Consider the following 57197-nt stretch of genomic DNA (forward strand, 5'->3'; position numbering starts at 1 on the left):
GCATGTAGGCGCGCATTTCATCAGGGCTCGGGAGTTGCAACACCACTCCATGAAGCCGGATATACGGATGCAGTCGTACACAGGTTTGAAATCAAGACAAACACTGGCAAACCGGGAGGGGTCCATATACGAATAACCGCGTGCGGTTATCCGCCGTGGCGGAGGCCGGGTGCAGCGCCGGAGTAGGTCGCTGCCCTCAGGAGGGCAGGGCGTCGCCCTGGCGGCGGCGATCGCGTTCGCCGACCCAGTAGGCGATCAGCTCGCGCAATTGCGACAGCTCCACCGGCTTGGCCATGTGCCCGTCCATGCCGACCAGCCGCGCGCGTTCCTTGTGCTCGCTGAGGATGTGCGCGGTGAGCGCCACCACCGGGGTATGCGGGCGCTGTTCGTGGGCTTCCCAGGCGCGTAGCTGTTCGGTGGCGGAGAAGCCGTCGAGAACCGGCATCTCGCAGTCCATCAGCACCAGGTCGTACTGGGTCGCCTTCATCGCGCTGAGCGCCTCCTGGCCGTTGCTGGCGGTGTCCGGCTGCAGGTTGAGCTTGTTCAACATGCCGCGGATGACCTTGGTGGAGATGCTGTTGTCCTCGGCGACGAGGATCCGGAAATCGCTCGGCAGGCTCGGCGCCTGCGCTTCCTTGGCCGGTTGCAGGTAGTTGGTGACGCCGCTGACGCCGCGCTGGGCGAGTTCGTCGGCGAGGGTCGCCTTCAGCGTGTAGCCGGCCACCGGCTTGGCCAGGATGCGCTTGATCCCGGCGTTGCGGGCGATGATCTTGCTCGGCGCGTTGCTGATCCCGGTGAGCATGATCAGCAGGATGTCGTGGTTGAGGTTGGGGTCTTCCTTGATCTTCGCCGCCAGTTGCATGCCGGTCATGCCGGGCATGTCCTGGTCGAGCAGGACCACGTCGAAGTACTCGCGCAGGTGCGCCTTGGTGCGCAACTGGGCCAGCGCCTCCTTGCCGGACGACACCGCGCTGACGTTCAGGCCCCAGCCGCTGCACTGCTGCACCAGCACCTTGCGGCAGGTTTCGTTGTCGTCCACCACCAGCAGCCGGGCGCCCTGTAGCGGGCCGTCGAGGTCGGCGGTGGGGTTCTCCAGCTGCTGCGGGTCGAGCGGCAGGGTCAGCGACAGGGTGGTGCCCTGGCTGCTGCCGGACTGGATGCCGAACTCCCCGCCCATCAGCCGCACCAGTTGGCGGGCGATGATCAGGCCGAGGTGGCTGCCGAGCTTGCTGGCGGAAAGGAAGTCGCCGCTGTGCAGCTCGGCGGTGAGCAGCGCCTCGCGCTCCTTGGCGTCGAACGGGTGGCCGCTGTCCTGCACGGCGATGCGCAGGCGCGGTGTCTCGCCCTGGTCGTCGAGGGCCACCACCAGCAGGATTTCGCCTTCCTCGGTCTGCTTGAACGCGTTGTCCAGCAGGCTCAGGACCACCTGGCGCAGGCGCGTCGGATCGCCGCCGATGACCCGCGGCACCTGCGGCTGGGTGAAGCTGATCAGCTCGATGCGCTGCTGCTCGGCCTTGACCCGGAAGATATCCAGGCAGTCCTCGATCAGCGCGTTGAGGTCGAACTGCACTTCGTCCAGCTCGATCTGCCCGGACTCCAGCTTGGAGATGTCGAGGATCTCGTTGATCAGCGTGAGCAGCTCGTTGCCGGCGCTGTGGATGGTCTGCACGTAGTCGCGCTGCTTCGCCGACAACGGGGTGCCGAGGAGCAGTTCGGTCATCCCCAGCACGCCGTTCATGGGCGTGCGGATCTCGTGGCTGATCTTGGCCAGGAACTCGGCCTTGGTCTGCAGTTCCGCGGTGTGCGCCGCCTCGCTGGTGCGCTGTTGCAGGTTGAGCTGCTGGATCAGCCGCTGGCGTTCGGTGAGCGAGACGCTCAGGACCAGCCCGGCGAGGGTGGCGAAGCTGAACACGCCGAGCACCAGCCAGCCCGGATCGAGTTGCTTGGTGCCGAACAGTACCGGCAGGAACACCATGAAGCCGGCGTTGAACACGATCATCCCGGCAACGATCAGGCGCGCCGGCTGGTAGCCGCGATACCAGTGCCAGGCCGCGATCAGCGGGACGCTGAGCGAACTGAGGATCACCAGCAGGTAGATCAGCCAGCTGAACCAGAGTTGCTGGGTGAAGGCGATGATCGCGCCGACCGCCAGGATCAACAGCGCCTCGCCTTGCAGGAGGCGGTTCAGGCGGCTTTCCGCGGTGCCGCGGAAGAAGCTGCAGGCGAACCACAGCAGGCTCACCGCGGCGCCGAGGGCGCCGAGGTCGGCGGTCAGCGACTGGTTGAACTTGAGTCCCGGCAGCCAGAACGCCACCAGCCCCAGGTTCGCCGCGGCGCAGACCGCCAGCGCCGCGTGCACCGCCGCCAGCCACAGGCTGCTGGCGCTGCGCGAGTAGGCGAAGCGGATCAGGTTGTACATCAGCAGCAGGAGCATGCCGCCGAGCAGCATGCCGAAGGCGTAGGCGGGCTTCTCCAGGCCGACCAGGCCGGCTTCGTCGATCTGGTCGAACCAGGCCATCAGTGGATGGTTGGAGGTCATCCGCACGTACAGGGTCATCGGCTTGCCGTCGACCGGCAGCGAGAACAGGTAGGAGCGCGAGGGCAGCGGGCGCTCCTGGAACGGTCGCGACTCGCCGGTGTGCTGGTCCCGCACCAGTTGGCCGTCCTGCACCAGGTAGTAGTCCAGATACTGCACCCGCGGGGCGAAGATCCACAGCCAGCTCGGCACCTTCTGCGCGGGAAGCTGGACCTGCAGCCAGACCGCCTGGGGGCTGGCGGGGAAGATGAAGGAGCGCTTGGCCAGCGGGCGGAACTGCTCCTTGCGCTGGAGGACGTCGGCGATCCGCAGTTGCGCGCTCTCGTCGCGCAGCAGGCGCCAGTTCTGGTTGGCGCTGGGAGTAGTGGCGGTGGTTTGCAGGGGAACGCTGGAAACGCCGGCGTCGTCCGCGACCGCCGGCGACATCGGACCGAGCAGAAGCAGCAGGAAGCTGACGAGTAGTCCTATGGCGATCCGAAGCCGTACCACGGCGAAGTCCCTTCGAAGGTGAATGGCCGGATTATAGCCAAGTGGCCGTGGCAACGGCATAGGCCGCGGAAGCGCCGTGCGGCGCCCGCGGCCTCGGGCCCGGTCAGGACTCGCCGCGCTCGCGGGCGATGGCACGGTAGCCGATGTCCTTGCGGTAGAAGCAGCCGTTCCAGCGGATCTTCTCGGCCAGGCGATAGGCCTGTTGCTGGGCGGCGGACACGCTCTCGCCGATGGCGGTGGCGCAGAGAACGCGGCCTCCGGAGGTGACCACCTGGCCATCCTTCAGCGCGGTGCCGGCGTGGAACACCTTGCCGTCCAGCGCGGCGGCCTCGGCCAGGCCTTCGATGACCTCGCCCTTGGCGTAGTCGCCCGGATAGCCGCCGGCGGCCAGTACCACGCCCACGGTCGGACGCGGGTCCCAGGTCGCCTCGACCTTGTCCAGCGCCTTGGCCAGGGCGGCCTCGACCAGCAGGACCAGGGAGGACTCCAGGCGGACCATGATCGGCTGGGTTTCCGGATCGCCGAAGCGGCAGTTGAATTCGATGACCTTGGGCGCGCCGCTCTTGTCGATCATCAGGCCGGCATAGAGGAAGCCGGTATAGACGTTGCCTTCCTCGGCCATGCCGCGCACGGTCGGGTAGATCACTTCGTCCAGCACCCGCTGGTGGACCTCGGCGGTGACCACCGGGGCCGGCGAGTAGGCGCCCATGCCGCCGGTGTTCGGCCCGCTGTCGCCATCGCCGACGCGCTTGTGGTCCTGGCTGGTGGCCATCGGCAGCACGTTCTGGCCGTCGACCATGACGATGAAGCTGGCCTCCTCGCCATCGAGGAACTCCTCGATCACCACGCGCGAGCCGGCGTCGCCGAAGGCATTGCCGGCGAGCATGTCGCGCACGGCGGCTTCGGCTTCGTCCAGGTTCATGGCGACGATCACGCCCTTGCCCGCGGCCAGGCCATCGGCCTTGATGACGATGGGCGCGCCCTGCTCGCGCAGGTAGGCCAGGGCCGGCTCGACCTCGGTGAAGTTGCGATAGGCGGCGGTGGGGATCCGGTGGCGGGCGAGGAAGTCCTTGGTGAAGGCCTTCGAGCCTTCCAGCTGGGCGGCGCCGGCGGTCGGGCCGAAGATATCCAGGCCGCGCTCACGGAACAGGTCGACCACGCCTGCCACCAGCGGCGCCTCGGGGCCGACGATGGTCAGCTGGACGTTCTTCGCGGCGAAGTCGGCCAGTTGTTCCAGGGCCAGTACGTCGATGGCGACGTTCTCGCATTTGGCCTCGGTGGCGGTGCCGGCGTTGCCCGGGGCGACGAAGACCTTCGCCACGCGCGGGTCCTGGGCGACCTTCCAGGCCAGGGCATGTTCGCGACCGCCGCTGCCGATGATGAGTACGTTCATGGGGTTCTCCTGACGCAACGGCGGATAACGCGCCGCGTTATCCGCCCTGCGTGAAATTCGTGGGTAGGGCGGACGACCGCGATGCGGTCAGCCGCCGTGATACTCAATGGCGGAAATGGCGCATGCCAGTGAACACCATCGCGATATCCGCCTCGTCGGCCGCCGCGATCACTTCGTTGTCGCGCATCGAGCCGCCCGGCTGGATCACCGCGGTGATGCCGGCCTTGGCCGCGTTGTCGATGCCGTCGCGGAACGGGAAGAAGGCGTCCGAGGCCATCACCGCGCCTTTCACTTCCAGGCCGGCGTGCTCGGCCTTGATCGCGGCGATCCGTGCGGAGTTGACCCGGCTCATCTGGCCGGCGCCGACGCCGACGGTCTGGCGGTTCCTGGCGTAGACGATGGCGTTGGACTTGACGAACTTGGCCACCTTCCAGGCGAAGATCAGGTCGTGGATCTCCTGCTCGGTGGGCGCGCGGCGAGTGACGATCTTCAGGTCCTCGGCCTTGATCATGCCGATGTCGCGGCTCTGTACCAGCAGGCCGCCGTTGACCCGCTTGAAGTCCCAGCCCGGGGCGCGCTCGGCTGGCCATTCGCCGCATTCGAGCAGGCGTACGTTGGCCTTGGCGGCGACCACCTCGCGGGCGGCGGCGGAAATCTTCGGCGCGATGATCACCTCGACGAACTGGCGCTCGACGATGGCCTTGGCGGTTTCGCCGTCCAGCTCGCGGTTGAAGGCGATGATGCCGCCGAACGCCGATTCGCTATCGGTGGCGTAGGCCAGGTCGTAGGCCTTGCGGATGCCGCCTTCGTCTTCCGGCACCACGGCGACGCCGCAGGGGTTGGCATGCTTGACGATCACGCAGGCCGGCTTGAGGAAGCTCTTCACGCATTCCAGGGCGGCGTCGGTGTCGGCGACGTTGTTGAACGACAACTCCTTGCCTTGCAACTGGATGGCGGTGGAGACGCTGGCCTCGCCCTTCTTCGCCTCGACGTAGAACGCCGCGCTCTGGTGCGGGTTCTCGCCGTAGCGCATTTCCTGGGCCTTGACGAACTGGCTGTTGAAGGTGCGCGGGAAGGCGCCGCGGTCGGCGGTGCCGAGGGTGTCGCGGGTCTGGTCGATGGTACCCAGGTAGTTGGCGATCATGCCGTCGTAGGCGGAGGTGTGCTCGAACGCCTTGAGGGCCAGGTCGAAACGCTGGGCGTAGGTCAGGCCGCCGGCCTTGAGGGATTCGATCACGGCGGCGTAGTCGCCGGCATTGACCACGATGGCGACATCCTTGTGGTTCTTCGCCGCCGAACGGACCATGGTCGGCCCGCCGATATCGATGTTCTCGATGGCGGTAGGCAGGTCGCAGTCGGGCCTGGCCACCGTGGCCTCGAAGGGATACAGGTTGACCGCCACCAGGTCGATCGGCTTGATGCCGTGCTGCTCCATGACCGCGCCGTCGAGGTCGCGGCGACCGAGGATACCGCCATGCACCTTCGGGTGCAGGGTCTTCACCCGACCGTCCATCATTTCCGGGAAGCCGGTGTAGTCGGCCACTTCCACGGCAGAGATGCCGTTGTCCCGGAGCAGCTTGTAGGTGCCGCCGGTGGAAAGGATTTCCACGCCGAGGGCGACCAGCTCACGGGCGAAGTCGACGACGCCGGTCTTGTCGGAAACGCTGATCAGCGCGCGGCGGATGGGCAGGCGGGTGGTTTGGTCGGTCATTGCAAGGGTCCTGAGGGCTGGCTTCCGGCCGCGGGTGCCGGCCGGGACGCGCGCCCTTGGCCGGAGCCCGCCGCCGCTCTTAAAGAAGGTCGTATTGCTTGAGTTTCTTGCGCAGGGTCCCGCGGTTCAGGCCGAGCAGCTCGGAGGCCTTGGTCTGGTTCCCCTTGACGTGGTTCATGACGGTTTCCAGCAGCGGCGCTTCGACTTCGCAGAGCACCATGTTGTAAACGTCCGTGACCGGCTGCCCTTCGAGGTGGGCGAAGTAGTTGTGCAATGCCTTCTCCACGCTGTCGCGCAGGGTCTGCCCTTCTTGCGTCGGCGTGGTGAGGTGCTGTTTCAGGTTGGCGTTGTCGCTCACGGGCGTTGTTCCACTCACTAAAGTCTCGGTCGTCATCGTTGTCATGCGGCCACCCCTGTTCCGTTGTTCTGGCGCTCGGCGAAGAACTGCCTGACGCTGGCGCACTGCGCATCCGTGTCCTGCAAACGATTGAACTGGGCGCGGAATTCCCTTGCGCCCGGCAGAGTCGCGAGATACCACCCCACATGCTTGCGGGCGATCCGCACACCCATTTCTTCCCCATAAAAAAGGTGCAGCTCCGCGAGGTGTTCGAGCAGGATGCTCTGCACTTCGGGAAGCGGCGCCGCCGGCAGGTGCTCGCCGGTCCGCAGGTAATGGTCGATCTCGCGGAAAATCCACGGTCTTCCCTGGGCGGCCCGACCGATCAGCAGGGCATCCACCCCGGTCTGCTCGATGACTTTCCTGGCCTTCTCCGGCGAATCGATGTCGCCATTGGCGAACACCGGTATCGACACGGCCTGCTTGATCGCCGCGATGGTCTCGTACTCCGCCTCCCCGGTGTACAGGTCGGCGCGGGTCCGGCCATGTACCGCAAGAGCCTGGATCCCCGCCTGTTCGGCGAGCCTCGCGACGCTGACGCCGTTACGGTTGTCCCGGTCCCAGCCGGTCCGGATCTTCAGGGTGACCGGTACGTCGACCGCCCTGACCACGGCATCGAGGATCTCGGCGACCAGCGCCTCGTCCCGCAGCAGGGCGGACCCCGCTGCCTTGTTGCATACCTTCTTCGCCGGGCAGCCCATGTTGATGTCGATGATCTGCGCACCGAGTTCCACATTGCGCTGCGCGGCCTCGGCCAGCATGGCCGGATCGCCGCCGGCGATCTGCACCGAGCGCGGCTCGTCCTCGCCATCGTGGATCAGGCGCAGGCGCGACTTGCGGCTGTTCCACAGGCGGACGTCGCTGGTCACCATCTCCGATACCACCATCCCGGCGCCAAGGCGACGGCAAAGCTGACGGAACGGACGATCGGTCACCCCGGCCATCGGCGCGAGGATCAGTCTGTTGGGCAGTGTATATGGGCCGATGCGTACCACCGACATGGGGCTTCCCTGTCTTGCGGTGCTGCGAAAAAAGGGAGGGCATGATACCCGCTCTGGATGACCGGATAAAGGCTGTTTTGGATAAATTCTGAACAGCCGATTCCTTAGTTCTTACAGTTGGAAGACGAGCGGCACTTGCGCCTGGCGCTCCGCGCGAGCGGGTGGGCGTAGCGGCCCGGCGGCGACCGGCGAGGTCTTTCCGGTCACTCCGGGGAATGGAAGCTCAGGCTGTAGTTCACCGCCTTCGGACCCGGGTCGAGGATGTCCAGCGACACGTGGATCGGTACCTGCGGTGGCATTTCCGTTCGTCCGGCCAGCTCGCCGCCGAGGTACTCGCCGGGCTTGAAGCGGCGATTGGCGATGAGGTGGCCGTTGAGGTCGGCGAAGCGCAGTTCCAGCAGCGGGAAAGGCTGCGAGAAGCTGGCGCGGTTGTAGATGATCGCGTCGACCACCAGCGCGCCGCTGAATTCGGGATGGCTGCGGACCACCAGGTTGCTGCTCCTGATCTGCTCCACGTCGACCTTGGAGGGAAGGGTGCAGCCGATTTCCGGGCAGAGCTGGGCGAACCAGGGGCGATAGGCGTCCTGGCGCGCCAGCTCGTCGAAATGGTAGGCGACGTACTGAGCGGCGAGACCACCCAGCGCCAGCAGGATCAGCAGCAGCCAACCGAGACGCCGCGGCCATTGGCGCCGGGGCTTCTCCCAGGCCAGTTGCAGCGGCTCGTCGCGCAACTGGTCGAGACTCTCGACCGGCGCCTCGTCCGGCTTGCGGGCGCTGCCCAGGGGCGCGACGGACTGTTCCTCGGCGCTTTCCTCGTCGTCTTCATCCAGGGCGCTCAGGCCGTGGCGGCGCTTGCCGAGGCTGGGCTCGTCGTCATCGTCCTCATCGAGGCTGAGGCGAAGTTCCGGCGGATCCTCGGCGCGGCGCAGCGGCACGAAGGATACCCGCTCTTCCGCCAGCGGTTCGCCGAGGCTCGGTTCCTGGCGCGGGTTGCTGCGCGCCGGCTGGGCCGGTTCGGCATCGGCGATCAGCGCCTCGGCCCAGCGTTCGTCGTGTGGATCGCGTTCGTCGTCGCGGCGCGCCAGCAGGCTCTCCGCCGGTCGCGGGGCCTTCTCGATGCTGGAGAACTCCTGGTTCAGCTCGAATTCGTCGAGCTTGGCCAGTTCCTCGTCGAGGTTGAGGCTGTCCAGGTCGAGGTCGTCATGGATCCACAGGGTTTCGTCGCGCGGGCGCGCTGCCGGGGGCGCGGCCGAGGTGGCGGCCGCGACGCTGGGCGCGGGTGGCGGAGCGGCGGCCGGCTTCGCTTCGGCTGCCGAAGGAGCGTTCGCGCGCGGCGCGCCACCGACCTGGTGTTGCAGGGCGTTGAAGACTTTCAGGCAGGTGCCGCAGCGGACCGCGCCATTGGCGGCGCCCAGTTGCGCGTCGTTGACGCGGAAACTGGTGCTGCAATGGGGACATTGGGTGATGACGCTTTCGCTCATGCGGCGATCCGTAGGAAAAATCCGGCGGCTAGTCTACCCCAAGCTTCTTGCACGAAGGCAGTGGGGCGGGATCAGTGGTGGCTGGCGGTGCGCCATCAATCGGCGCGGCGGCGGCCGCTGATGCGGATCCAGCCTTCGCGCTCGGCGGTCGGGTCGAGATCGAAGTGTGCGGAGTAGGCCGCGCGGACCTCCTCGGCCTGCTCGGCGAGGATGCCGGACAGCGCCAGCAGGCCACCGGGACGTACCAGGCCGGTCAGTTGCGGGGCGAGGGAAACCAGCGGGCCGGCGAGGATATTGGCGACCAGCACGTCGGCCTGTCGCTGCGGCAGGTCCGCCGGCAGGTAGACCGGGAACCGCGCGGGCTCGATACCGTTGCGCGAGGCATTGTCGCGCGAGGCTTCCAGGGCCTGTGGATCGATGTCGGTGCCGACCGCCCGTTCGGCGCCGAGCAGCAGCGCGGCGATGGCGAGGATTCCCGAGCCGCAACCGAAGTCGAGCACCTGCCGGCCGGCCAGTTCCTGGCCGTCGAGCCATTCCAGGCACAGCGCGGTGGTCGGGTGGGTGCCGGTGCCGAAGGCCAGGCCCGGATCGAGCAGCAGGTTGACCGCGTCCGGCTCGGGGGCGGCGTGCCAGCTCGGCACGATCCACAGGCGGCGGCCGAAACGCATCGGCTGGAAGTTGTCCATCCAGCTGCGTTCCCAATCCTGGTCGGCGATTTCCTCGACATGGTGCTCGGGCAGGTCGCCGCCGGTAAGCAAGGCGAGGTGGGCGAGCAGGGCGGTCTCGTCGGTGTCCGCTTCGAACAGCGCCAGCAGGTGGGTGCGCGACCACAGCGGGGTGGTGCCGAGGTCCGGCTCGAAGATCGGCTGGTCTTCGGCGTCCATGAAGGTCACGGAGACGGCGCCGACTTCGAGCAGGGCGTCTTCGTAGGTTTCGGCCTGTTCCGGGGTGATGGCCAGGCGAACTTGTAACCAGGGCATGGGGCGACCTCTGTTGCGGCTGTAAACGAAACGGGCCGCCCAGGGGGCGGCCCGTTTTCCACCGCGCAAGCTTACTCGACGGCGGACGCCGCCGCCACTCTCGGCCCGTGCCGGGCGCGGAAACGACAAGGGCCGCCCGGAGGCAGCCCTTGTGCGCAGCGACTGACGGATCAGTGCTTGTCCATACCCAGTTTCTTCTCCAGGTAATGGATGTTCACCCCGCCCTTGCAGAAGGCGGCGTCGCGCACCAGGTCCTTGTGCAGTTCGGTATTGGTCTTGATACCGTCGACGATCAACTCGTCCAGGGCATTGCGCATCCGCGCCAGCGCCTCGTCGCGGTCGGCACCGTAGGTGATGACCTTGCCGACCAGCGAGTCGTAGTTCGGCGGTACGCTGTAGCCGCTGTAGAGGTGCGAGTCGACGCGCACGCCGTTGCCGCCGGGGGCGTGGAAGTGCTTGACCTTGCCCGGGCTGGGCATGAAGGTCTTCGGGTCTTCGGCGTTGATCCGGCATTCCAGCGCATGGCCGCGGATGACCACGTCCTCCTGGCGGATCGAGAGCTTCTCGCCGGAGGCGATGCGCAGCATCTCCTTGACGATGTCGACACCGGTGACCATCTCCGATACCGGGTGCTCCACCTGCACGCGAGTGTTCATCTCGATGAAGTAGAAGCGGCCGTTCTCGTAGAGGAACTCGAAGGTACCGGCGCCGCGGTAGCCGATCTCGATGCAGGCCTGGACGCAGCGGGCGAAGACTTCCTGGCGGGCCTTCTCGTCGATGCCGGGGGCCGGCGCCTCTTCGATCACCTTCTGGTGGCGGCGCTGCAGGGAGCAGTCGCGGTCGCCGAGGTGGATGGCGTTGCCCTGGCCGTCGGAAAGCACCTGGACTTCCACGTGGCGCGGGTTGGTCAGGAACTTCTCCAGGTAGACCATCGGGTTGCCGAACGCCGCGCCGGCCTCGGTGCGGGTCAGCTTGGCCGACTTGATCAGCTCGGATTCGTCGTAGACCACGCGCATGCCGCGACCACCGCCGCCGCCGGCGGCCTTGATGATCACCGGGTAGCCGACCTCGCGGGCGATCGCCAGGGCGGTCTCTTCATCTTCCGGCAGCGGGCCGTCGGAGCCCGGCACGGTGGGGACGCCGGCGCGCTTCATGGCGTCCTTGGCCGAGACCTTGTCGCCCATCAGGCGGATCACCTCGGCGGTCGGGCCGACGAAGGTGAAGCCGGAGCGTTCGATCTGCTCGGCGAAGTCGGCGTTCTCGGCGAGGAAGCCGTAGCCGGGGTGGATCGCGGTGGCGCCGGTGACCTCGGCCGCGGCGATGATCGCCGGGATCTGCAGGTACGACTGGGTGGCCGGGGCCGGACCGATGCACACCGATTCGTCGGCGAGCGACAGGTGCATCAACTCGCGGTCGGCGGTGGAGTGTACCGCCACCGTCTTGATCCCCAGCTCCTTGCATGCGCGAAGGATGCGCAAGGCGATTTCGCCGCGGTTGGCGATCAGCACTTTTTCCAACATCGCAGGTTCCCCGCGGCTTAGACGATGGTGAACAGCGGCTGGTCGAACTCAACCGGCTGGCCGTTCTCCACCAGGATCGACTCGATGGTGCCGCTAACTTCGGCTTCGATGTGGTTCATCATCTTCATGGCTTCGACGATGCACAGGATGTCGCCTTTCTTCACGCTCTGGCCGACTTCGACGAAGTTGGCCGAGGTCGGCGAGGCGGCGCGGTAGAAGGTGCCGACCATCGGCGAGCGAACCACGTTGCCGTTCAGCTTCGGCGCGGCCGGGGCGCTTTCCGCGGCAGCGGCGGCCGGAGCGGCGGCTGCCGGCGCTGGCGCGGCGACCGGAGCGGCGAAGGCCGGAGCCTGTGCGTACACCGGCTGGGCGGCGGTCTTGCTGTGGCGGCTGATGCGTACCGACTCTTCGCCTTCGCGGATTTCCAGCTCGTCGATACCGGACTCTTCCAGCAGCTCGATCAGTTTCTTGACTTTACGAATGTCCATTAGCGCTAGCACTCCCAGTGAGGTCAGGGGCGTTGAAGTTGTTCAAGGGCGGATTCCAGGGCCAGGCGGTAGCCTGTGGCGCCGAGACCGCAGATCACCCCTACCGCCACGTCGGAGAAGTAGGAGTGATGCCGGAAAGGTTCACGTTTGTGCACGTTCGACAGGTGCACTTCGATGAATGGGATGCTCACCGCAAGCAGCGCGTCACGTAACGCGACGCTGGTATGGGTGAATGCCGCCGGATTGATGATGATGAAGTCCACGCCTTCGTCGCGCGCGGCATGGATCCGGTCGATCAGTTCGTATTCGGCGTTGCTTTGCAGATGCAGCAGGTGGTGGCCGGCTTCGCGGGCGCGGCGCTCGAGGTCCTGGTTGATCTGCCCGAGGGTGGTCGAACCGTAGGTGCCGGGCTCGCGGGTGCCCAGCAGGTTCAGATTCGGCCCGTGCAATACAAGGAGGGTCGCCATTGTCTTGTTGATTGTCCTGTACAGGCTGCAAACGGCAAGCGGGCACTATGCCGGAATTTCCGTATGACTGTCCAGTCACTGTTAGATTGCAGTAGATCGCCGCATGTTGACCGGCAATTGCGGCAGAAGTATGTCAGCGCATGTCACTGCCGGGCAGCGGCCCGGCGCAGTCGTTCGGCGAGCCCGGCGGCGTCGATCTCTCCGATGACGCGCAAGTCGCTCCATTCGTCACCGCCCGGGGCGAAGAACAGGATCGCCGGCGGACCGAACAGGTTGTAGCGGTCTAGCAGGCCGCGCTGGGCCGGGTTGCTTTCGGTGATGTCGAAGCGCAGCAGGCGGTAGGCCGGCAGTCGTGCCTGCACCGTGGGATCGGTGAGAACCTGGCGCTCGATGACCTTGCAACTGATGCACCAGTCCGCATACCAGTCCAGCAGCACCGGCTTGCCGGCCTGACGTGCCTCGGCCAGGGCGGCGTCCAGCTGCGCCGGGGTGGTCAGGTTCTGCCATTCGCCGGGCGTGCTCGGTGGCCCGGCGTGGATCGACGGCACCGAGCGGCCCAGCGGATGGATCGGGTCCGACTCGCCCTGCAGGGCGCCGATCCAGGCGGCCACCGCGTAGGTCAGGAACATCAGGCCAAGCAGTTGCAGCAGGCGGCGTGCGGCGCTCTTCGGGGTGAATTCGAGGGCGCCCAGGGCCAGGCCGGCGCCGCCGGCGAGCATGCCCCAGAGCATCAGCGCCACCGGGCCGGACACCACCCGCTCCAGGAGCCACACGGCGACCGCCAGCAACAGCACGCCGAAGGCGTTGCGCACGCCGTTCATCCAGGCTCCGCTCTTGGGCAGCAGGGCGCCGCCGCCGGCGCCGAAGACCACCAGTGGCGTACCCATGCCCAGGCCGAGGGCGAACAGTTGCAGGCCGCCCCCCCAGGCATCGCCGCTGGCGCTGATATAGAGCAGCGAGGCGGCCAGCGGGGCGGAGACGCAGGGCGAGACCAGCAGGCTGGAAAGCACGCCGAGGGTGGCCGCGCCGAGGATCGAGCCGCCGCGCGCATCGCCGGCCAGGCGGTCGAGCGGTTCGCGGATGAAGCCGGGCAGGCGCAGCTCGAAGAAGCCGAACATGGCCACGGCGAACAGCGCGAAGAACGCCGCGAATGGCACCAGTACCCAGGGCGACTGCAATTGCGCCTGGAGATTGAGGCTGGCGCCGAACATGCCCATCAGCGCGCCGAGCAGGGCGAAGCAGAGCGCCATCGGCAGCACGTAGGCGAGCGACAGGACGAAGCCGCGACCACCGCCTGGCCGGCCGCGCAGGACCACTCCGGAGAGGATCGGCAGCATCGGCAGCACGCAGGGGGTGAAGGTCAGGGTCAGGCCGGCGAGGAAGAAGAACAGCAGGCTGCGCTTGCCCTTGTGTTCGAGCGGGTCCTTGCTGGCCGCGTCGTTCGCGGCTGGCGTCGCGGCACCGCCGTCGATGTCGAAGCGCCTGGTTTCCGGGGGGTAGCAGAGGCCCTTGTCGGCGCAGCCCTGGTAGGTCACCACCAGGGTATAGGGCTGCCGGGCCGGGTTGTTCAGGGGAATCTCCAGGTCGACGATGTTGTAGTAGACCTCGGTATCGCCGAAGTACTCGTCGTGGTGCTGCTTGCCCGCCGGCAGTTGCACCTGGCCGAGGCTGACCTGGGCTGGCTCGACCTTGAACTGGAAGCGGTGGCGGTAGAGGTAGTAGCCCTCGGCGTTGACGAAGCGCAGCAGCACGTGCTGCGCGTCGCTGCGCTCGACGCTGGGCTTGAACGCCTGGTCGACCTTGAGGAAGTCGCCGCCATCGAGGCCGCCGCCGAGGGAGGCGCCGGGACGGCTGTCGAACAGGCCCGCGCCGGCGGGCAGGGCGACCAGCAGGAGGATCAGGGTCAGCAGGCGGCGCATGGATATCTCGTCGGATCAAAAGCCGGAATGATAGCGGAAAGCCGGGCCCGATCGAGCCCCGTGCGGCTGATCAGGTCCTGCCCCGGTTCCGCTGAGCGGTATCCGACCGGTCCGAAGCCAGACGGTTCCCCTGGCGCCTTGCGGCACGTCGCCGCAGGGTCACAGGCGGAAGGCCTGCACCGTGGTGCGCAGGTCGCCGCCCAGTTGCCGCAGTTGCTCGCCCTGTTCGCGGCTATGGCCGATCAGCCGCAGGTTTTCCCCGCCCAGGGCGTGGATGCGTTCGCTGTGCGAGCGAATCTCGCCGACCGCCTGGCTCTGCTGGGTCGAGCCTTCGGCGATGCGTTCGGCCATCACGCCGATGGTATGGATCGCGGCGACCACTTCGTCCAGTGCGCCCTCCGCCGCGCCGGCCTGTTCGGCGGTGCGTTCGGCATGCTCGACCTGGCTGCGCATGGCCTCCACCGATTGCCGCGCGGCCTGTTGCAGGCGGCCGATGAGCTGCTGGATCTCCTCGGTGGCGCCGGCGGTGCGCTGGGCCAGCGAGCGGACTTCCTCGGCGACCACGGCGAAGCCGCGGCCCTGGTCGCCGGCGCGGGCGGCCTCGATGGCGGCATTGAGGGCGAGCAGGTTGGTCTGTTCGGCGATCGAGCGGATCACCGTCAGCACGCTGCCGATGGTCGCCGACTCCTCGGCCAGGCGCTCGATCGACTGGGCGTTGCCCTGCACCTCGTCGACCAGCTCGCGCAGGCCGCCCAGGCTCTCGCCGATCACCCGCTGGCCGTGCTCCACTGCCTGGCCTGCGCTGCGACTGGCGTCGGCGGTCTGGCTGGCGTCTCCGGCGACCTGCTGGATCGCCGCTTCCATGTCGCCGAGGGCGTCGCGGATCTGCCCGGTATCGCCGGCCTGGCGCTCGACCCCGGCGTGCAGGCCGCTGCTGACCTCGGCCAGGGTCTGGCTGCTGCCGGCGACCTGTTCGGCGCGGCGGTGGATCGCGCCGACCAGCTCGGCGAGGAAGCTGCGCAGGCGGTTCAGCGAGTCTTCCAGGTTGCGCAGGTCCTCGGTGCGGGTACGCAGGGATATGGGGCGCGAGAAGTCGCCGTCGGCCCAGGCCGAGAGCGCCGGCACCAGTTGCCCGAGGACCCGCGCCAGGCGCCTTTGCAGGCTGTCGATGGCGAGGGCGATGAGCAGGATCAGGGCGATCATCCCACCCTGGATCAGGCGTACCTGGCCTTGCAGGCGCTGGCGCTCGCCGCGCACCTGCGGCTCCAGGGTGGCCAGGGCCTGGCGCACCGCGTCCAGTCTGGTGCCGGTGTCGGCGGACAGTTGCTGGCGTCGCTCGATCAGGTCGCGGGTGCGGCGCAACTCGTCCGGATAGCGTTGCAGCAGGCTGGCGAGTTCGCGCCGCAGCGCCACGCCGCGGTCTTCGGCATTGCCGGCGCCAGCCTCGGCGTCGCCGGCCAGCCCCATCATGGCTGCGAAGTCGTCGCTGGCCGAGCGTTGCTCGTCGAGCACGCCGAGCAGCGGCAAGGCCTCGATCCGCCCGGCCTGCTCGCGCAGGTTGGCCAGTTCGCGCTCGACGTCGCCGGCCAGGGCCGGGTTGGCGCTTTCCACCAGCTTGGCGCGGGCCAGGCTGAGGCGGGTCAGGTGCAGGCTGGCGAGCAGCAGCGGGGTGCGGTAGGCGCCGGCCTGGGGCTGCTCCGTCGCGGCGTCCAGGTAGGCGGACCATTGTTCCAGGTTGCCGGCGAGGTCGCGCTCGGCCTGTAGCAGCAGGCCCTGCGGGTCGCCGGCGAGCTTGCCGGCGGCGAGCAGATCGCCGGCGCTGAATTCGCGCAACTCCGCGAGGCTTGGTGCGAGGGTCCGGGCGAGGTCCGGCGGTAGCTCCGGCAAGGCCTCGGCGAGGCTTTCCAGGGCCTGCAGCGCGGCCTGCTGGCGCACGGCGTCGCCGCTGCCGAGGTACTGGCGGACGTTGCGCGCGACCTGTTCGTCGAAGCGCTGCGACAGCTCCAGGTACTGGTCGAGCAACTGGAACGGGCGCTCCATGGCGCGTTGCGACCACCACAGGGTGATTCCCAGGGCGAGGCAGACGGTGAGCAGGAGCAGGGTGTTGAGATTGGTGAGTTGCTTGAGGCGCATGGCGGGTCTCGTCCGACTACGGAGCGGCGAGACCGCAGGTTATTTCCGTTTGGTTACCGGGTGATGACAAAGAGCCATTACCGGGCGTCGGGACGATATACCTCGATCCGGTTGCGTCCGCCGTGCTTGGCCCGGTACAGCGCTTCGTCGGCCTGCTTGGCCATGCTCTTGATATCGAGGTCCGGGGTCAGCTCGGCGATGCCGCAACTGAAGGTGCAGCGCAGGTCGGTCGGTTGCGCCGGGTAGTGGATCTCGGCGAAGCGCTGGCGAATCTCGTCGAGCACCAGGCGCGCGGCGTCCAGATCGGTGTCCGGGAGGACCACGGCGAACTCCTCGCCGCCATAGCGGCCGATGTGGTCGGTCTTGCGCAGGCGTTGCTTGAGAAACAGCGCCAGGCCCTTGATCACCCGGTCGCCCATGGGGTGGCCGAAACGGTCGTTGACCTGCTTGAAGTGGTCGATGTCGAGCATCGCGAAGCTCAGCGGACGGCCATCGCGACGCGCGCGCAGGCGAGCGTCCTCGAGCAGTTGCAGGGTATGGGTGTGGTTGTACAGGCCGGTCAGGCTGTCGCGCACCATCCGCGCCTTCAGGCTGCGCGCGCGGCTGGCGCGGGTGCGCACGGTGGCGATCAGGTGGCGCGGGCGGATCGGCTTGGTGAGGAAGTCGTCGCCGCCTTCGCTCATGGCGTCCAGCTGCTTGTCCAGGTCGTCCTCGGCGGACAGGTAGATGATCGGCACGCTGACGTGGCGTTCGTGCTGGCGGATCACCTTGGCCAACTCGGTGCCCAGGCACTCGGGCATGTACATGTCGAGGATGATCAGGTCGGGCTGGAAGTCGCTCAGCTCAGCCATCACCGACAGCGGCTCGGTGAGCGCGCGGGTGATGATCCCGGCGCTGTTGAGGACCATCTCGGTGTGCAGCGCCTGGGCCCGGGAGTCGTCGACGATCAGTACCCGGTAGGGTTCGTAGAAGCTCAGGCGGCTGAGGGTCTCGATCTTTTCCAGCACGCTGGAGGCGTCCAGGGTGCCGGTGAAGAATTCCTGGCCGCCGGCGCGGGCTGCGGCCAGGCGGGTCGGGGTGTCGGTCTCGCTGTCGCTGAAGAACAGCACCGGCAGCTTGTGTTCGAGGCCGGCCTGGGCCTCGCTGGCCAGTCGCAGGCCCATGTCGGGGCCGGCGAAGTCGACTTCCATGACGATCGCCGCCGGGTAGCGTTCGCGCATGCTGGCGCGGAAGGCGTCGGCGGTCTCGCAGCTCAGCGCCTGCAGACCGAAGAACTCCAGTTGCTGGGCCAGGCGCTCGGCGCGTTCGCGGTCCTTCAGTGCCAGGTAGACCGGTTTGCGCAATGGCGGCAGGACGGTGTGCTCGAGCTGGTCGCCATGCCGCAGGCCGGTGCGCGACAGGCGCTGCATCAACTGGTTGAGTTCGCTGATCGACTCGCTGGAAAGCCGGCCGCGGTTGGCCTCGACGACGTCCAGGGTACGGTCGATGGCACCGGCTAGTTGGGCATGCTCGGCTTGCTCGAAGCGTTCGGCGTAGCGCTGCAGGCGCAGGGTGGCGTCGGCCAGTTCTTCCATGCCGTCGCTGTTCCACTCCGCGCGGGTCAGGCGTTGCCAGACCTCCAGAACCTGGCGCGCCTGGTTGATCACTCGCTGGGCGAAGTGGTGCTTCAGGCGGTCCAGGGTCGGGTCATCGTGCTCGGTCATCATGACGCGCTTCTTTCGTGGTCTTCGCGGCAGAGCGTCGCCGCGAATGATGGCTCTATGCTATCACCTATCGCCATGAAAGCCAGCGGCCGTTGGGCGGCTGACGAGAGGAGCCTTTTCTTTTCCAAATGTCATCCCCACCTGTTGGTGGGTGCCTTTGTGCGACGGACTACGGCATGCTTATGCCTGTTTCGGAAAATTCTCACTGAGCATTCCGGCACAAAACCGGCTTCCACTACGCTGAAAGCCGACGATGCCGAGGTTTTCGGCGTCCTGGAAGGGTTGGCGCTTGGCACGGAACGCGTTCGCCATGGTCCAATCCCCCATCTATCGAGCTGTTTTAAGGACCCTTGCCATGCTGGACTGGAAGAAGCGTCGTGGGACCATGCGCGATCGCGTGGACAATTCCGTGGATGATGTGCGTACCTACTTCGGCGGCCCCTGGCTGGTGCGCGTGGTGGGAGGCCTGCTGGGCGTCTACCTGCTGGTGGCGATGCTGGTCGGCTGGTACTGGAGCCAGGAACCCGACCTGTTCCCCGTGCAGCAGGACGCCCAGGCCGCCGCCGAGCGCGCCGGGCGGCAGATGGTCACCGGCTACACCACGGTGGAGACCCTCAAGGAAGTGGTCGACACCCTGCTGACCAAGCCGGGCGGCTACATCTCCAACGACATCTTCCCGCCGGGCATCTGGATGGACAACATGCCCAGCTGGGAGTATGGCGTGCTGGTCCAGGTGCGCGACATCAGCCGGGCGCTGCGCAAGGATTTCGCCCGTTCGCAGTCGCAGTCCACCGAGGACGCCGACCTGGCTCGCGCCGAGCCGCGCTTCAACTTCGACAACAAGAGCTGGGCGCTGCCGGCGTCCGAGTCGGAGTACCAGGAAGGCATCAAGTCGCTGGACCGCTACCTGGCCCGCCTGTCCGACCCGAACCAGCCCAACGCGCAGTTCTATGCCCGCGCCGACAACCTGAACAACTGGCTGGGCGACGTCGCCACCCGCCTGGGCTCGCTGTCCCAGCGCCTGTCGGCGAGTGTCGGCCGGGTCAAGCTGAACACCAACATCAAGAACCCCGAAGAGGTACAGCCGGGCGAGGCGCCCAAGGTCGAGGAAGTGGTCCAGGAAACCCCCTGGCTGCAGATCGACAACGTCTTCTACGAGGCCCGTGGCCAGGCCTGGGCGCTGTCGCACCTGCTGCGCGCCATCGAGGTCGACTTCGCCGACGTGCTGGCGAAGAAGAACGCCACGGTCAGCGTGCGGCAGATCATCCGCGAGCTGGAGGCCGCGCAGGAGCCGCTGTGGAGCCCGATGGTGCTGAACGGCAGCGGCTACGGCATCCTGGCCAACCACTCGCTGGTGATGGCCAACTACATTTCCCGCGCCAACGCCGCGGTGATCGACCTGCGCCAGCTGCTTTCCCAGGGCTGACCCATGGCCGCGCCGATCAGCGCCGAAGAGGTGGCCCACCGGGCCGCCTCCGACGCCGAACTCATCGCCTGGGTCGACGAGCAGGACCGCCCGCTCGGTAGCCTGCCGCGCGCGGAGCTGCGCGAGCGCGGGCTGATCGGTCGCGGCACCTTCATCCTGCTGTTCAACTCCGCCGGCGAGCTGTGCGTGCAGCGCCGGACCCTGAGCAAGGCGGTCTATCCGGGGTACTGGGACCTCGCCGCCGGCGGCATGGTCCAGGCCGGCGAGCCCTACGCCGACTCCGCCGCCCGTGAACTGGAGGAAGAGCTGGGCATTCGCGACGCGGTCCTGCGCGAACATGGCCGCTTCTTCTTCGACGAACCGGGCAACCGGCTCTGGTGCGCGGTGTTTTCCGCCGTCTCCGATGCGCCCTTGCGTCTGCAGGCGGAGGAAATCTCCGAAGCCCGCTTCATCCGTCCCGAACTGGCGCTGGAAGAGGCTCGCAGCCTGCCGTACTGCCCCGATTCCCTGCAGGCGTTGCGCCTGTACCTGGATGCCTGAGCCGCGGATGTCGCCATTTCACCGATCAATGGCGCATTTTCGCTCTTAGCATTTGCTCGCAATGCTGCTAAATTGCGCGACCTTTTCGGGCGGTCCCCATGCCGCCCCTGCGCAGCCCCTGCCTGAGTGGGGCGTCGCGGTCGGCTCCCGCCGGCCATCGTTGTTGACCTGGCCCGTCGAGGCCATTCTGGGGGAAACGCCCGGTGGTCAAAAAAGCTTCGTCCCTGTCCGCCCTCGGCGGGCTGGTGTATTCCACGGATGGCGGCCGGCATTGCCCGGACTGCCAGCAACCCAAAGACGCCTGCATCTGCGGGCAGGTCGTAGCGCCTGTCGGCGACGGGATCGCGCGCGTGCGCCGCGAGACCAAGGGCCGCGGCGGCAAGACGGTGACCACCATCAGTGGCCTGCCGCTCGCCGGCGATGCGCTCAAGGAGCTGGCCAGCGCGCTGAAGCGGCGCTGCGGCACCGGCGGCAGTCTCAAGGACGGCGTGGTGGAGATCCAGGGCGAGCATGTCGAACTGTTGATCGACGAACTCCTCAAGCGCGGTTTCAAGGCGAAGAAGTCCGGCGGCTGACCGCGTTCTCCCCTGCAGAGAGCGGGCAGGTCCGGCACCGCGAGGCCGCGCCAGCCCTTTCCCTAGATGGGAGACTGCGGATACCCGCATGAGCGGATTTCCTCGGCTTTCCTAAACTACCGCCCAGTGTGGCGGTCAACACGGCAACGTCACATCCTCCGGCTAGCCTCCACCACAGGCGTGCCGGCCCAGGGCCATCCGGAGATCCCGGCGCCCGCCCGACCCCGAACATTGAGGAGATCACCGCGCATGGCCGCTCGACGGACTCGCAAAGACGATGGCAGCAACTGGACCGTGGCCGACAGCCGCGGCGTATACGGCATCCGCCACTGGGGTGCGGGTTATTTCGCCATCAACGATGGCGGCAATGTCGAAGTGCGTCCGCAGGGCGCCGACTCGACGCCCATCGATCTCTACGAGCTGGTCGGCCAGTTGCGCGAGGCGGGCCTGAGCCTGCCGCTGCTGGTGCGCTTCCCGGATATCCTGCAGGACCGCGTGCGCAAGCTCACCGGCGCCTTCGACGCGAACATCGAGCGCCTCGAATACCAGAGCCGCTATACCGCGCTGTATCCGATCAAGGTCAACCAGCAGGAAGCGGTGGTGGAGAACATCATCGCCACCGAGAACGTCTCCATCGGCCTGGAGGCAGGCTCCAAGCCGGAACTCATGGCGGTGCTGGCGCTGGCCCCGAAGGGCGGCACCATCGTCTGCAACGGCTACAAGGACCGCGAGTTCATCAAGCTGGCGCTGATGGGGCAGAAGCTCGGGCACAACGTGTTCATCGTGATCGAGAAGGAATCCGAGGTGCAGCTGGTGATCGAGGAGGCCGCCAACGTCGGCGTGCAGCCCCAGGTCGGCCTGCGCGTGCGGCTGTCCTCGCTGGCTTCGTCGAAGTGGGCAGACACCGGTGGCGAGAAGGCCAAGTTCGGCCTTTCCGCCGCCCAGCTGCTGTCGGTGGTCGAGCGCTTCCGCCAGGCCGGTCTCGACCAGGGCGTGCGCCTGCTGCATTTCCACATGGGCTCGCAGATCGCCAACCTGGCCGACTACCAGCACGGCTTCAAGGAAGCCATCCGCTACTACGGCGAGCTGCGCGCGCTCGGCCTGCCGGTGGATCACATCGACGTCGGCGGTGGCCTCGGCGTCGACTACGACGGCACCCATTCGCGCAACGCCAGCTCGATCAACTACGACATCGATGACTATGCCGGCGTGGTGGTCGGCATGCTCAAGGAGTTCTGCGACGCCCAGGGCCTGCCGCATCCGCACATCTTCTCGGAGAGCGGCCGGGCGCTGACCGCGCACCATGCGGTGCTGATCACCCAGGTCACCGACGTCGAGCGGCACAACGACGACGTGCCGAAGATCGTCGATCTCGACGAGCAGCCGGAGATCGTCCGCTGGCTGGCCGAACTGCTCGGCCCGACCGATGCCGAGATGGTCACCGAGACCTACTGGCGCGCCACCCACTACATCGGCGACGCCGCCGCGCAGTATGCCGACGGCAAGATCAGCCTGGCGCAGAAAGCCCTCGCCGAGCAGTGCTACTTCGCTATCTGCCGGCGCCTGCACAACCAGCTCAAGGCCCGCCAGCGCTCCCACCGGCAGGTCCTCGACGAACTCAACGACAAGCTCGCCGACAAGTACATCTGCAACTTCTCGGTGTTCCAGAGCCTGCCGGATACCTGGGCCATCGGCCAGGTGCTGCCGATCCTGCCGCTGCACCGCCTGGGCGAGGAGCCGGATCGGCGCGCGGTACTGCAGGACCTGACCTGCGACTCCGACGGCAAGATCACCCAGTACGTCGACGAGCAGAGCATCGAGACCAGCCTGCCGGTGCATGAGGTGAAGGAGGGCGAGGACTACCTGATCGGGGTGTTCCTGGTCGGCGCCTACCAGGAGATCCTCGGCGACATGCACAACCTGTTCGGCGACACCGACTCGGTGAACGTCTACCAGCGCGCAGACGGCGGCATCTATCACGCCGGCATCGAGACCCACGACACCATCGAGGACATGCTGCGCTACGTGCACCTGTCGCCGGAGGAACTGATGACCCTCTACCGCGACAAGGTCGCCGGGGCCAAGCTCACCGCCCGCGAGCGCAACCAGTACCTGGATGCGCTGCGCCTGGGGCTGACCCGCTCGGCGTACCTGTCCTGACTGGCTAGCCCGTCGGCGACGGGAAGCGAACCAGGCAATGGCCGGCTGGCGCGAGGCGCCCGCCGGCCATTTCGTTTCAGATCCTGCTCGTTATGTGGGAATTCCGCGCAACCCCTTCATTTCCGCTTCCCTGCCGGCGGTGGACGTCGGCGTGGTTGCCTGCTGTGTCCGGCGGATAACGCTTCGCGTCATTCGTCCTACCCGTGGGGGGAAGGGCCGGACGTTTCCAGTGGCTCCTGGATGCTCCGCGCCTCAGAAGTACTTCAACCAGGCGATATCCCGCCGCCGCGCCTTGAAACCGGCGAACCAGTTCACCGCCGGGTACAGCACCACGGCCAGCAGGATGCTGCACAGCCATAGCGCCGGCACCGAGGAGAAACCGAAGTAGTCGCCCCGGTTGGCGCCCCAGATCGCCAGCGCCAGCAGGTACAGCAGCTTCAGTAGGTAGAGATGCAGCAGGTAGAAGAACATCGGCGCTCCGCCGAACGCCACCAGGGCCTTGCCGCGACCGTTCCAGTCCAGGCGTTCGAACCAGGCCAGGAGCAGCAGGCCGATTCCCAGGGTGAGGGCGAGGAACAGCAGCGACGGCGGATACTTGGTGACGTTGAAGAAGCCCATCAGGGTGATCGCCGGCGTCTCGCCGAAGGCCCAGGGTTTCTCGCCATAGCCGTTGAGCAGGCGCAGCAGGATGAAGCCGAGCAGCAGCCCGCCACCGCCCGCCAGCAGGTAGCGTCGGCGCGTGGTTGCCGGCGTGGCGCCGCTGAACCAGTTGCCTGCGGCATAGCCCAGGGCGATCACACCGATCCACGGCAGCAGGGGGTAGGAGGTGCGCAGGCGCAGGGCGTCGCCCGCTTCGATCCAGCCGCGGTCGTGGAGCACCGCCCACGGCAGGTGCCAGGCCGAGCCGGGAGCGAAATGCAGCGGATCGAGCAGGTTGTGGCCGGCCACCAGCAGCACGCCGAGCGCCGCGAGCAGAGGGCGCGGCAACCAGAGCAGGGCGGCCAGGGCGAGCATGCTCAGGCCGATCGCCCAGATCACCTGGAGATAGATCACCGTCGGCGGCAACTGGAAGGTCCAGGCGAAGTTCACCAGGGTCAGTTCCAGCGCCACCAGGAACAACCCGCGCTTGAACAGGAACGCCGAGACCGCCCGGCGTCCCTGGTGCTTCTCGCCGTAGAGGAATGCCGACAGGCCGGTGAGGAAGACGAACACCGGCGCGCACAGGTGCGCCAGGGTGCGGCTGAGGAACAGCGCCGGCTCGGTGCTGGCGACGTCCATCGGGTCGCCGACCTGGCGGTGCAGGAAAAAGGTCTCGCGGACATGGTCGAGCAGCATGAACAGCATCACCAGGCCGCGCAGGGCGTCGATGCTGTGCAGGCGGGAGGAATTGGAGACGGAGTTGGGCATGGCTGGGCTGGTCGTCGGAAAATAGGGATGAGTATCACAGCCTGGCGGCGAGAAGCGAGATAGAGCCGGGCATTGTATTGCGAGGTCGGAATCGAACTGGTAGCGTTATAGTATATCATTTCTTTTCTGGTGCGATTTCCCATGAGAGTCAGTGTGTCGCTTGTCCTCGGTGTCGGCCTCGGTTGCAGCAGTCCGGCGCTCTGGGCGGAAACGGAAAGTCCCGCGGAGCTGGAGGTCCTCACTGTCACCGCCGAAGCGGAGCGCGCGGAGGGCCCGGTGCAGGGCTACCGGGCCAATCGGTCGGCCAGCGCGACGCGCACCGACACCCGTATCGAGGACATCCCGCAAGCCATCAGCGTGGTGCCGCGCCAGGTGCTCGACGACCTTGACAGCGCTCGTATCGAACGGGCGCTGGACTTCGCCGGCGGGGTCTCGCGGCAGAACAACTTCGGCGGCCTGACGATGTTCGAGTACAACGTCCGTGGCTTCACCACTTCGGAGTTCTACCGCGACGGCTTCAGCGCCAACCGCGGCTATATGAACGCCCCGGACAGCGCCACCATCGAGCGCGTGGAAATCCTCAAGGGACCGGCCTCCAGCCTGTACGGGCGCGGCGATCCCGGCGGCACGGTGAACCTGGTGACCAAGAAGCCCCAGGCCGAGCGCTTCGCCCGCTTGCATGCCAGCGCCGGCAGCTGGGACCGCTACCGCTCGACCCTGGACCTGAACACGCCGCTGGACGAAGACGGCGACCTGCTCTACCGGATGAACCTGGCGGTGGAGGACAGCAAGGGCTTCCGCGACTACGCCGACGGCCAGCGCCTGCTGGTGGCGCCATCGTTCAGCTGGCAACTGGACCCGGACACCTCGTTGCTGGTGGAAGCCGAGGTGGTGCGCAACCGCCAGGTCTTCGACCGCGGCACCGTGGCGCCGCACAACCACCTGGGCAGCCTGCCGCGTTCGCGGTTCTTCGGCGAACCGGACGACGGCAAGATCGACAACAACAACGAAACCCTCCAGGCCACCCTGCGCCATCACCTCAACGAGCAGTGGAGCCTGCGCCTGGCCAGCCACTACAAGCATGGCCACCTGGACGGTTACGCCTCGGAGAACTCCAGCCTCGCCGCCGACGGCTACACCCTGCGCCGGGAGTACCGCTACCGCGACTTCGAGTGGCACGACAGCATCACCCAGCTCGACCTGCTCGGCGATCTCCATACCGGCTCGATCCGCCACCAGTTGCTGATGGGCCTGGAGTACGAGCGCTACCACAACGACGAACTGATCCTGCGTAGCATCCCGTCGCGCAACCCCTATGCCATCGACATCCGCCGGCCGGTCTACGGCCAGCCGAAACCACCCTTCGGACGCGACGACCGCAACCACGAGGAAGTCGACGCGATGGCCCTCAACCTGCAGGACCAGATCGAGTTCAACGAGAAATGGCGCGGCCTGCTCGGCGTGCGCTTCGACCGCTACCGCCAGGACATGAACGCCACGCGCCTGAACAATGGCCGCTTCCGCGACACCAGCTCGCAGCAGACCCAGCGTGCCGCCACCCCGCGCATCGGCGTGCTGTACCAGGCGACCCCGGAGGTCGGCCTGTTCGCCAACGCCTCGAAATCCTTCAAGCCCAATGGCGGTACCGACATGGCCGGCAAGGCCTTCGACCCGGAGGAGGGGCGCGGCTACGAGGCGGGGGTGAAGCTCGACCTGCTCGATGGCCGGCTGGGCTTGACCCTCGCCGCGTTCCACCTGAAAAAGAAGAACGTGCTCACCGCCGACCCGAGCAATCCCGGTTACCAGCAGACCGCCGGCGAGGCGCGCAGCCAGGGCTTCGACCTGCAGTTCAGCGGCCAGCTCACCGAGCAGTTGCGGCTGATCGGCGCCTACGCCTATATCGACGCCGAAGTGACCAAGGACGAGAACATCGCCCGTGGCAGCCGCCTGCTCAACGTGCCGAAGCACAGCGGCAGCCTGATGGGCGTCTACGAGTTTCGCGAAGGCTGGCTGCACGGCGCCGACGCCGGCGCGGCGCTCAACTATGTCGGCGAGCGCGCCGGCGACAGCAGCGACAGCGGCTTCGAACTGCCGGCCTACACCACCGTCGACCTGCTCGCGCACTATCCGCTGGCGAGCAATGCGACCCTCGGGGTGAACGTCAACAACCTCTTCGATCGTCGCTACTACGAGCGTTCCTATAACAACGTCTGGGTCGCCCCCGGCGAGCCGCGCAACCTGACCATGAGCCTGACCCTGAACTACTGAGCCCTCTACCGCCGCCAGGAAGCCATGCCATGCAAGGACGCACACCGCTGCTGGAAACCCTCCGCGAACTGGAATGCGAGATTCGCCTGCTCACCGTCTATGCCCGCGAGTGTTGCGGCTGCTACGAGATCCTCAGGCGCAAGCTCGACCGTCTGAGCGGACTGATCGGGGAGGATTGCAGCCGGGCGCAGTGGCAGGCCGATTCGGACGACCCTGCGTTGCAGGCGCTCGGCCTGCGCCTGCGCGGCGCGGCGGTGCAGGCCCTCTGCGAACTGGAGAAGCACCTTTGCCAGGGCGTGCTGCATGAACCCGGCGAGATGGGCCGCTACCTGGGTAGCCTGCTGGAATCCATCCGCGGCGAACTCGACAGCGCCGGGATAGATGCCGATGCACGGGTCCTGTTCGTCGGCTCCGGTGCCCTGCCGACCTCGGCCCTGGTGCTGGCGCGGGAGGTCGGCGCACATTTGTGCTGCCTGGACATCGACGAGGAGGCCCTGGGCTATGCCCGCGAGATCGCCCGCTGCCAGGGGCTGGAGGCGCGCATGCAGTTTTCCTCGCTGCCGCCGGCGGAACTGGCGTTTTCCCGCGATGCCACGCATTTCCTGATCGCTTCGCTGGTGCAGCAGAAAAGCGCGGTACTGGCGCAGATCCGCCAGGTCATGCGCGCCGACGCCAAGGTCCTGCTGCGTCACGGCAGCGGCATCAAGGGACTGTTCAACTACCCGGTTGAGCCGGCCGAACTGGAGGGCTGGCGGGTTTGCGCGGAGCGGGTCAGCCAGCCGCTGTACGACACCCTGATCCTGGAGAAGGCCGGTCGATGAACGCCGCTGATGAGAGCCTGGGCAACGTCCTGCTGGTCGGTCTGGGCGCGGTGGCGATCCAGGTCGCGCTGGACCTGCGCCGCCACGGTGCCGGTCGCCTCGGCGCGCTGAACCATCCCGGCCGGCGCAGCCAGCGGATCGCCGAGGCCCTGGCGCGCGGCGCCTGCCTGCAATTGGAAGGGCAGGGGCAGCATCGCTGGCTGTCCGGCAACGCCGCGCTGGACGTCTTCCACCAGGACCCCGCTGAACTTCGCGACGATTGGCAGACCCTGGTGCTCTGCGTGCCGGCCGACAGTTACCTGGACGTGGTCCGCGGGTTGCCCTGGGAGCGACTCGGCGGGGTGCGCACGCTGCTGCTGGTGTCCGCCTTCATCGGCGCCAACCTGCTGGTGCGCAGCGCCCTGCCGGCGGGGTGCCAGGCGACCGTGCTGAGCCTGTCCAGCTACTACGCGGCGACCAAGGTGATCGACGAGACACAACCGCTGCGGGCCCTGACCAAGGCGGTCAAGCGCAGGGTCTACCTGGGTTCCAGCCGGCCGGACTGCCCGGCGCGGGAGACCTGGCGGCGAGTCCTGGCCGGCAGCGGGGTGGAGGTGGTACCCCTGGCGACGCCGGAAGCGGCGGAGGGCCGCAACGTCACCACCTACGTGCACAGTCCGTTCTTTCTCGGCGAGTTCGCCCTCGCCCGGATACTTTCCGAGCAGGGGCCGCCCGGTTTCATGTACAAGCTCTACCCGGAGGGACCTATCACCCCCGGGGCAATCGGCGCCATGCGGCGGCTGTGGTGCGAGCTGAGCGAACTGTTGCGGCGGATGGGCGCCGAGCCGCTGAACCTGCTGCGGTTCCTCAACGACGACAACTACCCGGTGCACGAGACGATGCTGCCGCGCGCGGCCATCGACGGCTTCGCCGAGGCTGGCGCCGAGCGCCAGGAATACCTGCTGTTCGTGCGCTACGCGGCGTTGCTGGTCGATCCGTTCTCTCCGGCCGACGAGCAGGGTCGCCACTTCGACTTTTCCGCCGTGCCGTTCCGCCGCGTCAGTCGCGACGAGGATGGACTCTGGCGGCTCCCGCGGGTGCCGCTGGAGGACTACCGCAAGCTGGCGCTGATCGTCGCGCTGGCCGCCCACTTCGACCTGGCCATGCCGCAGGCGCGCAGCCTGCTGGCGAGCTACGAGAACGCCGTGTCCCGATTCATCGATTGCCAAGGAGCGAGCCAGTGCCATCCAAGCCTGTATCCGATCGACAGCCGTCCGGCGGCGGACGCCATCTATCGCCAGTGGTGCTCGACCTGCTGAAGAGCGGGGTGCTGCTGGCGGTGCTGGCGTCCTTCACCTTCAGCGTGATGAACGCCCTGGTCAAGGAAGCCAGCGCCACCCTGCCGGCTGCCGAGATCGTGTTCTTCCGCAGCGCCATCGGTACCCTGCTGATCTACCTGCTGATGCGCCAGGCCGGTGTCGCCCTGTCGCGCCAGGGCTTGCCGATGCTGCTGGTGCGCGGGGTGATGGGGGCGCTGTACCTGGTCTGCTATTTCTACGCCATCGCCCACATCCCGCTGGCGGACGCGAGCATCCTGGCGCACATGTCACCGTTCTTCGTCATCCTCTTCTCCGCGCTATTCCTCGGCGAGCGGATTCCCCGTGCGGTCTATTGGCTGTTGCTGGTGGTGGTGCTCGGCGCGCTGATGATCGTCAAGCCGTTCAGCTATTCCAGCTACTCGGTATACGCCGTGGTCGGCCTGCTCAGCGCGGTGTTCGCCGCCGGTGCCTCGGTGGCGATCCGCCAACTGAGCGCGCGGCACCATACCTACGAGATCGTCTTCTACTTCCTGGCGGTGGCCACCCTGGTGGCCATCCCGCTGATGTGGAACGACTTCGTGGTGCCGGCGACGCTGCGCGAGTGGGGGCTGCTGCTGGCCATCGGGGTGGTGTCGCTGCTCGGCCAGGTGTTCCTAACCCGCGCCTTCAGTCACGAGAGCGCGACCATCGTTGCGGTGACCCGCTATATCGGCATCGTCTTCAACGCCGGCTGGGGCTGGCTGTTCTGGAGCGAGGTGCCGGACGCGCTGACCATCGCCGGCGGCGTGCTGATCGTGGTGGCGTGCATCGCGCTGTCGCGGACGAAGAAGGGCTGAGCCTCCGGCGCGACCGGCTCCCCGCTGCTTCGCGCCGGACCGCGCCTAGAGTACGTAGCGCCAGATCGCCACGAAGTGGAGGAGGCTGCCGGCGATCACGAACAGGTGCCAGATGCCATGCCAGTGGCGGAAGCGGTGGTCATAGGCATAGAAGACGATCCCTACGGTATAGAGCACGCCGCCGGCCGCCAGCCAGGTGAAGCCGGCGCTGCCGAGGGCGGCGAGCAGCGGTTTCACCGCGATCAGCACGATCCAGCCCATCACCGCGTAGATCACCACCGACAGCACCCGCGCCTCGGAGCGTGGCTTGATCTCCTGGAGCATGCCGAGCACGGCCAGGCCCCAGACGATGCCGAACAGCGTCCAGCCCCAGGGACCGCGCAGCGTGACCAGGCAGAAAGGCGTGTAGCTGCCGGCGATCAGCAGGTAGATGGACAGGTGGTCGAGCTTGCGCATCACCACCTTCGCTCGCCCGCGCACGCTGTGGTAGGCGGTCGAGATGCTGTAGAGCAGCGTCAGGGTGACGCCGTAGACGCCGACCCCGACGATCTTCCACGGACTGCCGTTGAGGCTCGCCTGGACCGTCAGCCAGACGGCGCCGGTGCAGGCGGCGACCGCACCGATCAGGTGGGTCCAGGCATTGAGTCTTTCACCGTGATACATGACGCATGATCCTCCCGCGATGGACAACGCCATGGTAGGGCATGTCGGGGTGGTGTGGGTCCTGACCTTTTATTGGCGTTTTCCGTGACGGTTGCATGAAGGTTCTCCTCATCCCTCCCTGCTCGTTGGAACGGATAAAGGCTTGACGGTTTTAATTATGATCATAATATTAAATGTGTAATATAAATAACCGCTGTCAGCGGTCAGGCTTTTTTCCAGCGAGAACCCACATGAACGAACAGATTGGCAATGGCGTCGCCCTGATCACCGGCGCCTCTTCCGGAATCGGCGCGACCTACGCCGAGCACTTGGCCCGCCGTGGCCACGACCTGTTGCTGGTGGCGCGCGACCGGCAACGCCTGGAAGCCCTGGCGGATCGACTTCGCCAAGCCCACGGGGTCAGGGTGGAGATCCTGCGCGCCGACCTGTCCGAGCGCGACGATAGGTTGCGGGTCGAGCGACGGTTGCGCGATGACGCCTCGATCGCGTTGCTGGTGAACAACGCCGGCGTGGCGATGAACGGTCCGCTGGCCGATGCCGACATGGACCGGGCGGAGCGGATGATCGCCCTCAACGTAGTGGCCCTGACCCGCCTGGCTGCCGGTGCGGCGGAGGGGTTCCGCCGGCGTGGCGGCGGCGCCATCGTCAATCTCGGTTCGGTGGTGGCGCTGGCGCCGGAGTTGTTCAATGCCGTCTATAGCGCGACCAAGGCCTACGTGCTGAGCCTGAGCCAGTCGCTGCAGCACGAGCTGGCCGGCAGCGGCGTTTACGTCCAGGCGGTGCTGCCCGGCGTCACCCGCACCGAGATCTGGGAGCGCAGCGGCACCGGAATCGCCGGGATTCCCGCGGAGATGGTGATGGAGGTCGAGGACCTGGTGGAGGCGGCGCTGGTCGGTTTCGATCGGCGTGAAGCGGTGACCATCCCGTCGTTGCCGGATGCGGCCGATTGGCAGGCGCTGATGACGGCGCGGGCCAGGCTCGCGCCCAATCTGTCGCGGCAGCGGCCGGCCGAGCGCTACCTCGGCTGAGGCCCTAGCGCTCCATCTGCTCCAGCAGCTTCTTGCGCGTCGCTTCCAGTATCCGTTGCGACAGCGCCTCATCCTGCACGCTGCGCGACAGTTGCAGCGCGCCGACCAGCGAAGCGAGCAGCAGCACGGCGCGCTCGCCTGCGTCCTCGCCCTCCAGGGCCGCTTCGATCATCGCCAGGCGCTTGCGCACGATGCTGTCGGTGGTCGGGCTCGGCGTGCCGCGCTGGCCGAGTTCCGCCGACAGGGTCGGCAACGGGCAGCCGGCGCCGGGGTTATCGCGGTGACGCGGCGACAGGTACTGCTCTATCAGCAGCGCCAGCGGTCGTTCCGCCTCCGCCAGGGGCGCGGTGACTTCGTCGAGTTGCGCCGCGGCATGCCGCAACGCGGTTTCCACCAGGTCGTCCTTGGACTTGAAGTGCGCGTAGAAGCCGCCGTGGGTCAGGCCCAGGGCTTTCATCAGCGGTTGCAGCCCGGTGGCGCCGACGCCGTCCTGGCGGAACAGCCGGGCAGCCTCCTCGACGATACGCCGGCGGGTCTTCTGCTTGTGGTCTTCGGGATAACGCATGGCTTCGATACCTTGGAATGCAGGTCGTCATCTTAACGCCTGGCGGCCTTCCCTGGCGAAGCCGCGTTCATCCGGCCATGTGCAGGACCAGGCAGGTGGTCGAGCCGACGGCGTAGAGACGGTCGTCGACATCGTACAACCGGCCCTCGGCGACCGCCGTCGAGCGGCCGAGGTGCACCACCCGGCCTTCGGCGCGTACCGGGCCGACCTTGTCGGTCAGCGCGCGCAGGTAGCTGATCCGCAGGTCGGTGGTGGTATAGCCCTGGCCGGCCTGGAGCCGGGTATGGATCGCGCAGCCCATGCAGGAATCCAGCAGCGACGCGGCGTAGCCGCCGTGCACGCTACCCAGCGGATTGTAGTGGCGGCGGTCCGGGGTGCCCTGGAACAGGAAGCGCCCTTCGGACCACTCGATGGGAACGAAGTCGACCAGTTCGCCGTAGGGCGGGCAGGGCAGCTCGCCGCTGCCGATGCGGTCGAAGAACTCCTGCGGGGAGAGCGCGGCGACTTGCGCCAGCTCCAGGGTTCCGCTGGCGCCGAGGCGGGCGCGGGCGGCCCGCTCGGTGGCGATCCAGGCGTTCAGGCGGTCTTCGCGGCCGGGCTGTTCCATGGTGGTGCTCCTGTCGTGGTGGGAAAGGGTTGCAGGAAAATTACGGTCATCATATAAGCTTTGTATGAAGAGTGAAATACAATCGCTTTCGATCCCTCTACGCGGCGTTTCCTCTATTTGCGCCGGCGTCACCTACGCTGAGGGAGCCGTGGCGGGACAACCGAGGAGCAGGATGATGGAAAGCTATGACGTGATCGTGATCGGCGCCGGTCCGGGGGGCTACAACGCTGCCATTCGCGCCGGCCAGCTAGGCCTGAAGGTGGCCTGCGTGGAGGGTCGCGAAACCCTCGGCGGGACTTGCCTGAACGTCGGCTGCATGCCGTCCAAGGCCCTGCTGCACGCCTCGGAGCTATACGCCGCGGCGAGCGGTGGCGAGTTCGCCCGGCTCGGCATCCGGGTCAGCCCGGAACTGGACCTGGCGCAGATGATGAAGCAGAAGGACGAGAGCGTCGCCGCCCTGACCCGTGGCGTCGAATTCCTTTTCCGCAAGCACAAGGTGCAGTGGATCAAGGGCTGGGCGCGCTTGCAAGGCGAGGGCCGGGTCAGCGTGGCCCTTGCCGACGGCGGCCACGCGCAACTGGAGGCGCGCGACATCGTCATCGCCACCGGTTCGGAACCGGCGCCGCTGCCCGGCGTGCCGGTGGACAACCAGCGCATCCTCGACTCCACCGGCGCCCTGGAGTTGGCCGAAGTGCCTCGCCACCTGGTGGTGATCGGCGCCGGCGTGATCGGCCTGGAGCTTGGTTCGGTCTGGCGCCGGCTGGGCGCACAGGTCACGGTGCTGGAGTACCTCGAGCGGATCTGCCCGGGGCTGGATGGGGAAACCGCAAGGACCCTGCAGCGCGCCCTGACCCGCCAGGGCATGCAGTTTCGCCTCGGCACCCGCGTGGTCGCCGCGCGCAGTGGCGAGCAGGGCGTCGAACTCGACCTGCAACCGGCCGCCGGCGGCGCTACGGAATCGCTGCAGGCGGACTACGTGCTGGTGGCCATCGGCCGGCGCCCCTATACCGAAGGACTGGGGCTGGAGACGGTCGGCCTGGCCAGCGATCGTCGCGGCATGCTGGAGAACCAGGGACAGCGCAGCGCGGCGCCGGGCGTCTGGGTGATCGGCGACGTGACCTCGGGACCGATGCTGGCGCACAAGGCCGAGGAAGAGGCGATCGTCTGCATCGAGCGGATCGCCGGGCATGCGGCGGAGATGAACGCCGAGGTGATTCCGTCGGTCATCTACACCCAGCCGGAAGTGGCCAGCGTCGGCTTCGGCGAGGAGCAGTTGCAGGCGGCGAGGCGCGAGTACAAGGTCGGACGCTTCCCGTTCAGCGCCAACAGCCGGGCGAAGATCAACCACGAGAGCGAAGGCTTCATCAAGATCCTCTCCGATGCCCGCAGCGACCAGGTGCTCGGCGTGCACATGGTCGGGCCGGGTGTCAGCGAGATGATCGGCGAAGCCTGCGTGGCCATGGAGTTCAGCGCCTCGGCGGAGGACCTCGCGCTGACCTGCCATCCGCATCCGACCCGCTCCGAGGCGCTGCGCCAGGCGGCGATGGACGTGCATGGCCGGGCCATGCAGAACTGAGGGCTCAGCCGCGCATGCCGAAGCCGCGTGCCATCAGCGTAGCCAGCAACGGAATGACCAGCAGCAGGAGCAGTTGCAGGCGCACCGCCAGGACCACCCGCCGGCCCCGGGCCGGCGTCACCGCCGGCACTTCGCCGGCCTTGAGGGCGCCGCGCCAGCCAAGGAAGGTAACGGTCGGCAACAGCGAGACCAGGGCAGCGAGGACGAATAGCCCGACCTTGGCGTGGAACAGGCCATTGTGCAGGTAGTAGTCGACGCCCTTGCCGTACCACAGCACCCGCGCCAGCCCGCTGGCCAGTACCGCCAGGGCGCAGAGGCCGTAGCCGCGGTCGATCGCCGCCAGGCTGCGGGCGCGCTCCAGGTCCAGCGGCAGGCGCAGCAGGCGGTGCTGCAACACCAGCAGGGCGAACAGCAGGAAGATCGACAGGTAGTGCAGGTAGGCGACGATTGCCTGGGCCATGGCGGCGCTCCTCGGGGTGGGATGGGCACAGTCAAGCAGACCCCGGGCCAATGTGCCTGACGGCGCTTCCGGTATTCCCCGAGAATGCGTCTAGAATCGAGCTGGCCATTTTCCGGAGCCCGCCATGACCCCGCTGACGCCCGAGCAGACCCATGCCTACCTGCACCATATCGGCATCGACGATCCCGGTCCGCCGAGCCTGGCGAATCTCGACCGACTGATCGACGCGCATCTGCGCCGGGTCGCCTTCGAGAACCTCGACGTGCTGCTCGACCGCCCCATCGAGATCGACGCCGACAAGGTTTTCGCCAAGGTCGTCGAGGGCAGCCGCGGCGGTTATTGCTTCGAACTCAACTCGCTGTTCGCCCGCCTGCTGCTGGCCCTCGGCTACGAGCTGGAACTGCTGGTGGCACGGGTACGCTGGGGACTCCCGGAGGACGCGCCGCTGACCCAGCAATCGCATCTGATGCTGCGTCTGTACCTGGCGGAGGGCGAGTTCCTGGTGGATGTCGGCTTCGGCTCGGCCAATCCGCCGCGAGCACTGCCTTTGCCGGGCGACGAGGCGGACGCCGGACAGGTGCATTGCGTGCGCCTGGTCGACCCGCATGCCGGTCTCTACGAAAGCGCCGTGCGCGGTCGCAGCGGCTGGCTGCCGCTGTACCGCTTCGACCTGCGCCCGCAGTTGTGGATCGATTACATCCCGCGCAACTGGTACACCTCTACCCACCCCCACAGCGTGTTCCGCCAGGGCCTGAAGGCCGCCATAACCGAGGGCGACCTGCGCCTGACCCTGGCCGACGGGCTGTTCGGCCAGCGCGCCGGCAACGGCGAGACGCTGCAGCGCCAACTGCGCGACGTCGACGAACTGCTGGACATCCTGCAGACCCGTTTTCGCCTGCGCCTCGACCCGGCCTCCGAAGTGCCGGCGCTGGCGCGACGGCTGGCGGGACTGATCTCCGCCTGAGTGCTTTTGGCCGGTGTCTTTTCGCCGGACTCCTGCGGGAATTTTCCGATGTTCCATAGAAGCCTGAACGAAACGGCTTTTTCGGTTGACCTCGTCTGGCAAGAGGTCTATAAAACCCCCGCCCGCAGAGCCGGGCACTTTCTTTCCCCCTACGAAGAGAGCCATGGACAGTATTCCCAGTAGTCGTCGCCCGGCCCAGCAGATGCCGGCTGGTGCGATGACCCAAACCAACGCACGACGGAACCCGCAACGGGTCGGTCGGTTGAGCGGCATCCTGGGCTGACCCACTGCTTCTCACCCGTGTCCGGCACGCCGGGTACAGGTGAGTCATGAACTTCGAGAATTCGGTATCCCCCGGCGTATCCGCCTTCGTGGCGAAGATGCGCGTGCGCGCCGCGCAGTCCCCCGGCGCGATCCTTCCCGGCCACGGCCATCCTGCGAGCCTCGCCTGGCGTGTCAGCCCGGCCGGCGGTCGCCTGGAGTATCGCCGCCTGGAGACGCAGGTCGAAGAGAACCCTGAGAGCGGTCGCCGCCCGATGCGCGGCTGACGCTTTCTCCTGCCTAACCCTTCGCACAAGGAGCCTGCCATGGACGAACCACCAAGTCGGCCTGCTGCGTGCCGCCTGAGCGGCCGCGCGCAGTGGGCCTTACCCGGACAAGCCGAACATTCTTCCCACCGATCGCGAACATCGCGACCCGGCACGCCTTTGCCTGTCACCTGACCGGCAACCGACTCGTGTCGCCGTCGCGCAGCTCGCGACAGGAGACCGAGTCATGAGCGTAGCGACCCAACGCAATACCCAGCTCGACACCGAGCGCCGCAACGACCGACTGTCCATGCGCGCCGCCCGCGAAGCGCAGAACAGCCTGGAAACCACCCTCACCAACGTCCGTGGTCGCCAGGACGGCCTCGACCAGGCCGAGGCCGCCGCCCGGCTGCACGCCGACGGCCCCAACGAAGTGGCCCACGACCGTCCGCCACACGTCCTGGTGCAACTGCTGCAGGCGTTCAACAACCCCTTCATCTACGTGCTGATGACGCTCTCCGCGATCAGCTTCTTCACCGACTTCTGGCTGCCGCTGCAGGACGGTGAGGAAACCGATCTCACCGGCGTCATCATCGTCCTCTGCATGGTCCTGGTCAGCGGCCTGATGCGCTTCTGGCAGGAATACCGCTCGGGCAAGGCCGCCGAGGCGCTCAAGGCCATGGTGCGGAACACCGCCACCGTGCTGCGCCGCGACGAGCGCGGGATGCGCGGCGAGCTGCGGGAAATCCCCATGGGCGAACTGGTGGTCGGCGACATCGTGCGCCTGTCCGCCGGCGACATGATCCCCGCCGACATCCGCCTGATCGAATCGCGCGACCTGTTCATCAGCCAGGCCGTACTCACCGGCGAGGCGCTGCCGGTGGAGAAATACGACACCCTCGGCGCGGTCCGCGAGAAGTCCGCCAAGCGGATCGCCGCCGACCAGCAGGACCTGCTCGAACTACCGAACATCTGCTTCATGGGCACCAACGTGGTCAGCGGCACGGCCACCGCGGTGGTGGTCGCCACCGGTGCGCGCACCTATTTCGGTTCGCTGGCCCGTTCCATCGTCGGTTCGCGGGCGCAGACCGCCTTCGACCGTGGGGTGAACAGCGTCAGTTGGCTGCTGATCCGCTTCATGCTGGTGATGGTGCCGATCGTGTTGCTGATCAACGGCTTCACCAAGGGCGACTGGACCGAGGCGTTCATGTTCGCTCTCGCCGTGGCGGTCGGCCTGACCCCGGAAATGCTGCCGATGATCGTCAGCGCCAACCTGGCCAAGGGCGCGGTGGCGATGTCGCGGCGCAAGGTGGTGGTCAAGCGTCTTAACGCGATCCAGAACTTCGGCGCCATGGACGTGCTCTGCACCGACAAGACCGGCACCCTGACCCAGGACCGGATCATCCTCGAGCATCACGTCGACGTTGCCGGCCGGCGCTGCGACCGGGTCCTGCAAATGGCCTGGCTGAACAGCTTCCACCAGTCCGGGATGAAGAACCTGATGGACCGCGCGGTGGTCGCCTTCGTCGAACAGAACCCGCGCATCACGCCGCCGGATGCCTGGCACAAGGTCGACGAACTGCCCTTCGATTTCGTCCGTCGGCGTCTCTCGGTGATCCTCGAGGGCAAGGGCGGCGAACACCTGCTGGTGTGCAAGGGCGCGGTCGAGGAAATGCTCGAGATCGCCACCCGCGTGCACCAGGACGGCGTCGACCTGCCGCTCGACGAGGAACGCCGCCGGGCCCTGCTGGCGCTGGCCGAGCAATACAACCGCGACGGCTTCCGCGTGCTCCTGCTCGGCACCCGCAGCCTCTCGCGCACGGAGTCCCAGGCCCAGTACGGCGCCAGCGACGAGCGCGACCTGGTGATCGCCGGCCTGCTGACCTTCCTCGATCCGCCGAAGGAAACCGCCGGCCCGGCCATCGCCGCGTTGCGCGAGAACGGCGTGGCGGTGAAGGTGCTCACCGGCGACAACCCGGTGGTCAGCGCGAAGATCTGCCGCGAGGTCGGCCTGGACGTCGGCGAGCCGCTGCTCGGTCGCGACATCGACCTGATGGACGATGCCACCCTGCAACGCCTGGCCGAGGAGCGCACGGTGTTCGCCAAGCTGACGCCGCTGCAGAAGTCGCGGGTGCTCAAGGCCCTGCAGGGCAACGGACACACCGTCGGCTTCCTCGGCGACGGCATCAACGACGCCCCGGCGCTGCGAGATGCCGATGTCGGCATCTCGGTGGACAGCGGCACCGACATCGCCAAGGAATCGGCCGACATCATCCTCCTGGAAAAAAGCCTGATGGTCCTGGAGGAGGGCGTGATCAAAGGTCGCGAGACCTTCGGCAACATCATGAAGTACCTGAACATGACTGCCAGCTCCAACTTCGGCAACGTGTTCTCGGTACTGGTGGCCAGCGCCTTCATCCCCTTCCTGCCGATGCTGGCGATCCACCTGCTGCTGCAGAACCTGATGTACGACATCTCCCAGCTGTCGCTGCCGTGGGACAAGATGGACAAGGAGTTCCTCGCCAAGCCGCGCAAGTGGGACTCGAAGAACATCGGCCGCTTCATGGTCTGGATCGGCCCGACCTCGTCGATCTTCGACATCACCACCTACGCGCTGATGTGGTTCGTGTTCGCCGCCAACAGCCCGGAAATGCAGTCGCTGTTCCAGTCCGGCTGGTTCATCGAGGGCCTGCTCTCGCAGACCCTGGTGGTGCACATGCTGCGTACCCAGAAGATTCCCTTCATCCAGAGCACCGCGGCGCTGCCGGTGATGCTGATGACCGGGCTGGTGATGGCGCTGGGCATCTACGTGCCGTTCTCGCCGCTGGGAGCGATGGTCGGCCTGCAGCCGCTGCCGTGGGAGTACTTCCCCTGGCTGGTGGGCACGCTGCTCTGCTACTGCGTCACCGCGCAGACCATGAAGACCCTCTACATCCGCCGCTTCGGCCAGTGGTTCTGAGCGATCGGCCGGGCTTCGTCCCGGCCTTTCCCGGCGCGTCGGCAAGCCTCGCCGCGCCGCGCAACGCACACCGGACCCACACATGGAGAGACGCATCATGACCCTGCACGACCGGCGCCCGCGGGCGCCCCTTTTCCAACCGCTGCCGGCCGCGCTGCGACGCGCCCTGTCCTGGCGCCTGGGCTTCGTCGCCGCCGCGCTCGCCTGCGTCCTGCTGCTGGCGCTGCTGTCCGAGGCTCGCGCCGCGGGCGGCGCCTACCGGGTCGACGACGGCGAGATCGATCCCGTCGGCGAATGCAACCTGGACGCCTGGCACCAGCGCGAACGCCACCACGGCAACCGCTACCAGTCGGTGCTGTCGCCCGCCTGCACCTTCTCCGCCCTACCATCGGTGCAGCTCGGCGCGGCGCTGGTGCGCGAGGGCGACGCCGGCGATCGGCACAGCCGCCTCAGCCCCGAGCTGAAGACACCGCTGCTGGCCCGCGACGACCTCGGCCTGGCGTTGGCCCTGGCGCTCTCGGCGGATCTCTACCTGGACCGCCGGCACGCCTTCGAAGGCGCCGGCTTCAACCTGCCGCTGAGCTACCAGCCGTTCGAGGCCCTGCGCCTGAACGCCGGGGTCGGCCTGGGGCATGCCTACGCCGAGGGCGAGCGCCGGCATCGCTGGAACTGGGGCGTGGGCATGGAATACCGCGTCGGCCAGCCGTTGACCCTGATCGCCGAACGCTTCGGCGAGTCGGCCGGCGACAGCGGCTGGCAGGCCGGACCGCGGCTGCACCTGGGCGAACGGCTGGACCTCGACCTGCTGGTCGGCGGCCACCTGCGCGGCGAGCGCGAGCGATGGCTGGTCTCGGGAGCGACCTTGCGTTTCTGAGCCCAAGGGCGTGCCGCGCTGCGGCGCGCTCCTCCACCGAGGAAGCAGCCATGAACGTCGTACGCAAATGCCTGGGCGCGTCTCGCCGCGCGCTCTGTGGCCTGGCAGCACGGCTGCTGGCGAAGGCCGCGCACCTGCTGATGGTGGTCAGCGTGCGCGCATACGCCAGCGGCCGCCTGAGCCAGGTCGAAGTGAAATACCTGCTGGACTGCTCGAGCGCGCTCAACCGTGCCTCGCTCAGGCTGGCCATGGGTCAATGAGCCCGTTCCCTTCACGATCCATTCCGAACCGGGAGTTCCGCCATGCTGGGAACCATCCTCCTGATCAACCTGGCCGGTGCCGTGGCCCTCCTGTTGTGGGGCACGCACATGGTCTCCAGCGGCGTGCTGCGCGGTTTCGGCACTGCGCTGCGCAACTGGCTCGGCCGCCACCTGGGCAACCGCTGGCTGGCCCTGCTCGCCGGGCTCGGCATCACCGGCCTGCTGCAGAGCAGCACCGCCACCAGTCTGATGGCAGCGTCCTTCACCGCCAGTGGCACCCTGGGCCTGGCGCCGGCGCTGGCAGTGATGCTCGGCGCCAACGTCGGCACCACTCTGGTGGTGCAACTGCTCAGCTTCGACACCTCGTTGCTGGCGCCGCTGGCCCTGCTGTCCGGCCTGCTGCTGTTCCGCCTGGGCGACGGTCCGCGCCTGGAGAGCCTTGGCCAGTGCCTGATCGGACTCGGCCTGATGCTTCTGGCGCTGGCGTTGCTCGGCCATTCCCTGCAGCAGATCGAGGCCTCGCCAGCCTTTGTCGCGGTGATCCACGGCCTCGAAGGCGATCCGCTGATCGCCCTGCTGCTCGCCGCGCTGCTGACCTGGGCCTGCCATTCCAGTGTCGCGGTGGTACTGCTGGTGGCGTCCCTGGCCCAGGCCGGACTGGTCTCGTTGCCCATCGCCCTGGCCCTGGTGCTCGGTGCCAACCTCGGCGGCGCCTTGCCGGCGCTAGGGGTGGCCGGTAGCCGGGTGGCGCGGCGCTTGCCGTTGGGCAACCTGCTGGTGCGCCTGCTCGGTTGCCTGCTGGTGCTGCCCTGGCTGACGGCGCTGGCGCAGCCGGCCAACGCACTCGGTGGTGCGGCGGCGGTCTGGTTCCACAGTGCTTTCAACCTGGCCCTGGCACTGCTGGCGATCGGCTTCACCGGACCACTTGCGGCGCTGCTCGCGCGCCTGTTGCCGGAAGAGGCGCAGTCCGACGAGCCGGGCATGCCGCGCTACCTCGACGAAGCCGGGCTGGAGGTGGCCAACATCGGCCTGGCCAACGCTACTCGCGAAGTCCTGCGGCTGGCCGACATGGCCAGTCTGATGCTGCGCGCCACCAGCGGCCTGTTGCAGCGACCGGAGGCGAAGGTGGTGGCGGAAATCCGTCGCCAGGACCAGGCCCTCGACCAGTTGAGTGCGGCGATCCGCGCCTACCTGGCAGACCTCGGCCAGGACGGCCTCGGCGACAGCGACGCCGATCGTGCCCAGGAAATCCTCCTGTTCGCCATCAACATCGAGCACATCGGCGATCTCGTCGCCAACAGCCTGCTGCCCCTGGCGATGCGTTGGGCCGGGCGCAGTCGCGCCGGCAGCGAGTTCGAGCTGGGCCGCATGCTGCCGTTGCAGGCGGCGATCGAGGAGAGCCTGCACCTGGCGATCAGCGCGTTCCTTCGCGAAGACCTGGACGCCGCGCTGCGCCTGGTGGCGCGCAAGAAGTTGCTGCAGCGACTGGAGGCCGATGCCAGTCGCGAGCGCTTCCGTCGCCTGCGCGACGATCGCGGTGCCTGGGTGGAGTCCGGTGACGTGTTCCAGCGCATTCTCCGCGACTACCGACGCATCCACCATCATGTCACCGCCCTGGCCTATCCGCTGCTCGAACGCAGCGGCATCGATCCGATGGCGAAGCGGCCGGACGAGCCAGGGCAAGGGGAGGGATCGGCATGCGCCTCCTGATCTGCGCCGGACGCCATTTCAAGGACGCCGAACGCCTGCGCCTGGCGCTCGACCAGTGCCACGGCCTGCAACCGGTGGCGCTGCTCGGCCACCTGCTGCATGCCGGCAGCGGCCTGCCGGACGAGGCCGAGCGCTGGTGCCGCGAGCGTGGCGCGGATTCGCGCGCCTACGATTATCCGGAGCGCAGTGGCAGCGACAACGCCCTGCGCGAGTATGGCGAGGCCGTCCTCGGCGATGCCGCGCCGGACCTGGTGCTGGTGTTTCCCGGCGGGCGCCTGGCCAGCGAACTGATACAGGTCGCGCACGCTGCCGACGTCCCGCTGATGCTCGCCTATCGCCCGCTGTCGGCGCCCTGAGCGGCGAACCAGCCATCGCGGCGGGTCAGGCGCCAGCCGTAGGCGGCCAGGACCAGCCCGCGCAGCAGCATGAAGGCGAGGAACGCCAGCCATAGCCCGTGGTTGCCCAGCCCCTGCAACAGCCAGCCGAGGGGCAGGCTGGCGGCCACCGCGACGAGCATCGCGTTACGCATCTCGCGGGCGCGGGTGGCGCCGATGAACAGGCCGTCGAGCAGATAGCTCCACATCCCCAGCAGCGGCAGGCAGGCCAGGTACGGCAGATAGGCGTAGGCGACTTCGCGGACGCCGGCGATGTCGCTCTGCAGGTCGATGAACAGGTGGCCGAACAGGGCGAACAGCGCGGCGAACGCCAGGCTTGCCAGCAGCGACCAACCACCGGCCACCACCAGCGCGCGGCGCAGGGCGGTTCGGTCGCGGGCGCCGATGGCGTGGCCGCAGAGCGCCTCCACCGCGTGGGCGAGACCGTCGAGGGCGTAGGACGTCAGGAGCAGGCCGTTGAGCAGCAGGGCGTTGGCGGCTACCGTGGCGTCGCCGAGGCGGGTGCCCTGTACGGTGAGCAGGAAGAACACCAGTTGCAGGGCCAGGCTGCGGATGAAGATATCCCGGTTGACCATCAGCAGCGGTAGCCAGGACAGCCAGTGGCGCAGGCGTTGCCACTGCGCCCGCCCGGGGCGCCGGGCCAGGTCGCGGCGGGTCAGGGCCAGGCCGAGCAGGGCGCCGCTCCATTCCGCCAGCACCGAGGCGCGGGCCGCGCCTTGCACGCCCCAGTCGAGGCCGTGGACGAACCAGAGCACCAGGGCGATGTTGCTCAGGTTGGTGGTCAACAGGATCGCCAATGGCGCCCGTGCGTTCTGCGTGCCGAGGAACCAGCCGACCAGCGCGTAGCTGGCCAGGGCCGCCGGCAGGCCGAGCAGGCGGGTATGGAAGAAGGCGCGGGCCTCGCCGGTCAGTTCCGCCGACGGTTGCATCAGTTGCAGGGCCCAGCCGCTCAGGGGCAGGGCCAGCGCGCCGAGCAGCAGGGCCAGGAGCAGCGCCATGCCCAGGCCCTGGGCGAGGATCAGGCGCAGCGCGCCGCCATCGTCGCGGCCGGCGGCCTGGGCGGCGAAGCCGGTGGTGCCCATGCGCAGGAAGCCGAGCACGCCGACCATCAGGGTGTACAGGCTGCCGCCCACGGCTACCGCGCCGAGCTGGTAGGCGTGCGGCAGGTGGCCGACCACCGTGCTGTCCACCAGGTGCACCAGGGGAACGGAAACGTTCGACAGAATCATCGGCCCGGCCAGCGCCCAGACCCTGTGGTGGGTCGGGGCGTGGCGCCAGGCATCGCGCAACAGGCTCATGGGGTCCTCCGGATCGGCCGGGCAGTATAGCGACGGCGGCGAGGCCTGCGGAAAACCCGTTTTTCATATCCGGTAACAGACCTCTGCCTGCCGTGTATTCCTTGTCCGACGCGGCTTCCAGGCCTGCCGCGGGGAACCCTGCGAAAACCTGTCAGGAAGCTTGCGCAGCGCTAACCGCGGGGCTTTGCGCACCTTCCTAGAATGCCGGCGTCGGTTGTTTCCAGAGGAAGCCATGCATGCTCCTGGGGCGTTTCGTCTCGGTCGGCGCCGGTGCCACCGCCGTTCATTACCTGGTGCTGACCCTCCTGGTCGAGGGCTTCGCCGTCGGCGCCGCCGTGGCCGCCGCGACGGGAGCAGGCTGCGGGGCTCTGGCTGCCTACCTGGGGCATCGCTGGAAGACTTTCCGCCACCGTGGCCCGGTGTTCCGTTCGCTGCCGCGCTTCTTCGCCGTCAGCCTGCTTTGCGTACTCGGCAACGCCGTCCTGGTGTTGCTGCTCGGCGACCTCGCCGGACTCGACTATCGCCTGGCCCAGCTCGCCGCGACCGGCGCACTGCTGTTGGCGACCTATCACCTTCATCGACTCTGGACCTTCTCATGATGATCGAACCTTCCCTGGCGTCGAAGCTCGAGGCCCCCTGCCTGCTCAGCGTGGTAGTGCCGGTGTTCAACGAGGAGGCGGTGCTGCCAGCCTTCCACCAGCGCCTGGGCGCCGTGCTCGGCGACCTTGGCGACGATTGCGAGGTGCTCTATGTCGACGACGGCAGCACCGACCGCAGCGCGACGATCCTCGCCCAGCTACAGGCCGCCGACCGCCGGGTGGGCGTGGCCCGCTTCACCCGTAACTTCGGCAAGGAACAGGCGATGAGCGCCGGGCTCAAGCTGTCGCGCGGCGCCGCGGTGATCGTCATCGATGCCGACCTGCAGGATCCCCCGGAACTGATCCCGCAGATGCTCGACGCCTGGATCGGCGGCGCCGAAATGGTCAACATGCGCCGCCGCAGCCGGGCCGGCGAAAGCTGGCTGAAGCGCGCCTCGGCGAGCGCCTTCTACCGGCTGATCAACCGCCTCAGCGAGGTGCCGATCCCGCGCGACGTCGGCGATTTCCGCCTGCTCGACCGGCGGGTGGTCGATGCCCTTTGCGAGCTGCCGGAAGGCAATCGCTTCATGAAGGGACTGTTCGCCTGGGTCGGTTTCCGCCAGGTCGATATCGCCTATAGCCGCGCCGCTCGCGTCGCCGGCCACAGCAAGTGGCGCTACTGGCGGCTGTGGAACTTCGCCCTGGAAGGCATCACCGGGTTTTCCACCGCGCCGCTGAAGGTCGCCGGCTACCTCGGCCTGCTCAGCCTGCTGGCGGCCCTGGCGACCCTGCTCGCCGGGATCTTCGGCCAGCAGGAGATCCACGAACACTGGCCGGTGATCGCCGCGCTGTTCCTGATCGGTGGCCTGCAACTGCTGGCCATCGGCGTATGCAGCGAATACCTCGGGCGGATGACCATGGAAGCGCGGCGCCGCCCGCTCTACCTGATCGACCGCTACCTGCCGGCGCAGGTCGGCGGGGCCAATCCGTGAGGGCGCTGCGCGGCTGGCCGCTGGCCTGGTTCCTGCTCGCCCTGGCCTTCGCCATCCGCCTGCTGAGCCTGGGCAGCTATCCGCTGATGGACACCACCGAGGCCCGCTATGGCGAGGTGGCGCGGAAGATGGCCGAACTGGGCGACTGGATCACGCCCTGGTACGACGTCGGCGTGCCGTTCTGGGGCAAGCCGCCGCTGGCCTTCTGGCTCAGCGCCGGCGGCCAGCTTCTGCTCGGCGCCAACGAGTTCGCCAGCCGCCTGCCGCACTGGTTGCTGGGCGTGCTGGTGCTGTGGCTGGTATGGGACTGGCAGGCTCGCGACGATCGTCGGCAGGCGCGGATCGCCTGCGTCCTGCTGGGCAGTTCGGCGCTGTTCTTCGTCGCCTCCGGGGCGGTGATGACCGACATGGCCCTGGCCCTGGCCCTGGTCCTGACCATGCGCGGCTTCTGGCTGGGCCTGCATGGCGCGGAGGGAATCCGGCGCCGCGAGGGCTGGCTGATGTTCCTCGGCCTCGGCCTCGGGCTGCTGGCGAAAGGACCGCTGACGCTGATCCTCGCCGGACTGCCGATCGGCCTGTGGGCCTTGCTGGAGTGGCGCTGGCGCGCGCTCTGGCGGGGCCTGCCATGGATCCGCGGAAGCCTGCTGATGCTCCTGGTGGCCGCGCCCTGGTACCTGCTGGCGGAGTTGAAGACGCCAGGCTTCCTCGAGTACTTCCTGCTCGGCGAGCATTGGCAGCGCTTCGTCACCGCCGGCTGGGACGGCGACCGCTACGGCAATGCCCACGCCTATCCCTACGGCAGCGTCTGGCTGTTCCTGCTGGCCGCCGCGTTTCCCTGGAGCCTCTGGCTGCCGCTGCTGCTCTGGCTGGGCTGGCGCCAGCGCGGGGAGGTGGTCGATGGCGTCGCCTCGCGCAGGCGCTACTGGCTGTTCTGGGGACTGGCGCCGTGCCTGTTCTTCACCTTCGCCGGCAACGTCCTCTGGACCTACGTGCTGCCCGGCCTGCCGGCCCTGGCGTTGCTCGCCGCCGACCTGCTGCGCGCGCCGCTGGCGCGCAGCGCCTGGCTGCGGCGTGGCGGGCTGGCCTGCCTGGCGCTGACGCCGTTGCTGTTCGCGCTGTTCCTCGGCTCCCTGCTGCTGGGCTCGCGCGCCGAGCAGAAGTCCACCGCCGCGCTGCTGGCCAGCGACGCCGGCTGGCGCGAGCGGCCGCTGGTGTTCTGGCCGAAGCGGCCGTACTCGGCAGTGTTCTACAGCGGCGGGCGGGCACAACGGGCGGAGGACAGCGAACTGGCCGGCTGGTTGCGTCGCGACGCCCTGCTGGCGATCCGCTCGCGTTCGTTCGGCGCCTTGCCCGACGAGGTGCGCCAGCGCTTACGCTGCCGGCCGCCGGTGGGACAGTACCAGTTATGCCAGGGCGTGGCGCCGCCTGGCTGAGACTACCTCGGCCGGTAGGCGCAGTGGCCGGGACGCGGGCCGATGCGCGGGTGGTTGCGGCAGGTGTCCGGGCGGCGGGCATAGATGGTGCACAGGCGGGTCTTGCGGTCGAGGTACAGGCAGTCGCCGTTGGCCATGCGGGTGAGGGTGAAGATCTCGCGCTTGTGGTTGAAGTGCTCGATCACGCCATCCTTTTCCAGTCGCTTGGCGATTCGCTTGGCCGGTTCCTCGCGCTCGAACTCGTCGACCAGTCGCATGCGGATCAGGTCGTCGATGCGCACTTCCACCGGCAGCGTGCAGCAGGTCGCGTTGCACTCGCCGCACAGGCCTTCGCGGTATTTCACCCAGGTATCCAGGCGGTCGGGGTCGGCGGCGGCGAGCGGGATCTTCTTCATCGGCGGGCGGGGGCGGGGAAAACGGGCGCGCAATGATAGTGGCTGCGCGCCCGTTGCGCTCGTCCGGGCGATGAGCGTCAGTGCCGCGGGCCCTCCCGCCATACCGGTCGGTCCTGCTCGTCCAGCGCCCAGTGCGCGGTGCCGGCGCGCAAGCGTACGCCGCCGACCCAGCGTTCGGGGGCGCCGAGGTCGAGGCGGTAGCGCCGCCCGGCCAGGACCTCGCGGCCCGCAGCGGTCAGCGCCAGCGGCTGGCGTTCCCAGGGCAGTTCCGGCGCCGGCGTGCGCAGCAGCGCACCGGGCTCTTCCAGCAGCGCGCGGAGCAGGACGCGGAACATCAGGTCGCCGAGATAGGGCAGCGGCTCACGCCGTGCGGTCAGCTCGGCGAAGACCTGGCCGGCGCTCGGCCGCTCGCCGTCGCGGACGATCTCCAGGGCCAGCCGTTCGCTCAGCGACAGGCCGTCGCGCAGGGCCGGCAGTTCATGCAGTTGCCGACGCAGCGCCGGCCCCAGCAACGGTAGCGCCGGGGTTGGCGCGGCGGCCAGTTGCGCCCAGCGCAGTGGCACCGGATCGCGGTAGGCGTCCCAGGCCGCGCGGGCCAGCGCCAGGACTTCGGCGTCCAGCGGGCGGCGCCGAGTCCATAGCCAGGCGAGCAGCTCAGGCGCCAGTTGGCCGATGCCGACGAAGCGCTCGACGCCTGGCACGCGGTCGATCTCGATCAGTTCCAGATGCTCCGGCGGCGTCTGCATTCCTGCCAGCACCCGGACCAGGAACAACTGGTCGTAGGCATCCGCCTCGCACCAGAGCGCCACCCGCGAGTATTCGCCGAGCCGCTCGAGCCCGGCGTATTCCTGGCGCTGGCGGGCCTGGGCGTCGGCCGGGTCGAGGTCGAAGGCGCGGCTCAGGTAGTCGCTGCGCAGGGCGAGGAACTCGGGCAACGGCAGGTTCGGCACCGGTCCCATGGTCAGCGGGTCGGCGAACATCCGGAAGTCGCCGCGAAAGCCGGCGAGCTTCAGGCCGTGGGCGATGTCGTTGCCGCAGCGCAGGTGCAGGGTCGCGGCCTCGTCGCTGCCGACCAGGTCGGGGTGGCGGCTGGCGAAGGCGATGGCGTCGACATGCGCCTTGAGTCGCGGCCAACTGGCGAAGCCCAGTTCGCGCGCCACCTGCCACTGGGCGTCGGCCAGGCGCGGCTCCTGCCCCGGAAGCCCTGTACGGCTGGCCGGGTCGCGGCGCCACTGGCGCAACAGCTCCTTGGCGCGCTTGCGTTGCTGTTCGAGATTGATCCGGCCGTCGCCGAGAGTGCGGGAAAAGGACATACGATCTCCTCTGCAGCCTTGTCCGCCCTCAGGCCTGGAGTCGCATGCGCGATGCGTGGGGTGGATCGCCTGGGCGCTGCCCTTTCCGCGGACGGGAGGCGTGGAGAACGCCGAGGCCGACTATAGGCCGGCCGACGCGTCCGCGGCAAGACGCACTCAGCCCTTGCGGATCATCCAGATGCCGGCGCCGATCAGTGCCAACCCGCCCAGTTTCAGCGCGCTGATCGGTGCCTCGCGGAAGCCGGCCCAACCGAAGTGGTCGAGGCTCACGGCCATGCCCAGCTGGCCGGCGAGCACCAGCACCATGAACATCAGCGCGCCGATGCGCGGCGCGGCGAAGGCGGCGATGAAGATGAAGAACATGCCGAGGAAACCGCCGCACCAGTGCCACCAGCTCAGCCCGCGCAATGCCGCCAGGCCGGGAAACTCGCGCTGCGAGAGGGTCAGGGCGAGCAACCCGAGGGTGCCGACGAAGAACGAGATCAGTGCCGCGGCGAGGACGCTGGACACCTGCTTGGCCAACTGGCCGTTGATCCCTGCCTGCAGCGGCAGGCAGGCGCCGGCGAGCAGGGGCAGGACGAACAGCCACCAGGGGGGAGTGGGCATGGAAGACTCCTGGAACGATGACGGCGAGCGCGTCCCGCGCATGGCGAGGGACGGGCCGGAGTGGTACGGGGAGTCGCACAGTATGCACCAGGCGGGGGCGGGGGAGGAAAACGCGGGGCCTCATCGCACGCCCTCGGATTCCGCCCGGCGGGTAATCGCGAACGGTTGTTCGCCCTACGGCCGCCATGCCGCCAGCGGCGTTATCCCCCTACAAGCGCGCCGCCAGCATGGCCCCCTCGCGAATCGCCCGCTTGGCATCCAGTTCCCCTGCCACCCGCGCCCCACCGATCAGGTGGAAGCGCAGGCTTTCCGCCGCCTGGCTGATCTGCAACTCGCGCAGCGGCTCCTGGCCGGCGCAGATCACCACGTTGTCCACCTCCAGCCAGCGTTCCTCGCCGTCGACGCGGATCAACAGGCCGCGTTCGTCGATCTTCAGGTACTCCACCCCGCCGAGCATGCGTACGGCGTTGTGCCTGAGGTGCGCGCGGTGCACCCAGCCGCTGGTCTTGCCGAGCTGCGCGCCGGGGGCGCCGGGCTTGCGCTGGAGCAGCCAGACCTGGCGCGCCGGCTGCGTCGGAGCGGGTTCGCGGAGGCCGCCGGGCTGGCTGTTGTCGAGGTCCACGCCCCATTCCGCGAGCCATTCGCCGAGCGCCCGCGGCTGGCCGTCGCTGGGCGCGGCGACGAGGAAGGCGGCGACGTCGAAGCCGATGCCGCCGGCGCCGACGATGGCGACCCGCGCGCCCACCGGCGCGCCGCGCAGCACGTCCACGTAGCTGAGTACGGTCGGTCCGCCGATGCCGTCGATCCTTGGCCGGCGTGGCTGGATGCCGGTGGCCACCACCACGTCGTCGAACTGACCGTCCAGCTCGCCCTGGCGCACCCGGTGGCCGAGGCGCAGGTCGACGCCGAGGCGTTCCAGGCGCACGCGGAAGTAGCGCAGGGTTTCGCGGAACTCTTCCTTGCCGGGAATCCGCTTGGCCAGGTTGAACTGCCCGCCGATTTCCCCGCTCGCCTCGAACAGGCTGACCCGATGCCCGCGCTCGGCGGCTACGCAGGCGGCGGAGAGCCCGGCGGGGCCGGCGCCGATCACCGCGATGCGCTTCTGCGTGCGCGCCTTGCGGTAGCGCAACTCGGTCTCGAAGGCCGCCCGCGGGTTGACCAGGCAGGTGGCGCGGCGGTTGGCGAAGGCATGATCGAGGCAGGCCTGGTTGCAGGCGATGCAGGTGTTGATCTCCTCGGCCCGGCCGGCACTGGCCTTGGCCACGAACTGCGGGTCGGCCAGCAGCGGCCGGGCCATCGATACCAGGTCGGCCTTGCCGGCGGCGAGCAGGGATTCGGCGACCTCCGGGGTGTTGATCCGGTTGCTGGCGATCACCGGCACCTTCAGTTCGTGGCGCAGCCGTGCGCTGACCTCGGCGAAGGCCGCGCGCGGCACCGAGGTGACGATGGTCGGCACACGCGACTCGTGCCAGCCGATGCCGGTGTTGAGCAGGGTGATGCCGGCTTCCTCCAGGGCCAGGGCGATGCGCCGTACTTCGTCCCAGGTATTGCCGCCCTCGACCAGGTCGAGCAGCGACAGGCGATAGCAGAGGATGAAGCGTTCGCCGACGATCCGCCGGATGCCGCGGACGATCTCCAGCGCCAGGCGCATGCGGTTTTCCAGCGGGCCGCCCCACTGGTCGTCGCGGCGGTTGGTGCGCGGGCAGAGGAACTGGTTGAGCAGGTAGCCTTCGCTGCCCATCACTTCCACGCCGTCGTAGGCGGCGGCCTTGGCCAGCCGCGCGCAACGGACGAAGGCGCGGATGGTCTTGCGGATGCCGCGCTCGGAGAGTTCGCGCGGGGTGAACCAACTGATCGGCGACTTCAACGGCGAGGCGGACACCGCCATCGGGTGGTAGCCATAGCGCCCGGCGTGGAGGATCTGCAGCAGGATCTTGCCGCCCTCGGCATGCACCGCCTGGGTCAGGCGACGATGGGCGGGCACCTCCAGGGCGCTGGTGAGGCTGCTGCCGAAGGGCAGCAGCCAACCTTCGCGGCAGGGCGCGAAGCCGCCGGTGACGATCAGCCCGACGCCGCCCCGGGCGCGCTCGCGATAGTAGGCGGCGAGCTTGCCGAAGTCCCACAGGCGATCCTCCAGCCCGGTGTGCATCGAACCCATCACCACGCGGTTGCGCAGACGGGTGAAGCCCAGGTCCAGCGGGGCCAGCAGGTGCGGATAGGGAGCGGCGGCGAGCGGCGGGTAGGGGTTGCGCATGGCGCGGTTCCGGTAGCCAGGGACGCTTCACCATAGGAAGTTGCGCCGCCGCCGAATGCGGCCCGCTTGCCGGAACCGCCAGGCATTTCGGTCAAGCCGGCGGACTGGCTGATCGGATAGGTGCTCGCCGCGCTGCTCCGCTGTGGCCCCGGGTGACAGGCGGCGAAAGCTCTCCGACAGCACTTGCGGCGCGGCGGGCGGAATGGAAACGACGGCGCTGTTACCCGGGGTAATGGCGTGCGCCGGGAGCCCAACTTAAGCACGGCTCGACGCCTTTGGCGGCGCTGTCAGGCTGGGGTTCCGGCCCGCTCAGCACGTGCCTTGCCAACTGCCTGTCCAATCCGAACGGAGTCTCGACGATGAACAAGAACAAGACGTTCCTCGCGGCGGCGCTGGTAGCGCTGGCCGCCAGCCTTCCCGTGCACGCTGCGACCGACTACACCCGCACGCGCTATCCCATCGTGCTGTCCCACGGTCTGTTCGGCTTCAAGAGCGTCGGCCCGGTGGACTACTGGCACGCTATCGTGCCGGCCCTGGAGAAGGACGGCGCGAAGGTCTTCGCTACCTCGCAATCGCCGGTGAACAGCAACGAGGTGCGCGGCGAACAGCTACTGGCGCAGGTGGAGGAAGTCCTGGCCCTGACCGGCGCGGAGAAAGTCAACCTGATCGGCCACAGCCAGGGCGGCATGACCGTGCGCTACGTCGCCGGGGTGGCGCCGCAACTGGTGGCCTCGGTCACCACCATGGGCACGCCGCACAAGGGCACGCCGGTAGCCGACGCGTTGACTGGCTTCAGCGAGTTCCTCGGGCCGATCGGCACCGAGGTGATCGCCTCGGCGGTGGAGGCGTTGTTCGCGGTGGTCGACATCGTCGACGGCGGCGAGTGGGTCAAGGGCGACGCGCTGGCTGCCCTGAACAGCCTCAACACTCCCGGCACCGCGCAGTTCAACCAGCGCTTCCCGCAGGCGATCCCGGCCAGCGCCTGCGGCCAGGGCGCGGAGACGGTAGCCGGGGTGCGCTACTACTCGATGAGCGGCACCGGCTCCCTGACCAATGCGCTCGACCCGAGCTCCGCCGGCCTGGCGGTGACCGGGCTGCTGTTCGGCGAGGCCAACGACGGTCTGGTCGGGCGATGCTCCAGCCACCTGGGTAGCGTGGTGAAGGACAACTACCGGATGGACCACCTGGACGAGGTCAACCAGTTGCTCGGCCTGGTCAGCCTGTTCGAGACCGACCCGACCCAGGTCTACCGGCAGCATGCCAATCGCCTCAGGAACGTCGGACTCTGATCCATTCGCCGGGTCGCCGCAGCCGTAGGCGACCCGGCATTAGCCTTTGGTCTAATGGCACCTGGATATCACCTCCTGTTCGCGCGCCTCGCGGCGTTCGGACCCGTCCCGATTCCGCGCACCTTGCTGGACAAGGTTTGCGCCGCCGTGTAATGACTCCGGTCAAGGCAGAAAAACCCAGCGTTCGTGTAGGGTTCGCTGCCCCGTAGCCATGCCCGGCTGGCGTACCTCGCCAGGCTGGCTATCTTTTAACCAGAGACATCCGGCCATGTCCCGGGTGTCCTTTGCCTGATGCAGGAGATGCACGATGGATATGAACCGTCGGCAATTCTTCAAGGTCTGCGGTATAGGCCTTGGAGGATCGAGCCTTGCGGCGCTCGGGATGGCCCCCACGGAGGCCTTCGCCGACCAGGTCCGCCACTTCAAGCTGGCGCACACGGTCGAGACCCGCAACACCTGTACCTACTGTTCGGTCGGTTGCGGCCTGATCATGTACAGCCAGGGCGACGGCGCCAAGAACGTCGCGCAGAACATCATCCACATCGAGGGCGACGCCGACCATCCGGTCAACCGCGGCACCCTCTGCCCGAAAGGCGCCGGCCTGCTGGACTACATCCACAGCCCGAACCGCCTGAAGTATCCGGAAGTGCGCGAGGCCGGCTCCAGCGAGTGGAAGCGCATCGAGTGGGACGAAGCCCTCGAGCGCATCGCCAAGCTGATGAAGGAAGACCGCGACGCCAACTTCGTCGAGAAGAACGAGCAGGGCCAGACCGTCAACCGCTGGTTGACCACCGGCTTCCTCGCCGCGTCCGCCTCGTCCAACGAAGCCGGCTACATCACCCACAAGGTGGTGCGTTCCCTCGGCATTCTGGGATTCGACAACCAAGCGCGTGTCTGACACGGCCCGACGGTGGCAAGTCTTGCCCCGACGTTTGGCCGTGGAGCCATGACCAACCACTGGACCGACATCAAGAATGCCGATCTGGTGCTGATCATGGGCGGCAACGCCGCCGAAGCCCACCCATGCGGATTCAAATGGGTCACCGAAGCCAAGGCGCACAACAAGGCGCGGCTGCTGGTGGTCGATCCGCGTTTCACCCGTTCCGCCTCGGTCGCCGACTACTACGCGCCGATCCGGACCGGCACCGACATCGCCTTCCTCGGCGGCCTGATCAACTACCTGCTGGAAAACGACAAGATCCAGCACGAATACGTGCGCAACTACACCGATGTCTCGTTCATCGTGAAGGAAGGCTTCAGCTTCGAGGACGGCCTGTTCAACGGCTACGACGCCGAGAAGCGGACCTACCCGGACAAGTCCTCCTGGGGCTACGAGATCGGTGAGGACGGCTATGCCAAGGTCGACCCGACCCTGACCCACCCGCGCTGCGTGTTCAACCTGCTCAAGCAGCACTACAGCCGCTACACCCCGGACGTGGTGAGCAACATCTGCGGTACGCCGAAGGACATGATGCTCAAGGTCTGGGCGGAAATCGCCGAGACTTCCAAGCCGGGCAAGGTCATGACCATCATGTACGCCCTGGGCTGGACCCAGCACTCGGTAGGCGCGCAGATGATCCGCACCGGCGCGATGGTCCAGCTGCTGCTGGGCAACATCGGCATGCCCGGCGGCGGCATGAACGCTCTGCGCGGCCACTCCAACATCCAGGGCCTGACCGACCTCGGCCTGCTGTCCAACTCGCTGCCGGGCTACCTGACCCTGGCGATGGACGCCGAGCAGGACTACGACGCCTACATCGCCAAGCGCACGGCCAAGCCGCTGCGCCCGGGACAACTGTCCTACTGGCAGAACTACGGCAAGTTCCACGTCAGCCTGATGAAGGCCTGGTTCGGCAAGTCGGCGACCAAGGAAAACAACTGGTGCTACGACTGGCTGCCCAAGCTCGACATGCCGGGCGCCGGCTACGACGTGCTGCGCTACTTCGACATGATGTACCAGGGCAAGGTCAACGGTTACTTCTGCCAGGGCTTCAACCCCATCGCCTCGTTCCCCAACAAGGCCAAGGTCGGCGCCGCGCTGGCGCGCCTGAAGTGGATGGTGGTGATGGACCCGCTGGTGACCGAGACCTCGGAGTTCTGGCGCAACGTCGGCGAATACAACGACGTCGACACCGCCAGCATCAAGACCACGGTGTTCCGCCTGCCCACCTCCTGCTTCGCCGAGGAAGACGGCTCGATCGTCAACAGCGGCCGCTGGTTGCAGTGGCACTGGAAGGGCGCCGAGCCGCCGGGCCAGGCGCGTCCGGACATCGCCATCATGGCCGGGCTGTTCCACCGCCTGCGCGAGATGTACCGCAAGGACGGCGGGGCCTTCCCCGACCCGATCCTCGGCCTCGACTGGTCCTACCTCAAGCCCGACGAACCGGGCCCGGACGAACTGGCCCGGGAGTTCAACGGCAAGGCCCTGAGCGACCTGGTCGACCCGGCCAACGGCATGATCCTGGCCAAGGCCGGCGAGCAGTTGCCGGGCTTCGCCCTGCTGCGCGACGACGGCAGCACGGCGAGCGGCTGCTGGATCTTCGCCGGCTCCTGGACCCAGCAGGGCAACCAGATGGGCCGCCGCGACAACAGCGACCCCTACGGCATGGGCCAGACCCTCGGCTGGGCCTGGGCCTGGCCGGCGAACCGGCGGATTCTCTACAACCGCGCCTCGGCCGACGTCAGCGGCAAGCCATGGGACCCGGAGAAGAAGCGCCTGGTGTGGTGGAACGGCAAGTCCTGGGGCGGCACCGACGTGCCCGACTACAAGGCCGACGTACCGCCGGAAGCCGGGATGAACCCGTTCATCATGAACCCCGAAGGGGTGGCCCGCCTGTTCGCCGTCGACAAGATGGCCGAAGGCCCGTTCCCCGAGCACTACGAGCCGTTCGAGACGCCGATCGGGGTGAACCCCTTGCACCGCGACAACCGCAAGGCGATCAGCAACCCGGCGGCACGGGTGTTCAAGAACGACATGGAACTGTTCGGCACGGCCGACGAGTTCCCCTACGCGGCGACCACCTACCGGCTCACCGAGCACTTCCACTACTGGACCAAGCACTGCCGGCTGAATGCGATCACCCAGCCCGAGCAGTTCGTCGAGATCGGCGAGGCGCTGGCCAAGGAGCTGGGCATCAATGCCGGCGACAAGGTCAAGGTCTCCTCCAACCGCGGCTACATCAAGGCGGTGGCGGTGGTGACCAAGCGCATCCGCCCGCTGCAGGTGGACGGCAAGACCGTGCACCACGTCGGCATCCCGATCCACTGGGGCTTCGCCGGCATGGCGCGCAACGGCTTCCTGGCCAACACCCTGACCCCCTTCGTGGGCGACGGGAATACCCAGACGCCGGAGTTCAAGTCGTTCCTGGTCAACGTGGAAAAGGCGTGAGGTGAAACATGAGTAGTCAGGATATCCACGCCCGCTCCGCGACCACCACGCCGATGCCCTCGGTGCGGAACCAGGAGGAAGTGGCGAAACTGATCGACGTGTCCAAGTGCATCGGTTGCAAGGCCTGCCAGGTCGCCTGCTCGGAATGGAACGAGCTGCGCGACGAGGTCGGCCACAACCACGGCACCTACGACAACCCCATGGACCTGACGGCCGACTCGTGGACGGTGATGCGTTTCACCGAGTACGAGAACGAGGCCGGCAACCTCGAGTGGCTGATCCGCAAGGACGGCTGCATGCACTGCGCCGAGCCGGGCTGCCTGAAGGCCTGCCCGAGCCCGGGGGCGATCGTGAAATACGCCAACGGCATCGTCGACTTCAACCAGGACAAGTGCATCGGTTGCGGCTATTGCATCACCGGTTGCCCGTTCGACATCCCACGGATCTCGCAGAAGGACCACAAGGCCTACAAGTGCAGCCTGTGTTCCGACCGCGTCTCGGTGGGCATGGAGCCGGCCTGCGTGAAGACCTGCCCGACTGGCGCCATCGTCTTCGGCAGCAAGGAGGACATGAAGGAACACGCCGCCGAACGCATCGTCGACCTGAAGAGCCGCGGCTACGAGAACGCCGGCCTGTACGACCCCGAAGGGGTGGGCGGCACCCACGTGATGTACGTGCTGCACCACGCCGACAAGCCGTCGCTCTACGCCGGCCTGGCCGAACAGCCGAGCGTCAGCCCGCTGGTCAGCCTGTGGAAGGGCGTGACCAAGCCGCTGGCGCTGCTGGCCATGGGCGCCACGGTGCTCGCCGGGTTCTTCCACTACGTGCGCGTCGGTCCCAACCGCGCGGACGACGAGGAAGACCACGGGCAAGCCGAGGCACCGGTGCACCAGGTCGATCCGTCGGTACACACCTTTGACCCGCACGAGCGTCGTTGAGCCTGCGCGCGGGCGTTGCCGCCGGTCCTCCGCGACCCGGCGGCAGCGGCGGCGCTCTCGAGGAGTCGGAAATGAAAAATGAAATCCAGCGCTACAACGCCAACGAGCGCAGCAACCACTGGGCCGTGGCGATCCTGTTCTTCATGGCCGGGTTGTCCGGGCTGGCGCTGTTCCACCCGGCGCTGTTCTGGCTGACCAACCTGTTCGGCGGCGGTCCCTGGACGCGTATCCTGCACCCCTTCCTGGGGCTGGCGATGTTCGTCTTCTTCCTCGGTCTGGTGGTGCGCTTCGCCCACCACAACCGGGTGCAGAAGAGCGATATCCAGTGGCTCAAGCAGTGGCGCGACGTGGTCAGCAACCGCGAGGAGAACCTCCCGGAAGTCGGCCGCTACAACGCCGGGCAGAAGCTGCTGTTCTGGGTGCTGCTGCTGAGCATGCTGACCCTGCTGGTCACCGGCATCGTGATCTGGCGCCAGTACTTCAGTGCCTGGTTCGGCATCGAGGCGATCCGCCTGTCGGCGCTCCTGCACGCCTTCGCCGCCTTCGTCCTGATCGCCAGCATCATCGTGCACATCT

Annotated in this window: 47 protein-coding genes (1 of these 47 running past the window's edge); 24 read left to right on the top strand and 23 right to left on the bottom strand. The window is 67.8% G+C overall.

Annotated features, from left to right (window positions below; translation table 11 throughout):
* Positions 1–196 precede the first annotated feature (196 nt).
* From retS to gcbA, 13 genes are all read right to left on the bottom strand, one after another.
* A complete protein-coding gene (gene retS, locus AC4OR5_RS21070; protein ID WP_003112323.1) occupies positions 197–3025 on the bottom strand; it encodes a hybrid sensor histidine kinase/response regulator RetS in 2829 nt (942 codons plus the stop codon).
* A gap of 103 nt (positions 3026–3128) precedes the next feature.
* A complete protein-coding gene (gene purD / locus AC4OR5_RS21075; RefSeq protein WP_003121117.1) occupies positions 3129–4418 on the bottom strand; it encodes a phosphoribosylamine--glycine ligase in 1290 nt (429 codons plus the stop codon).
* Positions 4419–4521: 103 nt separating this feature from the next.
* On the bottom strand, positions 4522–6129 hold the full coding sequence (gene purH / locus AC4OR5_RS21080) for a bifunctional phosphoribosylaminoimidazolecarboxamide formyltransferase/IMP cyclohydrolase (RefSeq protein WP_003105151.1): 1608 nt from the start codon (positions 6127–6129) through the stop codon (positions 4522–4524).
* Between the two features lie 79 nt (positions 6130–6208).
* Entirely contained in the window at positions 6209–6532 is a 324-nt protein-coding gene (fis, locus tag AC4OR5_RS21085) for a DNA-binding transcriptional regulator Fis (RefSeq protein WP_003121116.1), read from the bottom strand.
* On the bottom strand, positions 6529–7527 hold the full coding sequence (gene dusB / locus AC4OR5_RS21090) for a tRNA dihydrouridine synthase DusB (RefSeq protein ID WP_003111229.1): 999 nt from the start codon (positions 7525–7527) through the stop codon (positions 6529–6531). Before dusB ends, fis begins: the two co-directional genes overlap by 4 nt.
* Positions 7528–7730: 203 nt before the next feature.
* The gene (locus AC4OR5_RS21095; protein ID WP_058159922.1) at positions 7731–9008 is read right to left on the bottom strand and encodes a DUF3426 domain-containing protein; all 1278 of its coding nucleotides are present in this window, start codon (positions 9006–9008) and stop codon (positions 7731–7733) included.
* A gap of 95 nt (positions 9009–9103) precedes the next feature.
* Positions 9104–9988, bottom strand: coding sequence for a 50S ribosomal protein L11 methyltransferase (gene prmA / locus AC4OR5_RS21100; protein ID WP_003112237.1), 885 nt, complete (start codon positions 9986–9988; stop codon positions 9104–9106).
* Positions 9989–10158: 170 nt separating this feature from the next.
* Positions 10159–11508 (bottom strand): acetyl-CoA carboxylase biotin carboxylase subunit, encoded by a 1350-nt coding sequence (gene accC / locus AC4OR5_RS21105; RefSeq protein ID WP_003095391.1) that lies wholly within the window; start codon positions 11506–11508, stop codon positions 10159–10161.
* A 17-nt stretch (positions 11509–11525) separates the two neighbouring features.
* Positions 11526–11996, bottom strand: coding sequence for an acetyl-CoA carboxylase biotin carboxyl carrier protein (accB, locus tag AC4OR5_RS21110; protein ID WP_003110495.1), 471 nt, complete (start codon positions 11994–11996; stop codon positions 11526–11528).
* 23 nt (positions 11997–12019) lie between these two features.
* Positions 12020–12463: a type II 3-dehydroquinate dehydratase gene (aroQ, locus tag AC4OR5_RS21115; protein WP_003095385.1), complete on the bottom strand. Its 444-nt coding sequence runs from the start codon at positions 12461–12463 to the stop codon at positions 12020–12022.
* Positions 12464–12606: 143 nt separating this feature from the next.
* Positions 12607–14382 (bottom strand): protein-disulfide reductase DsbD, encoded by a 1776-nt coding sequence (gene dsbD, locus AC4OR5_RS21120; RefSeq protein ID WP_023518142.1) that lies wholly within the window; start codon positions 14380–14382, stop codon positions 12607–12609.
* A 159-nt stretch (positions 14383–14541) separates the two neighbouring features.
* Positions 14542–16515: a methyl-accepting chemotaxis protein CtpL gene (gene ctpL / locus AC4OR5_RS21125; RefSeq protein WP_023434844.1), complete on the bottom strand. Its 1974-nt coding sequence runs from the start codon at positions 16513–16515 to the stop codon at positions 14542–14544.
* A 77-nt stretch (positions 16516–16592) separates the two neighbouring features.
* Positions 16593–18221 carry a diguanylate cyclase GcbA gene (gcbA, locus tag AC4OR5_RS21130; protein WP_003106227.1) on the bottom strand — a complete coding sequence of 543 codons (1629 nt, stop codon included), beginning with the start codon at positions 18219–18221 and terminating at the stop codon, positions 16593–16595.
* A gap of 352 nt (positions 18222–18573) precedes the next feature.
* Between gcbA and AC4OR5_RS21135 the strand changes: the two genes are divergently transcribed.
* The 4 genes from AC4OR5_RS21135 to speA all read left to right on the top strand — a co-directional run bounded on the left by AC4OR5_RS21135 (position 18574) and on the right by speA (position 22919).
* Positions 18574–19644 (top strand): DUF2333 family protein, encoded by a 1071-nt coding sequence (locus tag AC4OR5_RS21135; protein ID WP_003095371.1) that lies wholly within the window; start codon positions 18574–18576, stop codon positions 19642–19644.
* Positions 19645–19647: 3 nt separating this feature from the next.
* Positions 19648–20184: an NUDIX hydrolase gene (locus AC4OR5_RS21140; protein ID WP_003095369.1), complete on the top strand. Its 537-nt coding sequence runs from the start codon at positions 19648–19650 to the stop codon at positions 20182–20184.
* A gap of 203 nt (positions 20185–20387) precedes the next feature.
* On the top strand, positions 20388–20759 hold the full coding sequence (locus AC4OR5_RS21145; RefSeq protein WP_034049082.1) for a translation initiation factor Sui1: 372 nt from the start codon (positions 20388–20390) through the stop codon (positions 20757–20759).
* Positions 20760–21008: 249 nt separating this feature from the next.
* Positions 21009–22919: an arginine decarboxylase gene (speA, locus tag AC4OR5_RS21150; RefSeq protein WP_003095365.1), complete on the top strand. Its 1911-nt coding sequence runs from the start codon at positions 21009–21011 to the stop codon at positions 22917–22919.
* A gap of 252 nt (positions 22920–23171) precedes the next feature.
* Here the strand turns inward: speA and AC4OR5_RS21155 are convergent, their stop codons facing one another.
* Positions 23172–24326, bottom strand: a complete 1155-nt coding sequence (locus tag AC4OR5_RS21155) for an acetyltransferase domain-containing protein (protein ID WP_023108372.1) — start codon at positions 24324–24326, stop codon at positions 23172–23174.
* Between the two features lie 141 nt (positions 24327–24467).
* Between AC4OR5_RS21155 and cntO the strand changes: the two genes are divergently transcribed.
* The 4 genes from cntO to cntI are packed head-to-tail and all read left to right on the top strand — an operon-like array spanning position 24468 to position 29549.
* Positions 24468–26594, top strand: a complete 2127-nt coding sequence (cntO, locus tag AC4OR5_RS21160; protein WP_058159921.1) for a pseudopaline transport outer membrane protein CntO — start codon at positions 24468–24470, stop codon at positions 26592–26594.
* Between the two features lie 29 nt (positions 26595–26623).
* Complete coding sequence (gene cntL, locus AC4OR5_RS21165) at positions 26624–27415, top strand: pseudopaline biosynthesis protein CntL (RefSeq protein WP_058159920.1); 792 nt, start codon at positions 26624–26626, stop codon at positions 27413–27415.
* On the top strand, positions 27412–28713 hold the full coding sequence (cntM, locus tag AC4OR5_RS21170) for a pseudopaline biosynthesis dehydrogenase CntM (protein ID WP_003095356.1): 1302 nt from the start codon (positions 27412–27414) through the stop codon (positions 28711–28713). Before cntL ends, cntM begins: the two co-directional genes overlap by 4 nt.
* Positions 28695–29549 (top strand): pseudopaline transport inner membrane protein CntI, encoded by an 855-nt coding sequence (cntI, locus tag AC4OR5_RS21175; RefSeq protein ID WP_058159919.1) that lies wholly within the window; start codon positions 28695–28697, stop codon positions 29547–29549. The genes cntM and cntI overlap by 19 nt, the downstream gene beginning before the upstream one ends.
* A 45-nt stretch (positions 29550–29594) precedes the next feature.
* Here the strand turns inward: cntI and trhA are convergent, their stop codons facing one another.
* Positions 29595–30212 carry a PAQR family membrane homeostasis protein TrhA gene (gene trhA / locus AC4OR5_RS21180; RefSeq protein ID WP_003095352.1) on the bottom strand — a complete coding sequence of 206 codons (618 nt, stop codon included), beginning with the start codon at positions 30210–30212 and terminating at the stop codon, positions 29595–29597.
* A gap of 230 nt (positions 30213–30442) precedes the next feature.
* On the opposite strand from trhA, the gene AC4OR5_RS21185 reads away from it, so the two are divergent.
* The gene (locus tag AC4OR5_RS21185; protein ID WP_004365417.1) at positions 30443–31240 is read left to right on the top strand and encodes an SDR family NAD(P)-dependent oxidoreductase; all 798 of its coding nucleotides are present in this window, start codon (positions 30443–30445) and stop codon (positions 31238–31240) included.
* Between the two features lie 4 nt (positions 31241–31244).
* Here AC4OR5_RS21185 and AC4OR5_RS21190 read toward each other — a convergent pair whose 3' ends face one another.
* Both AC4OR5_RS21190 and AC4OR5_RS21195 read right to left on the bottom strand, forming a co-directional pair.
* Entirely contained in the window at positions 31245–31805 is a 561-nt protein-coding gene (locus AC4OR5_RS21190) for a TetR/AcrR family transcriptional regulator (RefSeq protein ID WP_003110503.1), read from the bottom strand.
* A 67-nt stretch (positions 31806–31872) separates the two neighbouring features.
* Complete coding sequence (locus AC4OR5_RS21195) at positions 31873–32412, bottom strand: PaaI family thioesterase (protein WP_003135314.1); 540 nt, start codon at positions 32410–32412, stop codon at positions 31873–31875.
* A gap of 172 nt (positions 32413–32584) precedes the next feature.
* Between AC4OR5_RS21195 and lpdA the strand changes: the two genes are divergently transcribed.
* The gene (lpdA, locus tag AC4OR5_RS21200) at positions 32585–33988 is read left to right on the top strand and encodes a dihydrolipoyl dehydrogenase (RefSeq protein ID WP_021263668.1); all 1404 of its coding nucleotides are present in this window, start codon (positions 32585–32587) and stop codon (positions 33986–33988) included.
* 4 nt (positions 33989–33992) lie between these two features.
* Here lpdA and AC4OR5_RS21205 read toward each other — a convergent pair whose 3' ends face one another.
* Positions 33993–34448, bottom strand: a complete 456-nt coding sequence (locus tag AC4OR5_RS21205; protein ID WP_003104329.1) for a DUF2214 family protein — start codon at positions 34446–34448, stop codon at positions 33993–33995.
* A 124-nt stretch (positions 34449–34572) separates the two neighbouring features.
* Here AC4OR5_RS21205 and AC4OR5_RS21210 point away from each other — a divergent pair, with 124 nt between their 5' ends.
* The 7 genes from AC4OR5_RS21210 to AC4OR5_RS21240 all read left to right on the top strand — a co-directional run bounded on the left by AC4OR5_RS21210 (position 34573) and on the right by AC4OR5_RS21240 (position 42098).
* The gene (locus tag AC4OR5_RS21210) at positions 34573–35412 is read left to right on the top strand and encodes an arylamine N-acetyltransferase family protein (RefSeq protein WP_003135300.1); all 840 of its coding nucleotides are present in this window, start codon (positions 34573–34575) and stop codon (positions 35410–35412) included.
* A gap of 329 nt (positions 35413–35741) precedes the next feature.
* Complete coding sequence (locus AC4OR5_RS21215; protein WP_003135298.1) at positions 35742–35960, top strand: hypothetical protein; 219 nt, start codon at positions 35742–35744, stop codon at positions 35958–35960.
* Between the two features lie 226 nt (positions 35961–36186).
* Positions 36187–38898 (top strand): magnesium-translocating P-type ATPase, encoded by a 2712-nt coding sequence (gene mgtA, locus AC4OR5_RS21220; RefSeq protein WP_004365415.1) that lies wholly within the window; start codon positions 36187–36189, stop codon positions 38896–38898.
* A 97-nt stretch (positions 38899–38995) separates the two neighbouring features.
* The gene (locus AC4OR5_RS21225; RefSeq protein WP_023098151.1) at positions 38996–39772 is read left to right on the top strand and encodes a PA4824 family protein; all 777 of its coding nucleotides are present in this window, start codon (positions 38996–38998) and stop codon (positions 39770–39772) included.
* 50 nt (positions 39773–39822) lie between these two features.
* Entirely contained in the window at positions 39823–40032 is a 210-nt protein-coding gene (locus AC4OR5_RS21230) for a hypothetical protein (RefSeq protein WP_003104324.1), read from the top strand.
* A gap of 42 nt (positions 40033–40074) precedes the next feature.
* Positions 40075–41742, top strand: a complete 1668-nt coding sequence (locus tag AC4OR5_RS21235) for a Na/Pi cotransporter family protein (RefSeq protein ID WP_023098150.1) — start codon at positions 40075–40077, stop codon at positions 41740–41742.
* Entirely contained in the window at positions 41730–42098 is a 369-nt protein-coding gene (locus AC4OR5_RS21240; protein WP_010792248.1) for an SLOG family protein, read from the top strand. Before AC4OR5_RS21235 ends, AC4OR5_RS21240 begins: the two co-directional genes overlap by 13 nt.
* Here the strand turns inward: AC4OR5_RS21240 and AC4OR5_RS21245 are convergent.
* On the bottom strand, positions 42074–43435 hold the full coding sequence (locus tag AC4OR5_RS21245) for an MATE family efflux transporter (RefSeq protein WP_003111808.1): 1362 nt from the start codon (positions 43433–43435) through the stop codon (positions 42074–42076). The two genes, AC4OR5_RS21240 and AC4OR5_RS21245, sit on opposite strands and share 25 nt — an antisense overlap.
* Before the next feature lie 236 nt (positions 43436–43671).
* On the opposite strand from AC4OR5_RS21245, the gene AC4OR5_RS21250 reads away from it, so the two are divergent.
* Genes AC4OR5_RS21250 through AC4OR5_RS21260 form a run of 3 tightly spaced genes read left to right on the top strand, consistent with a single transcriptional unit; the run spans position 43672 to position 46438 of the window.
* Positions 43672–44034, top strand: coding sequence for a GtrA family protein (locus AC4OR5_RS21250; protein WP_003116095.1), 363 nt, complete (start codon positions 43672–43674; stop codon positions 44032–44034).
* Positions 44031–45005, top strand: coding sequence for a glycosyltransferase family 2 protein (locus tag AC4OR5_RS21255; RefSeq protein ID WP_003107470.1), 975 nt, complete (start codon positions 44031–44033; stop codon positions 45003–45005). Before AC4OR5_RS21250 ends, AC4OR5_RS21255 begins: the two co-directional genes overlap by 4 nt.
* The gene (locus tag AC4OR5_RS21260) at positions 45002–46438 is read left to right on the top strand and encodes an ArnT family glycosyltransferase (protein ID WP_031639514.1); all 1437 of its coding nucleotides are present in this window, start codon (positions 45002–45004) and stop codon (positions 46436–46438) included. Before AC4OR5_RS21255 ends, AC4OR5_RS21260 begins: the two co-directional genes overlap by 4 nt.
* 2 nt (positions 46439–46440) lie before the next feature.
* On the opposite strand, the gene AC4OR5_RS21265 is transcribed toward AC4OR5_RS21260, so the two are convergent.
* The 4 genes from AC4OR5_RS21265 to AC4OR5_RS21280 form a co-directional block, all read right to left on the bottom strand.
* A complete protein-coding gene (locus AC4OR5_RS21265) occupies positions 46441–46935 on the bottom strand; it encodes a YkgJ family cysteine cluster protein (RefSeq protein ID WP_073647283.1) in 495 nt (164 codons plus the stop codon).
* Positions 46911–48146 carry a DUF1835 domain-containing protein gene (locus tag AC4OR5_RS21270; RefSeq protein WP_058159918.1) on the bottom strand — a complete coding sequence of 412 codons (1236 nt, stop codon included), beginning with the start codon at positions 48144–48146 and terminating at the stop codon, positions 46911–46913. Before AC4OR5_RS21270 ends, AC4OR5_RS21265 begins: the two co-directional genes overlap by 25 nt.
* Positions 48147–48302: 156 nt before the next feature.
* Positions 48303–48752, bottom strand: a complete 450-nt coding sequence (locus AC4OR5_RS21275; RefSeq protein WP_003107883.1) for a DMT family transporter — start codon at positions 48750–48752, stop codon at positions 48303–48305.
* Between the two features lie 208 nt (positions 48753–48960).
* Positions 48961–51006, bottom strand: a complete 2046-nt coding sequence (locus AC4OR5_RS21280) for an NADPH-dependent 2,4-dienoyl-CoA reductase (RefSeq protein ID WP_023099965.1) — start codon at positions 51004–51006, stop codon at positions 48961–48963.
* A 359-nt stretch (positions 51007–51365) separates the two neighbouring features.
* Here AC4OR5_RS21280 and lipC point away from each other — a divergent pair, with 359 nt between their 5' ends.
* The 4 genes from lipC to AC4OR5_RS21300 all read left to right on the top strand — a co-directional run.
* Positions 51366–52295, top strand: a complete 930-nt coding sequence (lipC, locus tag AC4OR5_RS21285; RefSeq protein ID WP_058159917.1) for a lipase LipC — start codon at positions 51366–51368, stop codon at positions 52293–52295.
* 307 nt (positions 52296–52602) lie between these two features.
* On the top strand, positions 52603–55683 hold the full coding sequence (gene fdnG / locus AC4OR5_RS21290) for a formate dehydrogenase-N subunit alpha (protein ID WP_023518136.1): 3081 nt from the start codon (positions 52603–52605) through the stop codon (positions 55681–55683).
* An 8-nt stretch (positions 55684–55691) separates the two neighbouring features.
* Entirely contained in the window at positions 55692–56621 is a 930-nt protein-coding gene (gene fdxH, locus AC4OR5_RS21295) for a formate dehydrogenase subunit beta (protein ID WP_021263671.1), read from the top strand.
* A gap of 71 nt (positions 56622–56692) precedes the next feature.
* Positions 56693–57197, top strand: partial view of a formate dehydrogenase subunit gamma gene (locus AC4OR5_RS21300; protein WP_003095316.1) — the 5' portion only. It continues 122 nt past the right edge of the window; the window shows 505 of its 627 coding nt (coding positions 1–505); its start codon is at positions 56693–56695; its stop codon lies off the right edge, out of view.

The sequence above is a fragment of the Pseudomonas sp. YA1 genome (assembly GCF_058680555.1).

Bases quoted from the DNA above. Each gene is read 5' to 3' on its own strand.
- purD (WP_003121117.1), bottom strand. From the start codon at position 4,418: ATGAACGTACTCATCATCGGCAGCGGCGGTCGCGAACATGCCCTGGCC.
- purH (WP_003105151.1), bottom strand. From the start codon at position 6,129: ATGACCGACCAAACCACCCGCCTGCCCATCCGCCGCGCGCTGATCAGC.
- fis (WP_003121116.1), bottom strand. From the start codon at position 6,532: ATGACAACGATGACGACCGAGACTTTAGTGAGTGGAACAACGCCCGTG.
- dusB (WP_003111229.1), bottom strand. From the start codon at position 7,527: ATGTCGGTGGTACGCATCGGCCCATATACACTGCCCAACAGACTGATC.
- AC4OR5_RS21095 (WP_058159922.1), bottom strand. From the start codon at position 9,008: ATGAGCGAAAGCGTCATCACCCAATGTCCCCATTGCAGCACCAGTTTC.
- prmA (WP_003112237.1), bottom strand. From the start codon at position 9,988: ATGCCCTGGTTACAAGTTCGCCTGGCCATCACCCCGGAACAGGCCGAA.
- accC (WP_003095391.1), bottom strand. From the start codon at position 11,508: ATGTTGGAAAAAGTGCTGATCGCCAACCGCGGCGAAATCGCCTTGCGC.
- accB (WP_003110495.1), bottom strand. From the start codon at position 11,996: ATGGACATTCGTAAAGTCAAGAAACTGATCGAGCTGCTGGAAGAGTCC.
- aroQ (WP_003095385.1), bottom strand. From the start codon at position 12,463: ATGGCGACCCTCCTTGTATTGCACGGGCCGAATCTGAACCTGCTGGGC.
- dsbD (WP_023518142.1), bottom strand. From the start codon at position 14,382: ATGCGCCGCCTGCTGACCCTGATCCTCCTGCTGGTCGCCCTGCCCGCC.
- ctpL (WP_023434844.1), bottom strand. From the start codon at position 16,515: ATGCGCCTCAAGCAACTCACCAATCTCAACACCCTGCTCCTGCTCACC.
- gcbA (WP_003106227.1), bottom strand. From the start codon at position 18,221: ATGATGACCGAGCACGATGACCCGACCCTGGACCGCCTGAAGCACCAC.
- AC4OR5_RS21135 (WP_003095371.1), top strand. From the start codon at position 18,574: ATGCTGGACTGGAAGAAGCGTCGTGGGACCATGCGCGATCGCGTGGAC.
- AC4OR5_RS21140 (WP_003095369.1), top strand. From the start codon at position 19,648: ATGGCCGCGCCGATCAGCGCCGAAGAGGTGGCCCACCGGGCCGCCTCC.
- speA (WP_003095365.1), top strand. From the start codon at position 21,009: ATGGCCGCTCGACGGACTCGCAAAGACGATGGCAGCAACTGGACCGTG.
- AC4OR5_RS21155 (WP_023108372.1), bottom strand. From the start codon at position 24,326: ATGCCCAACTCCGTCTCCAATTCCTCCCGCCTGCACAGCATCGACGCC.
- cntO (WP_058159921.1), top strand. From the start codon at position 24,468: ATGAGAGTCAGTGTGTCGCTTGTCCTCGGTGTCGGCCTCGGTTGCAGC.
- cntL (WP_058159920.1), top strand. From the start codon at position 26,624: ATGCAAGGACGCACACCGCTGCTGGAAACCCTCCGCGAACTGGAATGC.
- cntM (WP_003095356.1), top strand. From the start codon at position 27,412: ATGAACGCCGCTGATGAGAGCCTGGGCAACGTCCTGCTGGTCGGTCTG.
- trhA (WP_003095352.1), bottom strand. From the start codon at position 30,212: ATGTATCACGGTGAAAGACTCAATGCCTGGACCCACCTGATCGGTGCG.
- AC4OR5_RS21185 (WP_004365417.1), top strand. From the start codon at position 30,443: ATGAACGAACAGATTGGCAATGGCGTCGCCCTGATCACCGGCGCCTCT.
- AC4OR5_RS21190 (WP_003110503.1), bottom strand. From the start codon at position 31,805: ATGCGTTATCCCGAAGACCACAAGCAGAAGACCCGCCGGCGTATCGTC.
- AC4OR5_RS21195 (WP_003135314.1), bottom strand. From the start codon at position 32,412: ATGGAACAGCCCGGCCGCGAAGACCGCCTGAACGCCTGGATCGCCACC.
- lpdA (WP_021263668.1), top strand. From the start codon at position 32,585: ATGATGGAAAGCTATGACGTGATCGTGATCGGCGCCGGTCCGGGGGGC.
- AC4OR5_RS21205 (WP_003104329.1), bottom strand. From the start codon at position 34,448: ATGGCCCAGGCAATCGTCGCCTACCTGCACTACCTGTCGATCTTCCTG.
- AC4OR5_RS21210 (WP_003135300.1), top strand. From the start codon at position 34,573: ATGACCCCGCTGACGCCCGAGCAGACCCATGCCTACCTGCACCATATC.
- AC4OR5_RS21215 (WP_003135298.1), top strand. From the start codon at position 35,742: ATGAACTTCGAGAATTCGGTATCCCCCGGCGTATCCGCCTTCGTGGCG.
- mgtA (WP_004365415.1), top strand. From the start codon at position 36,187: ATGAGCGTAGCGACCCAACGCAATACCCAGCTCGACACCGAGCGCCGC.
- AC4OR5_RS21225 (WP_023098151.1), top strand. From the start codon at position 38,996: ATGACCCTGCACGACCGGCGCCCGCGGGCGCCCCTTTTCCAACCGCTG.
- AC4OR5_RS21230 (WP_003104324.1), top strand. From the start codon at position 39,823: ATGAACGTCGTACGCAAATGCCTGGGCGCGTCTCGCCGCGCGCTCTGT.
- AC4OR5_RS21235 (WP_023098150.1), top strand. From the start codon at position 40,075: ATGCTGGGAACCATCCTCCTGATCAACCTGGCCGGTGCCGTGGCCCTC.
- AC4OR5_RS21240 (WP_010792248.1), top strand. From the start codon at position 41,730: ATGCGCCTCCTGATCTGCGCCGGACGCCATTTCAAGGACGCCGAACGC.
- AC4OR5_RS21245 (WP_003111808.1), bottom strand. From the start codon at position 43,435: ATGAGCCTGTTGCGCGATGCCTGGCGCCACGCCCCGACCCACCACAGG.
- AC4OR5_RS21250 (WP_003116095.1), top strand. From the start codon at position 43,672: ATGCTCCTGGGGCGTTTCGTCTCGGTCGGCGCCGGTGCCACCGCCGTT.
- AC4OR5_RS21255 (WP_003107470.1), top strand. From the start codon at position 44,031: ATGATGATCGAACCTTCCCTGGCGTCGAAGCTCGAGGCCCCCTGCCTG.
- AC4OR5_RS21265 (WP_073647283.1), bottom strand. From the start codon at position 46,935: ATGGCGGGAGGGCCCGCGGCACTGACGCTCATCGCCCGGACGAGCGCA.
- AC4OR5_RS21270 (WP_058159918.1), bottom strand. From the start codon at position 48,146: ATGTCCTTTTCCCGCACTCTCGGCGACGGCCGGATCAATCTCGAACAG.
- AC4OR5_RS21275 (WP_003107883.1), bottom strand. From the start codon at position 48,752: ATGCCCACTCCCCCCTGGTGGCTGTTCGTCCTGCCCCTGCTCGCCGGC.
- AC4OR5_RS21280 (WP_023099965.1), bottom strand. From the start codon at position 51,006: ATGCGCAACCCCTACCCGCCGCTCGCCGCCGCTCCCTATCCGCACCTG.
- lipC (WP_058159917.1), top strand. From the start codon at position 51,366: ATGAACAAGAACAAGACGTTCCTCGCGGCGGCGCTGGTAGCGCTGGCC.
- fdxH (WP_021263671.1), top strand. From the start codon at position 55,692: ATGAGTAGTCAGGATATCCACGCCCGCTCCGCGACCACCACGCCGATG.